The organism is Pseudenhygromyxa sp. WMMC2535 (assembly GCF_011083025.2).
In genome coordinates this window covers 6,338,432-6,394,349 of the sequence record NZ_JABJWV010000001.1, presented here as the reverse complement: position 1 = coordinate 6,394,349, position 55,918 = coordinate 6,338,432, and the positions used below count along the sequence as shown (strand labels likewise).

Annotated in this window: 53 protein-coding genes and 1 pseudogene (1 of these 54 only partly in view); 22 read left to right on the top strand and 32 right to left on the bottom strand. The window is 69.9% G+C overall.

All coding sequences use genetic code 11. The features are described from left to right. Nucleotides 1-1,440 carry the 3' portion of a DUF1592 domain-containing protein gene (locus G6O69_RS24790; protein ID WP_172305979.1) on the top strand. The gene continues 159 nt to the left of window position 1, outside the view, so 1,440 of the gene's 1,599 nt are visible here — the last part of the coding sequence; its start codon lies off the left edge, out of view; its stop codon occupies nt 1,438-1,440. After that, on the top strand, nt 1,437-2,810 hold the full coding sequence (locus G6O69_RS24785) for a DUF1552 domain-containing protein (protein ID WP_172305978.1): 1,374 nt from the start codon (nt 1,437-1,439) through the stop codon (nt 2,808-2,810). Before G6O69_RS24790 ends, G6O69_RS24785 begins: the two co-directional genes overlap by 4 nt. A gap of 44 nt (nt 2,811-2,854) precedes the next feature. On the opposite strand, the gene G6O69_RS24780 is transcribed toward G6O69_RS24785, so the two are convergent. The 4 genes from G6O69_RS24780 to G6O69_RS24765 form a co-directional block, all read right to left on the bottom strand. Further along, complete coding sequence (locus G6O69_RS24780) at nt 2,855-4,060, bottom strand: site-specific integrase (RefSeq protein WP_172305977.1); 1,206 nt, start codon at nt 4,058-4,060, stop codon at nt 2,855-2,857. 69 nt (nt 4,061-4,129) lie between these two features. Then, on the bottom strand, nt 4,130-4,351 hold the full coding sequence (locus G6O69_RS24775) for a hypothetical protein (RefSeq protein WP_172305976.1): 222 nt from the start codon (nt 4,349-4,351) through the stop codon (nt 4,130-4,132). Between the two features lie 76 nt (nt 4,352-4,427). Continuing rightward, nucleotides 4,428-4,700 carry a hypothetical protein gene (locus tag G6O69_RS24770; protein ID WP_176397069.1) on the bottom strand — a complete coding sequence of 91 codons (273 nt, stop codon included), beginning with the start codon at nt 4,698-4,700 and terminating at the stop codon, nt 4,428-4,430. Between the two features lie 79 nt (nt 4,701-4,779). Further along, nucleotides 4,780-4,935, bottom strand: coding sequence for a hypothetical protein (locus G6O69_RS24765; protein WP_176397068.1), 156 nt, complete (start codon nt 4,933-4,935; stop codon nt 4,780-4,782). Nucleotides 4,936-4,971: 36 nt separating this feature from the next. Between G6O69_RS24765 and G6O69_RS24760 the strand changes: the two genes are divergently transcribed. Both G6O69_RS24760 and G6O69_RS24755 read left to right on the top strand, forming a co-directional pair. After that, the gene (locus G6O69_RS24760) at nt 4,972-7,350 is read left to right on the top strand and encodes a hypothetical protein (RefSeq protein WP_172305974.1); all 2,379 of its coding nucleotides are present in this window, start codon (nt 4,972-4,974) and stop codon (nt 7,348-7,350) included. Next, the gene (locus G6O69_RS24755; protein ID WP_172305973.1) at nt 7,347-8,342 is read left to right on the top strand and encodes a DUF2169 domain-containing protein; all 996 of its coding nucleotides are present in this window, start codon (nt 7,347-7,349) and stop codon (nt 8,340-8,342) included. The genes G6O69_RS24760 and G6O69_RS24755 overlap by 4 nt, the downstream gene beginning before the upstream one ends. Before the next feature lie 239 nt (nt 8,343-8,581). Here the strand turns inward: G6O69_RS24755 and G6O69_RS24750 are convergent, their stop codons facing one another. The 5 genes from G6O69_RS24750 to G6O69_RS24730 form a co-directional block, all read right to left on the bottom strand. Continuing rightward, nucleotides 8,582-9,370 (bottom strand): hypothetical protein, encoded by a 789-nt coding sequence (locus G6O69_RS24750; RefSeq protein ID WP_172305972.1) that lies wholly within the window; start codon nt 9,368-9,370, stop codon nt 8,582-8,584. Beyond that, on the bottom strand, nt 9,370-10,122 hold the full coding sequence (locus tag G6O69_RS24745; protein WP_172305971.1) for a hypothetical protein: 753 nt from the start codon (nt 10,120-10,122) through the stop codon (nt 9,370-9,372). Before G6O69_RS24745 ends, G6O69_RS24750 begins: the two co-directional genes overlap by 1 nt. Nucleotides 10,123-10,159: 37 nt before the next feature. After that, a complete protein-coding gene (locus tag G6O69_RS24740) occupies nt 10,160-10,708 on the bottom strand; it encodes a hypothetical protein (protein ID WP_172305970.1) in 549 nt (182 codons plus the stop codon). 153 nt (nt 10,709-10,861) lie between these two features. Next, nucleotides 10,862-11,314 carry a hypothetical protein gene (locus G6O69_RS24735; protein ID WP_176397067.1) on the bottom strand — a complete coding sequence of 151 codons (453 nt, stop codon included), beginning with the start codon at nt 11,312-11,314 and terminating at the stop codon, nt 10,862-10,864. 238 nt (nt 11,315-11,552) lie between these two features. Then, nucleotides 11,553-13,298, bottom strand: a complete 1,746-nt coding sequence (locus tag G6O69_RS24730; protein WP_172305969.1) for a hypothetical protein — start codon at nt 13,296-13,298, stop codon at nt 11,553-11,555. 329 nt (nt 13,299-13,627) lie between these two features. Between G6O69_RS24730 and G6O69_RS24725 the strand changes: the two genes are divergently transcribed. After that, nucleotides 13,628-13,927: a hypothetical protein gene (locus tag G6O69_RS24725; RefSeq protein WP_176397066.1), complete on the top strand. Its 300-nt coding sequence runs from the start codon at nt 13,628-13,630 to the stop codon at nt 13,925-13,927. Between the two features lie 426 nt (nt 13,928-14,353). Here the strand turns inward: G6O69_RS24725 and G6O69_RS40555 are convergent, their stop codons facing one another. Both G6O69_RS40555 and G6O69_RS40550 read right to left on the bottom strand, forming a co-directional pair. Further along, entirely contained in the window at nt 14,354-14,605 is a 252-nt protein-coding gene (locus G6O69_RS40555; protein ID WP_255215870.1) for a hypothetical protein, read from the bottom strand. A 35-nt stretch (nt 14,606-14,640) separates the two neighbouring features. Then, nucleotides 14,641-14,949: pseudogene (locus G6O69_RS40550) on the bottom strand (IS66 family transposase); the annotation flags it as partial. A gap of 412 nt (nt 14,950-15,361) precedes the next feature. Between G6O69_RS40550 and G6O69_RS24710 the strand changes: the two are divergent. Continuing rightward, nucleotides 15,362-16,618: a hypothetical protein gene (locus tag G6O69_RS24710; protein WP_172305967.1), complete on the top strand. Its 1,257-nt coding sequence runs from the start codon at nt 15,362-15,364 to the stop codon at nt 16,616-16,618. Between the two features lie 27 nt (nt 16,619-16,645). Here G6O69_RS24710 and G6O69_RS24705 read toward each other — a convergent pair whose 3' ends face one another. The 3 genes from G6O69_RS24705 to G6O69_RS24695 form a co-directional block, all read right to left on the bottom strand. Continuing rightward, on the bottom strand, nt 16,646-18,244 hold the full coding sequence (locus G6O69_RS24705; RefSeq protein ID WP_172305966.1) for an IS1182 family transposase: 1,599 nt from the start codon (nt 18,242-18,244) through the stop codon (nt 16,646-16,648). Between the two features lie 159 nt (nt 18,245-18,403). After that, nucleotides 18,404-19,747, bottom strand: coding sequence for an IS701 family transposase (locus G6O69_RS24700; protein WP_172305965.1), 1,344 nt, complete (start codon nt 19,745-19,747; stop codon nt 18,404-18,406). Between the two features lie 88 nt (nt 19,748-19,835). After that, nucleotides 19,836-20,438, bottom strand: a complete 603-nt coding sequence (locus G6O69_RS24695; protein WP_172305964.1) for a TetR/AcrR family transcriptional regulator — start codon at nt 20,436-20,438, stop codon at nt 19,836-19,838. 164 nt (nt 20,439-20,602) lie between these two features. Between G6O69_RS24695 and G6O69_RS24690 the strand changes: the two genes are divergently transcribed. Further along, nucleotides 20,603-21,475 (top strand): SDR family oxidoreductase, encoded by an 873-nt coding sequence (locus G6O69_RS24690; protein ID WP_172305963.1) that lies wholly within the window; start codon nt 20,603-20,605, stop codon nt 21,473-21,475. 256 nt (nt 21,476-21,731) lie between these two features. Here the strand turns inward: G6O69_RS24690 and G6O69_RS24685 are convergent, their stop codons facing one another. The 4 genes from G6O69_RS24685 to G6O69_RS24670 form a co-directional block, all read right to left on the bottom strand. Further along, nucleotides 21,732-23,459 (bottom strand): hypothetical protein, encoded by a 1,728-nt coding sequence (locus tag G6O69_RS24685; protein WP_172305962.1) that lies wholly within the window; start codon nt 23,457-23,459, stop codon nt 21,732-21,734. Between the two features lie 298 nt (nt 23,460-23,757). After that, the gene (locus tag G6O69_RS24680) at nt 23,758-24,270 is read right to left on the bottom strand and encodes a hypothetical protein (RefSeq protein WP_176397064.1); all 513 of its coding nucleotides are present in this window, start codon (nt 24,268-24,270) and stop codon (nt 23,758-23,760) included. Nucleotides 24,271-24,812: 542 nt separating this feature from the next. After that, nucleotides 24,813-25,001, bottom strand: coding sequence for a hypothetical protein (locus G6O69_RS24675; RefSeq protein WP_346017154.1), 189 nt, complete (start codon nt 24,999-25,001; stop codon nt 24,813-24,815). Next, complete coding sequence (locus G6O69_RS24670; protein ID WP_176397063.1) at nt 24,968-25,180, bottom strand: hypothetical protein; 213 nt, start codon at nt 25,178-25,180, stop codon at nt 24,968-24,970. Before G6O69_RS24670 ends, G6O69_RS24675 begins: the two co-directional genes overlap by 34 nt. A gap of 46 nt (nt 25,181-25,226) precedes the next feature. On the opposite strand from G6O69_RS24670, the gene G6O69_RS24665 reads away from it, so the two are divergent. Beyond that, nucleotides 25,227-26,210 (top strand): hypothetical protein, encoded by a 984-nt coding sequence (locus G6O69_RS24665; RefSeq protein WP_172305961.1) that lies wholly within the window; start codon nt 25,227-25,229, stop codon nt 26,208-26,210. Beyond that, entirely contained in the window at nt 26,207-26,401 is a 195-nt protein-coding gene (locus tag G6O69_RS24660) for a hypothetical protein (RefSeq protein ID WP_172305960.1), read from the top strand. The genes G6O69_RS24665 and G6O69_RS24660 overlap by 4 nt, the downstream gene beginning before the upstream one ends. 270 nt (nt 26,402-26,671) lie before the next feature. On the opposite strand, the gene G6O69_RS24655 is transcribed toward G6O69_RS24660, so the two are convergent. Beyond that, nucleotides 26,672-29,833 (bottom strand): efflux RND transporter permease subunit, encoded by a 3,162-nt coding sequence (locus G6O69_RS24655; RefSeq protein ID WP_172305959.1) that lies wholly within the window; start codon nt 29,831-29,833, stop codon nt 26,672-26,674. Further along, a complete protein-coding gene (locus tag G6O69_RS24650) occupies nt 29,830-31,527 on the bottom strand; it encodes a hypothetical protein (protein WP_172305958.1) in 1,698 nt (565 codons plus the stop codon). Before G6O69_RS24650 ends, G6O69_RS24655 begins: the two co-directional genes overlap by 4 nt. Nucleotides 31,528-31,675: 148 nt before the next feature. Between G6O69_RS24650 and G6O69_RS24645 the strand changes: the two genes are divergently transcribed. From G6O69_RS24645 to G6O69_RS24615, 7 genes are all read left to right on the top strand, one after another. Further along, nucleotides 31,676-32,311: a hypothetical protein gene (locus G6O69_RS24645; protein ID WP_172305957.1), complete on the top strand. Its 636-nt coding sequence runs from the start codon at nt 31,676-31,678 to the stop codon at nt 32,309-32,311. Nucleotides 32,312-32,497: 186 nt separating this feature from the next. Beyond that, entirely contained in the window at nt 32,498-33,412 is a 915-nt protein-coding gene (locus tag G6O69_RS24640) for an SDR family oxidoreductase (RefSeq protein ID WP_172305956.1), read from the top strand. A gap of 82 nt (nt 33,413-33,494) precedes the next feature. Further along, on the top strand, nt 33,495-34,409 hold the full coding sequence (locus tag G6O69_RS24635) for a hypothetical protein (protein ID WP_172305955.1): 915 nt from the start codon (nt 33,495-33,497) through the stop codon (nt 34,407-34,409). 4 nt (nt 34,410-34,413) lie between these two features. Then, the gene (murE, locus tag G6O69_RS24630) at nt 34,414-35,652 is read left to right on the top strand and encodes a UDP-N-acetylmuramyl-tripeptide synthetase (RefSeq protein ID WP_172305954.1); all 1,239 of its coding nucleotides are present in this window, start codon (nt 34,414-34,416) and stop codon (nt 35,650-35,652) included. Between the two features lie 64 nt (nt 35,653-35,716). After that, nucleotides 35,717-36,694: a DUF2461 domain-containing protein gene (locus G6O69_RS24625; protein ID WP_217909906.1), complete on the top strand. Its 978-nt coding sequence runs from the start codon at nt 35,717-35,719 to the stop codon at nt 36,692-36,694. Nucleotides 36,695-36,846: 152 nt separating this feature from the next. Then, the gene (locus G6O69_RS24620) at nt 36,847-37,353 is read left to right on the top strand and encodes a hypothetical protein (protein ID WP_172305953.1); all 507 of its coding nucleotides are present in this window, start codon (nt 36,847-36,849) and stop codon (nt 37,351-37,353) included. A gap of 2 nt (nt 37,354-37,355) precedes the next feature. Continuing rightward, nucleotides 37,356-38,426, top strand: coding sequence for a XylR N-terminal domain-containing protein (locus tag G6O69_RS24615; protein WP_172305952.1), 1,071 nt, complete (start codon nt 37,356-37,358; stop codon nt 38,424-38,426). A gap of 48 nt (nt 38,427-38,474) precedes the next feature. Here the strand turns inward: G6O69_RS24615 and G6O69_RS24610 are convergent, their stop codons facing one another. The 3 genes from G6O69_RS24610 to G6O69_RS24600 form a co-directional block, all read right to left on the bottom strand. Beyond that, complete coding sequence (locus G6O69_RS24610; RefSeq protein WP_176397062.1) at nt 38,475-39,101, bottom strand: hypothetical protein; 627 nt, start codon at nt 39,099-39,101, stop codon at nt 38,475-38,477. A 155-nt stretch (nt 39,102-39,256) separates the two neighbouring features. Next, nucleotides 39,257-40,879 (bottom strand): hypothetical protein, encoded by a 1,623-nt coding sequence (locus tag G6O69_RS24605; protein ID WP_172305951.1) that lies wholly within the window; start codon nt 40,877-40,879, stop codon nt 39,257-39,259. A 171-nt stretch (nt 40,880-41,050) separates the two neighbouring features. Further along, entirely contained in the window at nt 41,051-41,701 is a 651-nt protein-coding gene (locus G6O69_RS24600; RefSeq protein ID WP_172305950.1) for a lysoplasmalogenase, read from the bottom strand. On the opposite strand from G6O69_RS24600, the gene G6O69_RS24595 reads away from it, so the two are divergent. Both G6O69_RS24595 and G6O69_RS24590 read left to right on the top strand, forming a co-directional pair. After that, complete coding sequence (locus tag G6O69_RS24595; protein WP_172305949.1) at nt 41,700-43,049, top strand: Zn-dependent hydrolase; 1,350 nt, start codon at nt 41,700-41,702, stop codon at nt 43,047-43,049. The two genes, G6O69_RS24600 and G6O69_RS24595, sit on opposite strands and share 2 nt — an antisense overlap. Nucleotides 43,050-43,198: 149 nt before the next feature. Next, a complete protein-coding gene (locus G6O69_RS24590) occupies nt 43,199-43,873 on the top strand; it encodes an isochorismatase family cysteine hydrolase (RefSeq protein ID WP_346017153.1) in 675 nt (224 codons plus the stop codon). 123 nt (nt 43,874-43,996) lie between these two features. Here G6O69_RS24590 and asnB read toward each other — a convergent pair whose 3' ends face one another. From asnB to G6O69_RS24560, 7 genes are all read right to left on the bottom strand, one after another. After that, complete coding sequence (gene asnB / locus G6O69_RS24585) at nt 43,997-45,988, bottom strand: asparagine synthase (glutamine-hydrolyzing) (protein ID WP_172305948.1); 1,992 nt, start codon at nt 45,986-45,988, stop codon at nt 43,997-43,999. 54 nt (nt 45,989-46,042) lie between these two features. After that, nucleotides 46,043-47,125: an aspartate carbamoyltransferase gene (locus G6O69_RS24580; RefSeq protein ID WP_172305947.1), complete on the bottom strand. Its 1,083-nt coding sequence runs from the start codon at nt 47,123-47,125 to the stop codon at nt 46,043-46,045. After that, nucleotides 47,119-47,244 carry a hypothetical protein gene (locus tag G6O69_RS40545; RefSeq protein WP_255215869.1) on the bottom strand — a complete coding sequence of 42 codons (126 nt, stop codon included), beginning with the start codon at nt 47,242-47,244 and terminating at the stop codon, nt 47,119-47,121. The genes G6O69_RS24580 and G6O69_RS40545 overlap by 7 nt, the downstream gene beginning before the upstream one ends. Next, the gene (locus tag G6O69_RS24575) at nt 47,241-48,698 is read right to left on the bottom strand and encodes an urea transporter (protein ID WP_172305946.1); all 1,458 of its coding nucleotides are present in this window, start codon (nt 48,696-48,698) and stop codon (nt 47,241-47,243) included. Before G6O69_RS24575 ends, G6O69_RS40545 begins: the two co-directional genes overlap by 4 nt. A gap of 3 nt (nt 48,699-48,701) precedes the next feature. Continuing rightward, nucleotides 48,702-49,310 carry a hypothetical protein gene (locus tag G6O69_RS24570; RefSeq protein WP_176397061.1) on the bottom strand — a complete coding sequence of 203 codons (609 nt, stop codon included), beginning with the start codon at nt 49,308-49,310 and terminating at the stop codon, nt 48,702-48,704. Nucleotides 49,311-49,515: 205 nt separating this feature from the next. Beyond that, nucleotides 49,516-50,286, bottom strand: coding sequence for a ketopantoate reductase C-terminal domain-containing protein (locus tag G6O69_RS24565; protein WP_172305944.1), 771 nt, complete (start codon nt 50,284-50,286; stop codon nt 49,516-49,518). Next, nucleotides 50,283-51,194, bottom strand: coding sequence for an alpha/beta fold hydrolase (locus G6O69_RS24560; protein WP_172305943.1), 912 nt, complete (start codon nt 51,192-51,194; stop codon nt 50,283-50,285). The genes G6O69_RS24565 and G6O69_RS24560 overlap by 4 nt, the downstream gene beginning before the upstream one ends. Nucleotides 51,195-51,250: 56 nt before the next feature. On the opposite strand from G6O69_RS24560, the gene G6O69_RS24555 reads away from it, so the two are divergent. The 4 genes from G6O69_RS24555 (at nt 51,251) to G6O69_RS24540 (ending at nt 54,488) form a co-directional block, all read left to right on the top strand. Next, a complete protein-coding gene (locus G6O69_RS24555) occupies nt 51,251-51,802 on the top strand; it encodes a thioredoxin family protein (RefSeq protein WP_255215868.1) in 552 nt (183 codons plus the stop codon). A 95-nt stretch (nt 51,803-51,897) separates the two neighbouring features. After that, nucleotides 51,898-53,010: a hypothetical protein gene (locus tag G6O69_RS24550; protein WP_172305942.1), complete on the top strand. Its 1,113-nt coding sequence runs from the start codon at nt 51,898-51,900 to the stop codon at nt 53,008-53,010. Nucleotides 53,011-53,013: 3 nt separating this feature from the next. Next, nucleotides 53,014-53,817 carry a lysophospholipid acyltransferase family protein gene (locus G6O69_RS24545; protein ID WP_172305941.1) on the top strand — a complete coding sequence of 268 codons (804 nt, stop codon included), beginning with the start codon at nt 53,014-53,016 and terminating at the stop codon, nt 53,815-53,817. Beyond that, on the top strand, nt 53,814-54,488 hold the full coding sequence (locus G6O69_RS24540; RefSeq protein WP_255215867.1) for a DUF4291 domain-containing protein: 675 nt from the start codon (nt 53,814-53,816) through the stop codon (nt 54,486-54,488). Before G6O69_RS24545 ends, G6O69_RS24540 begins: the two co-directional genes overlap by 4 nt. A 58-nt stretch (nt 54,489-54,546) precedes the next feature. Here G6O69_RS24540 and G6O69_RS40540 read toward each other — a convergent pair whose 3' ends face one another. Together G6O69_RS40540 and G6O69_RS24530 are read right to left on the bottom strand one after the other, a co-directional pair. Continuing rightward, the gene (locus G6O69_RS40540; protein WP_255215866.1) at nt 54,547-55,380 is read right to left on the bottom strand and encodes a Smr/MutS family protein; all 834 of its coding nucleotides are present in this window, start codon (nt 55,378-55,380) and stop codon (nt 54,547-54,549) included. Between the two features lie 50 nt (nt 55,381-55,430). Further along, the gene (locus G6O69_RS24530; RefSeq protein WP_172305940.1) at nt 55,431-55,673 is read right to left on the bottom strand and encodes a hypothetical protein; all 243 of its coding nucleotides are present in this window, start codon (nt 55,671-55,673) and stop codon (nt 55,431-55,433) included. Between the last annotated feature and the right edge of the window lie 245 nt (nt 55,674-55,918).

The following is a 55,918-nucleotide window of genomic DNA, read 5'->3' as shown; positions in this document are numbered from 1 at the left end:
GCCGTGCTCGGCGTCGAGTCCGAGGTCGCGCGCCAGCTGCCCGCGGATCCACCCAGCCACGGCTTCGACAACATCGCCGACGTGCTGACCACCAGCCCCCTGCTGCTCGAGCTCTACGCCCTGGCCACCGACGAGGCCGTCGACGCCGCGCTGGCCCCCGAGGCGGCCGTGCGCGTGGAGCTGGACAGCTGCCTCGCCCAGGGCGACGAAGACCGCTGCGTGGCTGCGCTCCTCGAGCGCCTGACGACCCTGGCCTGGCGTCGCCCCGTGAGCGCGGACGAGCGCGCGCGCCTGCTGGCGATCCACGCCGAGGCCCGGGCGGCGGGCCTGCCCGTCGAAGCTGGCCTCGCTGCGGCCCTGCGCGCCGTACTGCTCTCGCCCTACTTCTTGTTTCGCGTCGAGGAGAGCGCGGCCCCAGGCCAGCCCACGCCCGCGAGCGACGACGAGATCGCCGCGCGCCTGGCCTATTTTCTGTGGAGCGCGCCCCCGGACGAGGCCCTGCTCGCCGCGGCTAGCGAGGGCGCGCTCTCGACCCGCGAGGGCGTCGAGGCCCAGGCCCGGCGCATGCTCGACGATCCCCGGGCCGAGGCCCTGGCCGACGACTTCGCGGCGCAGTGGCTGGCCTTTCGCCAGCTCGACGACGTGTTCAAGGACACCCACCGTTACCCGGACTTCACCCAGCAGCTGCGCGCGTCCATGGCCGAGGAGCCGCGCCTGCTCTTTCGCTACCTGCTGACCACCAACGCCGATCTCCGCGAGCTGCTGACCAGCGACGAGACCTACGTCGACGCCGAGCTCGCCGCGCTCTACGGCATCGCGCCGCCGAGCGAGCCCGGCTTCACCCGCGTCAGCCTCGGCGATCACCCGCGCCGCGGCCTGCTCACCCAGGCCGGGCTGCTCTCCGTGCTCGCCTACCCCTTCACCACCTCGCCGGCCCGGCGCGGCGCCTGGGTGCTCGAGAATCTGCTGTGTCAGCCCTTCGGCGCCCCCCCCTCCGGCGTCGACGTGCCCATCGACGCCGACGCCGAGGGCAAGCGCGAGGAGCTCGAGGCCCACCGGGCCAACCCCGCCTGCGCCAGCTGCCACCTGTCCATCGATCCCATCGGCCTGTCCTTCGAGGGCTACGACGCGATCGGCGGGGCCATCCAGGGCGAGCAGAGCGAGGGCCTCGACACCGCCGGCACCCTGCCTTCGGGGGTCGCCTTCGCCGACCCCGTCGAGCTCGGTCAGCGCCTCGCCGAAGATCCGCGCTTCATATCCTGCGCCGTGCAAAAGACCATGACCTACGCCCTCGGCCGCGGCCTCGACGACGCGGCCCTCGCCGAGGTCGAGGCCCTCGCCGGCGCGCTCGCGGCCCGCGACTACGGCACGCGCGAGCTCTTCGTGCTCGTCGCGACCAGCGAGGCCTTCCGCAGCCGCGTACAGGAGACCAGCCAGTGAGTCGCGGGTGGACCAAGGCGCCGCGGAAGCTGTCATCGCGGCGGACCTTCCTGCGCCGGGCGGCGCTCGGCGGGGCCGCCCTCGGCCTGAGCCTGCCCTGGCTCGAGGCCCTCGAGCCGCGCTCGCGCGCCGCCGCGCCCGAGCAGCCGCGGCGCTTCATCGCCTACTACACGCCCAACGGCATGGTTCCAGGGGTCTGGCGGCCCAAGACCGAGGACGGCCCGCTGCTCGCGGACGCCCTCTCGCCCACGCTCTCCCCCCTCGCCGGCCTCGAAGATCAGCTGCTGGTGCTCTCGGGTCTCGACAACAGCGCCTCCGATCCAGGCGTGCCCGGGCACCACGCCGCGGGCACGGCGGGCTTCTTGACCGCCGCCTTGGCCAACAAGAGCGAGACCGACCTCCACCTCGGCCCCTCCATCGACCAGCTCTACGCCGACCACCTCCGCGGAAAAACGCCTCTGCACTCGCTCCAGCTCGGCCTCGAGGGCGGCGGCGCCGGCACGGGGCACTGCGACAACGGCTTCGCCTGCGCCTACTCGCGCTCGATCTCCTGGGCCGGTCCACGCTCACCGCTGAGCAAGATCACCTCGCCCCGCGTCGCCCTCGACATCCTCCTGGCCGGCGACGACCCCCAGGCCAGCGCGACGCAGCGCGAGCGCGAGCGAGCCCTGCGCAAGAGCGCCCTCGACAGTGTCCAGGCCGACACCGCCGCGCTCCGGGCCCGGCTCGGGAGCAGCGACCGCACCCGCCTCGACGACTACCTCGAGTCCGTCCGCGCCCTCGAGCGCCGCGTCGAGCAGGTCGCCCCGAGCTGCGACACTGGCGACCTCCCGCTCGCGCTCGACGACCTCGAGCAGGGCGACACCGACGAGCACGCCCGGCTGATGGCCGAGGTCATGGTCCTCGCCCTGCGCTGCGACCTGACCCGCTCGCTGAGCTTCATGCTCGGCAACTCGGCCTCGACGCGGGCCTATCCACAGCTGGGCATCGCCAACGCCCACCACGACCTCTCGCACCACGGCGGCGACGTCGACAAGCTCCAGGAGCTCGTCGTGATCGAGGCCTGGCAGATGGCGCAGCTCGCCTACCTGCTCCAGCGCCTGCGCGAGACCCCCGAGGGCGAGGGCAACCTCCTCGACCACAGCCTGGTGCTGATGAGCAGCGAGCTGTCCAACGGCAGCAACCACAGCCACGTGGCCCTCCCGGTCCTGCTCGCGGGCAGCGGCGGCGGGGTCGTGAGCCCCGGCCGCCACCTGGTCTACCCCGAGGGGACCGAGTACGGCGGGCTGCTCCTGGCCATCGTCCAGGCCCTGGGCGTGGACGTCGACCAGGTCGGACGCGGTGGGGTCACGGCGCTGGCGGGGCTCTAGGGAGCCCCTAAGCCATCGAGATCAAACGAGTTTCTGGAGCTCGGCTAGACCGTCTCCACCATGTCTCCACTCCCGACCGGCGAGCCGGGCGAAGGAAGTTCGAGCAGCTTGATCGCCCGCTCGAGCGCAGCGGGGCTCAGGTGCATGTAGCGCTGCGTCGTCTGGAGGTTGCCGTGCCCGGCGAGCTCCTGGATCGCCCTCGCGGGCGCCCCCCTCATGGCGAGGTGGGAGCAGAAGGTGTGCCGGAGCTTGTGGGGCGACTTGTACTCGAGCTTGGCGCGCCGGCACAGCTTCATGAGCCAGTTCGCCAGGCTGTTGATGTGCAAGGGCTCCCCGTCGTCTTCGTAGAGCACCCGCGGGCCTTGCGAGTGCCGGTGCTTCCTGAGCGCCTTCGTGAGCCGCTCGGTCATGGGGAGCGTGCGGATCTTGTCGTGCTTGGGCAGCGTCACGTGGCCCTCCCACTCCGCCTGCTCGACCGTGAGCAGCCGCCGGCGGAAGTTGATCGACGACCACTCGAGACCGCGGATCTCACCGGAGCGCAGGCCGGCCTCGCCGCCGAGCAGGACCATCACGAGCATGCGCTGGTCCAGCCGCGTCGCCGCGGTGACCAGCGTCTCGAACTCGTCGAAGTCGTAGAACTCCATCGCGGTCATGGGCAGCTCGAGCATCTCGATCTCGAGGGGCATCGCCTCGATGATCCGCCAGCGGACGGCGACCTCGAGCATGGTCTTCACCTGCCCGAGGAGCTTGTTGATGGTGCTGTTGGCGAGGTGCTTGCGCTGGCCCTTGAAGAGCTGGATGTCCTCGGGCGCGAGCTCGTGGAGCCGAGTGCCCCCGAAGGCGGGGAGGATGTGAAGGCGCAGCTTCTTCTTGGTGTTCTTGACGGTGGTCGGCTTGTGCCGGTTGGCGTACACGTGTCCTTCGAGGAAGCGCGGCGCGAACTCGGCGAAGGTCGGGACCTCCTTTGTCTCCGACCGGGGCGCCGCCCCGGCCTTGGTGCGCGTCGACGTCTTGGGCGTGGGCCCGTGCTTGAGCAGGTGGCGCTCCCGCTGCTGACCCCAGCGCAACGCGGCCGACTCGAGCTCGACGGGCGCCTTGCGGCGCTCGCGGTATCGCTCTGCGTTGATCTGCGACCCCGCCATGAGCATGGCAAAGTCCTCGGTCCCCGCGCGCTCGGCGAGGTACTCCGTGTGGCCCGGGTGGCGCAGGCCCTCGGACTGGGCCACGGCCTTGTCGATCGGCGCGGTCACGAGCCCGGGTCGGCGCGTCGGGTCGGGCTCCGCGAGCACGAGATCGACCCCGTGCCCGAGTGCCAGGAACTAGCCGAGCGCGCCTGTGTGCCGCCCGTCGAGCAGCGGCTCGAGGCGCTCGAGACCCTCGCGCCCCCAGGTCGTGTCGAGGCGAGCGGTGAGGTCTCGCAAGACGGCACCGTCGGCGACGACTCGATCGCCCGCGCGCAGCTGCGCGGCCGAGGCCGCGCGCAACAGCAGCTCCGGGCCGATGCCCTCGGGGTCTCCCTGCGTGATGACGAGCTCGGCCACGGCGACTCGCTAAGGACTCTAGCAGTCTCGCCGGGCTGGACGAGCGCCGCGATCGCAGCGGCGGCGGCGTTTGCTATCATCGTCCATGCTCGACGGACCCCGCGGCTCCCTCACCGCTCCAGCCCAGCAGCGCGTCGCTACGGGCCTCCTGCCTCGCCTCGGCCGGATCGTCGGGCTCGACCCAGACGGCCGCCCGCGCGTCCGCTTCGACGGCGGACCCGAGTGCGCAGCCTCCTGCCTCGGCCCCGTCGATCGCGCGGAGCTTCAGACGGCGGCCAGCGAGCAGCGCGTCGTCATGCTCGCCTTCATCGACGGACGCGCCGACGCCCCGGTGCTGATGAGCCTGCACGAGCCCGGCCCCCCCCGCCGCGCGAGCCCAGCCCGACCCAGGCGCGCGACCCCGAGCCCGTCGAGCTCGAGGTCGACGGTCAGCAGCGCACGATCAGCGCACGACAGACGCTGACCCTGCGCTGCGGCGAAGCCTCGCTGACCCTGCGCTGCGACGGCACGATCACGATCCGCGGGCGCGACGTGACGAGCTGGGCCCGCCGTCGCCAGCGGATCCGCGGCGGTTCCGTCAGCATCAACTGACCGCTGCGAGCGCCCGCGAGAGGATCGCCATGCTTGTCGTCGCACTCGGGCTGTGCTCGCCGCTGGCGCTCGACCGACGCGGAACGCAGCGCGAGGTCGGCTCGGGCGCGGACATGTTCACCGAGACCGAGCACCTCGGACCTCGCGGTCAGCCCCTGCGTGCCAGCCGGCTCGAGCTCGTGCCGGCGAGCGCGACCCGCAGCGAGCGCATGGCCGCCCTCGCTACGCGGGCCTTCGCCGAGATCGGCGCGGTCGCCCAGTCGCTCGGGTTGACTCAGCTCCCGACGATGCTCGCCCTGCCCGAGGTCGACGGCGGCGCGAGCTGGCGACCGGAGCCGATCTGGCAGGCGATCGGTTCGGCGGCGCAGGCCTTCGGCATTCACGTCGACCCCCTCGTCGACGCGGCCGCCCGCGACGCCAGCCGCCGCACCGGCGCCGCCGGGGTGTTTCAGCTCCTGACCATCGCCGAGGCCAAGCTCGACGCCGGCGTCGATCCGCTGATCATCGGCGCCATCGACTCGCGCTGCGATCCGACCTCGCTGATCGAGCTCGCTCGCGCGCGACGCCTGATCGACGGCGGGCGCGAGGGCTACATGCCGGGCGAGGGCGCCGGCTTCGTGCTGCTGTCGCGCAACCGAGGCCTGCTCCCGCCTCCGGCCCAGCCGTTCTCGATCGTCGCCCACACCCACGACCAGGAGGCGCGCAGCTTCGCCCAGCGCGAACCGAGCCAGGCGATCGGCCTGACCCGGGCGTTCAAGCGCGTGCGGGAGTCGCCGGGCGTCCGCGGGCGCACCGACCTGGCCCTGTCGTGCCAGTCGGACGCGCCCTACTGGGGCCGCGAGCTCGTCAGCGCCTACCTGCGCAACGCCGAGCTGCTGCCCGAGCCGCTGCGTGTCGACTCGATCGCCGAGACCCTGGGCAACCCCGGCGCCGCGGGCCCGCTGCTGCAGCTCGGCCGCGCCCTCGACTTCGGCGCGACCACGGCCTGGGCGAACCAGCGGCCCGCGTCGATCCTGCTGTATGGTTGCGCGGAGGCCGGTGCCCTCGGCGCGTGCGTGGTCGAGGCTGCCCCCGACAGCGCCCTGCTCGAGCGCCTGCCCCCCGTGCTCGCACCCGAAGACCGCGCCTTCGAGCTCGACCGCCTCGCCGATCACGCAGAGCTGATCGGTTCGCTGTTAGTCGAGCGCTTCGACGACCTGCGCGGCTCGATCCGCCCGTGGCCCGAGCTCGTCGACGTCGAGCATCGCCTCCACGCGCGGGTCGAGGCCGCACTCGAGCACGTGCAGCGCTTCGGAGCCGAGCCCGCGAGCGCCGAGCGCCCCGGCCCCGAGGCCCTGCTCGACCACGACGACCCCGAGATCGCGCGGGGCTGCGCCTTCGTCCTGCTCGCCCACGGGACCCCCGCCCAGGCCGAGCGCGCCCTCGACCACGCTCGGGCTCGCTGCGAGGCCGCGCTCCCCGACGCGCCCGAGGAGCTCACGCTGTGGCGCAGCTGCCTGGAGCTGTCCCGCCACGGACGCGACCCGGGCTGCCTGCCCGCGCTGGTCACCCATGACTTCGATCCCGCGATCGTCGAGCTCGGGATCGACGTGCTCGACGCCCTCGAGCACCGCCCGCCCGAGCTCGCACTGGCTCTGCTGGCGAGGCCCGAGCAGGACCCGGCCGTCCAGCGCCGCGCGCTGAACTGGCTCATGCACAGCAGCGATCCGCGCGCTGCGGCCGAGATCGAAGCGGCCTGGCGACGCACCCCGCTCGACCCCGAGGGGATCGAGCGCATGTTGAACATCGCCCACCGCGAGGCCCTCGAGCAGCTGCGCTTCGAGTTCGGCCGCGGCGTCGAGCTCCCGGCCGCCGTGTACGAGGTCTGGGCCCTGGGCGCGAGCCTCCGTGACGCTCCCGTGTTCGCTCGTCTCGCCGCGCACGACGACCTCGAGCCTCGCCACCTGTGGGCCCTGTCCAGCTTCGGCTCGCTGACCGCCGCGCCGACGCTGCTCGCGGCGCTCGAGCAGCCGCACTTGGCCCTCGACGCCGCGATCGGACTCGAGCGGCTCCTCGGCCCGGGCTTGATCGCGCCGACATGGATCCCCGACGCCGACGCCGACGACCCCGAGCAAGACGGCGAGATGCGGCTGACCCCGGTCCTCGATCCAGGCCCCTGGCGCGAGGTCGTCGCCCGCTGGGCCCCGCGGATCCGCGAAGGCGGGCGCGTTCGCCTCGGCCGCACGCTCAACAGCCAGGCCCGGCTCGCCGAGCTCGCCGCACCGAACTCGCTGCTGTCCATGCGCGAGCGAGCCGTGCGCGAGCTGTCCGCGAGCCTCGGCTCCCCGCTCTACTTTGGCTTCGACTGGCCGATCGCCGCCCAGCACTTTGCGATCGCCCGGCTGCGCAGCTGGCTGGAGGGCGCGTGAAGGTCGAGGGCCTCGGGATCGGTACCTTGGGCATGGCCGGCATCGACCGCGCTGGCGCCGACGTCTTGCTGATCTGGGCCACGCTGCACTTCGAGCTGCCTGGACCCCGCGACCGCAGCCCGCCGAAGCCGGCCGCGGATCAACCACCGCCGAGCGCGGCCCCGCTGTGGGTCGGCGAGCCCGGCGTCTCGAGCCTGCTGTGGGAGGCCCCGATCGCCTACGCCCGCGCGACGACGGAGATCCACGTCCGCGCCGACGCCTGCGCGCCCGCGGGCACGCGCGTGACCGAGCTGACCGTCGGCGCCCGCGTGGGCCCGTGCCAGCAGCACGCCGTGGTCTTCGGCGAGCGGCGCTGGGTCGGGCGCTCGGAGGTGACTGTCCCCAAGCCCTTCGAGCGGATCCCGCTGATCTGGGAGCACGCGTTCGGCGGCAGCTCGACCCTGGACGAGCGCACGATCGAGACGCGCAACCCGATCGGGACCGGCATGTACGCGGGCATGCGCGAGGCCGTCGGTCAGCGGCTGCCGAACATCGAGGACCCACGCCAGCGGATCGGCGACGTGGGCGACCGTCCGGAGCCCGTCGGGTTCTTGCCCCGGGGGACCAGCTGGGAGCCGCGCGCCCGCCTCGCGGGGACCTACGACCAGACCTGGGTCGAGTCGCGCTGCCCGCTGTGGCCCGAGGACTTCGACGAGCGCCACTTCCTCGGCGCCCCCCCGGCCCTGATCGCGCCGCACCGTCTCGAGGGCGGCGAGCCCGTCGTCCTCGTCGGCATGGACCCCCGCGGCGACATCGGCTTCGCGCTGCCGCGCGCGCGCGTCTGGGCTCGCACGCGGTTTCGCGGGCGCAGCCAGCGCGACGACCTCGCCCTCGACATCGTGCAGATCGACGCGATCGAGCGGCGCCTCCGCCTGGTCTACCGCGCGGGCATCCCGGCCCACCGCGAGCTCGAGGACCACCTCGGGACCACGGTCGAGTGGTCCGCCACGTGATCGCCACTTGCCGAGATCAGAGCCCCCTTTTTAGGGGGCGCCACATGCGGTCAGAGGGCACAGACCAACCCGTCCGGCCGAATGGCCGGGGCATCGCTCGCGATGCCTTTGAGTTCGCCACCGACGCTCACGCGCCAGCCCCATACAAACGCAAAGGCCCGTCGCTCGCTACTGCGGGCGGGGAACGCGTGGCGAACGGCCCTTTCCCGATAGGCGCAGTGCCAAACCGGCCGCGGGGGTCAAGAGTAGATCGGAGAATTCGTCGGGTGGAGGCCGTCGACGACGACCTGCCCGCAGACGCCGAGGGCGGCGACCAACGTGTGCAGGAGCCCCTCGTCGTCGGACCACGCGCGGATCAGCACGGGCTCGTCGGGCCCGTTGCGCAACCACTGGATCGCGGCCTCGTGGGCCCGGTGCGAGGAGGTCCAGGCGTCCGATCCGTGCTCGTGACGCATCCCCATCTTGTCGACGGCCTCGTCGAGCGCGGCCCATCGCTCGCCCACGCCCTCGGGGATCCGCGCGCGGATCAGGGTCGAGTAGCGAGACCCGATCAGGTTGTCGAAGCCAGCCCGGAACACGAAGGTCCTCAGCTCGGGCGCGAGCAAGATCGGTCGATCCGGCCCGTCGTCGCGCATGTTCCGGGGTCCGCCGGGCATCGCGAAGCTGACGAGGTAGGGCTCGGCCTGATCTGCGGCGCCGTCGCGGTCGCGGTCGCGCAAGAACAGATCGATCGGCTGACCCTCGGGGTCGCGGGCGAACAGCGTGTAGGGCGGCGGCGGGCGCCAGCCCCCGGCGTCGTAGTGCGTGAGGATCCGGTCCACGCGCGGGTCGGCGCCGAGGTACTCGTCGAACAGCACCCCCGGCTCCCGCCCGAGCAGCTCGAGGTAGCGGCGGTAGATCGGCGGCAGCGTACGCTCGGCCCGGGCCTCGATCGCGCCGATCTCCGCGGCGCTCGCGGGCGCGACGCTCGCGAGCCACTCGGGGTCCTCGCCGCCGAAGTACTGGAGGATCGCGTCGAGGCTCAGCATCAGATCTCACGGACCTCGAGGCCGAGGGCGTGGGCGAGCTCGGCGTTGATCCGCTCGCACTCGCGCGCGCTGCCGGCCACGACCTCGATCGCCAGCGACGCGCGGGTGAACCACTCGTGGACGAGGACCGCGGCGCCCTCGCGCTGAAACAGCCGCCACCACGTCGACGATGACGGATGCCGCGTCCAGCCGCGATCGGCGAGCACGGCGTCACCTCGATCGACCTCGCCGACCGGGCGCCGCGACTGGGCCCGACGCTGCGCCGGCCAGCGCGGCACGCAGTGGTCGAGCCAGGTCCGGACAAACAGCAAGCTCGTGAAGCTGCGGTCGAGGAGCTCGAGGTCCTCGGGCAGGCCGTCGACGACCTCCTCCTCGGCCTGGGGCTCGGCGAAGCGGACCAGGGCCAGCTCGGCGCCGGGCCGCTCGAGGTCGAGGTACAGGTCCTCGTAGGGATCGGCCTCGGCGACCCCGAAGCCGACAAAGCGCGGGCTCGTCCAGTCGATGTCGCGCCAAAATTCGAGCATCGCCGCGACCGTGAACCGGGCGCCGTAGAGCACGGAGTCACCGACCCCCCAGCGCTGGCCGGCGGCGCGGAGGAACGCGGCGTAGGCCGGCGGCAAGGGCCGATCCGCGGCGACCTGCAAGGCCTCGATCTCGGCCTCGCTCGCGCCCTGGGCCGCAGCGGCGAACCCCGGGATCAGCTCGTCGAGATCCGGGACCAGACGCTCGACGCGCTCGAGCTCAGCACTCACGAGTGGCACCAACTCGACGTTCATCGCGGCTCGCTCCTCACTGAACCGTGTAGACCTGGTCGGGGTTTTCGGGGTCGGGGGGCTCGGGGCATAGCATCGACGAGAGGATACGCTGACACGTCGGGCACGAGGGCGCGTGATCGCCGTCGTTGAAGTTGGAATTCGCAGGACCAACCCAAAACTCCGTCATCCCGACGGGCGCCAGGCCCTGCTGGACCGCCGAGTGGATCAGCTTGGGCGCCGCGCAGTTGCCGGGCGCGTTGGTGTCGTTTGCGTTGGGCTGGACCGTGTACTTGCGCCCGCCCGGCGTCGTGAACGTCTGGCCCTGGGCCATCGACCCCTTGACGTCGGTCGTCGCCGGGAGCCCGGCGACGGTCTTGCCCGAGTTTGCGACGAGCACCCGCCTGCCCGAGGAGTCCGTGGCTTCGTAGTCGACGACGCACGAGGTCCCCGGCGCCGCGCAGAAGGTCGGGACCTCCTTCGTCTCCGACCGGGGCGCCGCCCCGGCCTTGGTGCGCGTCGACGTCTTGGGCGTGGGCCCGTGCTCGAGCAGGTGGCCACGGTGCTGGCGCTCATCAGCATCCACACCGCGCTGACCCCCTCGCCCGCGCTGGCCGCGAGCGCACCCATGTCCTGCTTGGCCGCGTCCTCGCTGACCCGGGTGGTGGCGACCAGGAGCAGGCACCAGAGCATGGGATCTCCAACGAAGAACCAAGTACCGGAAGGGACGCCCCCCATGTCACGGCCAGAGGAAAGTGTCCACGAGCGTTGCCGCGCAGGCATCCGGACCCTCGGGCTGGGGCCAGACGGTTCCGCGAAACCGGGGCCCGACGGTCGCGGCGCTGGGAAGCGACGCCACGTCCCAGATGTCGGGAAGGTCCTCGGACAAAGGAGCCCGGAGTCGCGTGACCGCGAGGCAGAGCAGTTTCGGAGGACGTGTGGGATCGAGGTCCGCCATGCCGTCGCGCACCGGAGGCACCAGGCACCACGACACGCGAGCCAAGCGCGTGCCCGCCCCAGCGCATCGCCTCCCCCGCTGGACCAGCACGACGACGGGGGAAATCAGGATCAGCCCCTCCACCGACCTGTCGGGAGGCGCATGAACCGTGACCCACCCCTCGCGCGCCAACACCTCGCCCACCGCTCGTCCCAGAGTGGAACCCGCACCGAGCAGCACCGCCGTCGGGCTCATGGCCACCCGACTCGATGCCGAACCGCGCACGCGAACGCGAGAAAGGCCAGAAACAGAACCAAAGAGGAACCTCGTGCCGGCTCGCGGCCCTGATCCCGCCGCAGCGCTTTCACACGGTGCGGTATCACTGCGTGCTCGCGGCCCACGCGAGCGCCCGCGCCGAGGTCGTGCCCAATGTCGGCATGGCAGCGCTCGCCCGCGAGTATATCGGGCCCTACCTGGGTCATGGCGTCAACCCTCAAAACCATCCCCATTCGACGCGGACCCTCTGGTTGAGCGAGAACCGGAGCCCGTCCCACTCGATCACGCCGAACGAGTACGGATTGCCGATGAGCTCCCGCCTCTCGATCGGGCCGCCGGGAGGTTCATCGATGACGTAGACCCCAGCTGCAGGACCGATCCCGATATCGACCACGCCGCGCACGCCCGCCTCGGTCGGGCGCAGCTCCGCTCCGCTCGCCCAATCGCTGACGAGCTCGCCGGCGTCGCAGCCCTCGGCGTTGCAGACATGACGAACCAACGGCCCGCCCTGGGACTCGGTTCCGTTGGCCAAGGTCGGCGGCTCGCCTTCGACCGCGCGGCGGCTGATCATCACGAGCTCGCGTCCGTGGCACGCGACGGTGAGGGTGTGCAAGCGCGGGCGCTGATCGGGCTCGAATTGGTGTACGAGCTCGAGCTCGACGCCATCGACGCGGACGACGAAGGTCCCGGCGACGACCGCCATCGCCCCACCTTCGACGACGCACGGCCGCGTGATGCTGAGCTTGTTGACGCCAGCGCCGTGGAGCCCGTCGTGCTCGAGCTCGAGCGCGCCAACCTCGAGCGCCGGCTGACGGTCCAGATCGGCGTCGACGCGCACGACACCGATCTGCACGGTCGGCGGGTGCTCGCGCAGGGTCTCGTCGGACTCCTCGGGCCCTAGGGTCTTGCGGATCGTCAGCATCAACAGTCCGCTGTCGTCGGCGTGACCCCACAGCTCGAAGCGAAGCGGGACCGGGAGCTCGGGCAAACTCGGCGCCAGCCGGCGGAAGCTCCGGCCCTCGTCGTCGCTGACGAGCAGCATGAGCTTGGTCGGGTCGCTGCGGTCAAAGCCGCGGGACGCGAGGTACCAGCGTGTCGGCGTCGGCCACAGCTCGTCGGGCTGGCCGACGTCGGGCGGCAGCGGCCGCAGCTCGAAGGCGCCACCGGGCGGCACGTCGGGGTTCCAGACCGCGAGCTGAACGGGCTCGGCGTCCACGACCGCGATCGGTCCACGCGGTCCCCAGCGCAGCAGCTCGGCGTCGTGAGGTCGATCGAGGTCGACGCTGGTCTGCTCACCGCCAGGCGCGATGCTCACGATCTCCGCCGGCGTCTGGTCCGAGGCCGGCCGCCACATGACCACGCGCCCCTCGGGCGTGCGCGCAGTGCTCCACGACTCGCTCGGACCCTCGACCTTCGCCCTGATCCTCGTGAGTGGGCGCTCCTGCACCGGATGCTCGGTCGGGCAGCTCAGGGGCCGTAGGGAGGGACCGTCGCGGCCGAGCGCGGCCTCGAGCGCGGTCAGACGCGCGAGCGTGGTCTCGCGCTCCTGACAGATCTCGGCCAGGTCGGGGTTGAAGAGCTCGCTGTCGCCGTGCTCACGCATCCACGCCGCCCGCTCGCGGAGCTCGACGAGGACCTCGGGCTCGTCCTCGCGCTCGCCGAGGACCTCGACGAGCGCGCGGTTGGCCTCGTCATAGGCGCGCACGCACGCGACGTAGCGGTGCTGGTACTCCCGATCGAGCAGCAGCCGATCGGTGATGAACTGACCCAGATCCGTGTCGGAGGGCCCACCCTCGATCACGCAGGCATCGAGCTCGCGCAGCAGCGCCTCGCTGGCCTCGAGGGCTTCGGTCAACGCCTGGGCCCGCTCGCGCCGCTGCAACCATGGCGGGACCGCGACCAGGGCCGCGACCCCGGCGACGAGCGTGAGCACGCCACCGACAACCCGGGCCTTCTTGGACATGGACGGACAATATCAGCAGTGCGCTTCGAGTCCCCTCGATCCCACGCGCGCTCGAGTCCGTACACGACTTGGCCCGAGCCTGTGAGCTCGAGCTCCTGGCAGACCAGCGGTCATGTCATGCAGAGACACCGCCGCTCGAGCCCTACCTCGGGTCGGTCCGGACGTGGGTTGTTGGGGCCTCACACAGTGGGCGAGCTCTCGTCCACGCCGAGGCCCCGGGAAGCGTTCCCGACGCCGCGACCCATGCATCTGACATGAGCTAAGTACGCGCCCGTAATTCATGCGTTTGGAGTTCCTACACGCCCTCCTTCTCCGCCAAGCGCGACCTGATGCTCCGCGAGCTCGCGGCCATGGGGATCGGCGTGGCGGGGACCGAGGATGGGGGGCCGGAGGGGGCTTTTTATTGCTTCGCGGATCTGCGCAACCTGCCCGAGCCGCTCAACGATGGGATGAACTTCTTCAAGGCGGCGCTCGAGCGGCAGGTGATCTCCGTGCCGGGGGTGTTCTTTGACATCGATCCGGGGAACCGGCGGGATCACATCGCGTCGCGGCTGGCTGGGTTCGTGCGGCTGAGCTTTGGGCCGGAGCGGGGGTTGGAGAGGTTGCGGACGATGGTGGCGGCGGGGTAGAGCGAGCGGGTGATCTTTGGAGAAGGTCGCTCTTCTCGACGAGGTAAGGCGCGGGTCGGTGAGGGTGGGTCCGGCGCTCAGACAGTCCTCGCCGCTGGCGGCTGGCCTGCTCATCGCGGCACCTCCTGGGCGGCTGCGGAACTCGCGGCGGACCCACCCTCACCGCCCTCTTCGCGCCCCTGTCGAGGAGATCGTCTCCGTCTCGGTGCACGACGACGGTGCACCTTCTCGTCGCGACTCTGTCGAGGAGATCCCTCTCTCTCGGTGCATGACGACGGTGCACTTCCCCGTTACACCCGCTGAAGGCGACAACCAACCTCCAACACTCCCTGGGCACGAAACCAGCGGTTTGCCGTGCACCACACTCTCTCGCCTGGAGCGCTCGCGGGCGATGGCGGCGGGGTAGAGCGAGCGCGCCACGAACCCTCAGCGCTCGCGCTCCTGCTGCGGACGACCGAGCGGCGCTCCCTCGCTCACCGAGAGGCTCTGGACCCAAACCGACTCGATCTCGAGGCCGAGGTCGACCTTCGATTCAGCCTCGGGCAACCAGCTCGCCACGTGCTCGAGGTGTCCTTCGGCCGCCAGGTCGACCTCGACCTCCGCGCCAATCTTGAGGCGCTGCGCGAGCAAGTCCTCGACCGCTCGGCCGCCAACTCGCAACGATCGCGCGACATACACCCGCGCACACTAGCAGCCCGTTCGGCCTCGGCCTTGGCTTCGTCGAACGCGGGCTTCAGCGCCGCGCTCGCGCGGGCCTCCATCGCGCTCAACGCTCCGAGCGAGATCTGAATGTGGAACAGCTCGCCGAGCAAGCGCTGCACCTTGCGCCGGCCGAGGTGGTAGACGCCGGTCAGCATCACCACGACGGCGACCAGGCGCGGCCCGAACGACGACGCGGGGATCTTCGCTTCGCGGCACGACACGCGAGTCCGGCCGCCGCAGCGGCTGCACGCCACTTCGTGCCGACGAAACTCGGTGACGTGGGGCCTGCTCGGCTCGAGCTCGAGCAGCTGATGACGGCGCGGCTCGTCGTCGACGAAGGTCGGGCGCTCGGAACACCTGCAAGTCTACCTTGGTGATCCAACTTCATGGGGGAGCTCGCTCGTGTCGCCAACCGAGCGGGGGGACGCCAAGCGCGCACCCGTGCGAGGGATCGAAAAATCGACACGCCCGGGATCAACACGGACACCGCCGACGCAAAGCGGGAGGTGTTGGCGACGAAGTCGCCGATAGCGGAGAGCCGCAAAGACAGCCTGCTAGGAGCCCGTGGTGAAACCCAACACGACACCTGGCTTGGTCTTTTCGCCGAGGGCTTTGTCGCCAAAACTTGCAGTACGCCCGGTACAGCGGCGTTTTGGCTTCGCGCCCTCGACGAAAAACCCGGCGCCAGGAGCCGCGCTGGGTTCCACCACGGGCTCCTAGGTATGATGGGCCATGCAGCGATCTTGGATCGTGCTCGTGGCCCTGCTCTGCGCCTGCAAGGGAAAGGGAGGGGAGGAGGCGACGCCCTCGCAGGCCGTCGCCGCCGAGCCCTCACCCCCGCCGCTGTCGAGCAGTGAGCCTGGGGTCGCGCCACGAGCGGCAACCAGCGGGCCCGAGCCCGGCGCAGAAGGGGAGGCCGGGACCGAGACGGGCGGCACCGCGACCGGGACCGAGACGGGCGGCGCCGCGACCGGGACCGAGACCGGCGGCGCAGCGACCGAGACCGAGACCGGTGAGGAGCCGCCGATCCAAGCCGCGCCGGTCGTCGCGGCGCCCGTCCGGCGCGACTCGCTGTCGGCGGGCTACATCCACCGCTGCTGTGTCACGCCCGAGGGTCGGCTCGGCTGTCGCGGCAGCGCCAAGCGCGTCGAGCTCGATGGCTTCGACGAGGCGATCGAGGCCGTCGCTGCGGGGCTCTACGGGACCTGTGTGCTCGACGCGGGGGGCCAGCTGCGTTGCTGGGGCGAGGAGGCTCCGGAGCTCGACGGGGACAGGACTCGGTTCACGCGCATAGCGATGGGCGACGGGTTCGTGTGTGGCCTCGAGCTGGGCGGAACGCTGCGCTGTCATGGTCGGGCGGACAACCCCTTTCCGCGTCCCCCCGAGCCGTCGGCGAGCGCGCCCTTCATCGATGTGGTTGCGGGCTGGGACCACGCCTGCGCGCTGGCGACCGACGGCGACGTGCAGTGCTTTGGCCGCGGCGAGGGCGAGGGTGCGTCGCTGCCCTGCTCGCAGCTCGAGGGCGTGCCCGAAGGCGTGTGCAAGCGGGGGCAGTGGGCCTCCCAGGTGTGGACGCAGGCGCCTTTCGGCCTGGTTGCCAAGCGCATCGCCGCCGGGGGCGAGCACAGCTGCGCCTTGTCCGTCGACGACGAGGTCGTGTGCTGGGGGGCGATGGGCCACGGCGACGGCAACACAATCTACTCGAGCCACTTGCAGGTGCCCGAGGACCTCGGGACCCAGCCGCCGATCGTGGATCTCGCCGTCGGTGGCGGGACCTCGTGTGTACTCCACGAAGGCGGCGCAGTGACCTGCTGGGGCCAGCACGAAGATGCGATCCCGGGGACCTTCGTGGACATCGACTGCGGCGCCTCGGAGGTCTGCGGACTCCGGGCTTCGGGCGAGCTCGAGTGCTTCGCCCACAGCCGCTTCGTCGGTGTCGGCAGCGACGAGCGCGAGCTCGTGTGCCGGACCGGCGAGGCTGGCCGCTAGAGCGGCGACCAGTTTGAATTCGGTGAGCTACGCCGCATTTGCCAGCTTCGGGCACTCCAGCTCATGCTGGATGACCTGCAGATTGACGAGCACTGCCGCTCGCGTGGAGTCGTACTCATTCTTGCGCATGCCGAGGTAGCGAGCTCGGTTGCCTTGGCGCTGGCCGACATGAGCGAGCGTATGCTCGACGACGACGCGCTGTCGCAGTCGCGCGCGTCCGCGCGGTGCTCGTTGGAGGACCCGTAGTTTCGCTTGCAACGGCTCGTTGGCGGCGATTCGGAGGCCTCGGCCCCGGTCCGAGGTCGTGCACTTGGGCTTGAGCTCGCAGGCGTTGCAGACATCAGCCTCGAAGCGGGCGCTCTCGCCGAGGAGCATGGGTTGGGTCTGTCCCCCTGGGCAGGTCACCGTCTGGCTGACGAAGTCGAGGCTGAAGTCGGTCTTGGCGAATTTGTCGCCGTTGGACTGCCGCCATGGCTTGCAGATGACCTCGACGCCGCTGGCCACGAGTTCGGGGACGTCCGAGCTCTCGATGTAGCCCCGGTCGAAGTGCAGGCTCGCGAGTTCGAGGCCCAGATGTTCGACTCGGTCGACGAGCGTGGGGAGGCTGTCTTTCTCCGGCTGGTTCGCCGGAGCCACCGTCACAGCGAGGATGAGCTTGGTGTGAAGACTGACGACGACGTGGCGCTTGTATCCGTTGAAGGACTTCGTCTTGGTCTTGCGACCGTGACGCATGTCGGGGTCCTCGACGGACACACGCCGGTCTTTCGCCACGCCCCGCTTGATGCGCTGGCCTCCACGGTCGGGGTCGGGCTCGAGATCCTGTCCACGTAGCTGCTCGAGTAGCGCGAGCTGGTCTTGCAACGGAGGCTTGCTGCTCTCGCTCGACAGGTTCGTCTCGACCCACTGTTCGAGCGTCTCAATCTGACCGAGCAAACGGTTCAACGCCGCGCTCTTGGCCGCAGGGTTGGACCAGTCGATATCGAGCGCCTTCTTGATGCTCGGCTCCGCGAGCAGCGGGATGCCGAGCTCGTCGACGAGCAGCTCCGCCGGTCGAGCGCGTAGCTCGGCGACGCACAGCACGACCTTCCACGCCGCGTGAGCGAGGAGGTTGAAGGTGTCCTCGACCCGACCCGCACCTCGAAGCGGGCTCGAGTCCACGGCGACGTCGAGCTTCTTGGGCAGCTTCTTGAAGTCGAAGGCGCCAGTTCGCTTGGCGAGCTCCCGAGTGCGCTCGAGCAGCTTGCGGTCCATGTCGTGAGCGATGAGCCGCTCGCGGAAGTTGAACAGCGAGCCCTGGGAAAACGGCGGGTCATCGCAACCAAGGCAGCCGAGGACCAGCTGCCATCGAGCATCACAGGCGGCGAGTTCGACGGCCTCCGAGTCCGACGCGTTGGAGTAGCCCTGAAGCAGTAGGGCCATGGCGAGCAGTGCGGGCGGCATCGGGTTCTTCCCGGCTCCGGTGTCGCGGTACATCTGCTCGAGTTCGGCTTGGAAGTCGTCGTCGAACAGCTCGAGCCGGTGGTCACACAGGAAGCCAAACAGCTTGCGCTTCTTGCCGACGCGCTTGCGGATGCGGGCTTCGCGGGGAGACAGAGTGACGGGAGGGTTCCAGCGGGGGAGCGTCATGCGTGGCCTCGTGCGAGGCCTACGGGATCACGACCGCCAGACGTTGTCGAACCGCGCCGCTAAGCGATCGGAATCTATTAACAATTCAAACTGATCGCCGCTCTAGTACGACTTGATCACATCCGCGAGGGCCTGATCGGTGGCCCCCGTGGGTCGATGTCACGTCCGCACATGGGACAGTGACCCAGCAAGTGAAGCAGGACCACTTGTAGTAACGCTCGGAATGCCTGGATGGTCAGCCCGGGCTCGGCTCGCTGTGCTTTCCGCCTCCGGGTCCTCCGGGGAAAAAATCACGCGGTGGAGCGTGAGAAAGGCGTGAGCCGCGGCGACCAGGGCGACGTGGTGGTGGAAGCCTCGCCATGTTCGTCCCTCGAAGTGGTCGAGGCCGAGCTCCCCTTTCATCTCCTGGTAGTCCCGTTCGATCCGCCAGCGAAGCTTGGCCAGGTAGACCAGCCTCTTGACCGTGGTCTTCGCGGGCAAGTTCGACAAATAAAACGCGGTTGGCTCCTTCTTCTTGTAGGACCACTCACACAGCAGCCACTGCACTTCACCCGGTGGGTGCCCTGACCGATGCCGGTGCGCGGTTCGGATGCGTAGCACCGCGAAGCGCCGCCGCTGAGGCCCGCGCGTCCCGTGGCGCCATTCGACGTGACGGAAGCGCCTAGCAGGCAAGCTCTTCGCCAGCTCTTCGACCGAGACGGGCTCGACTCCTTCGGGGGAGACCCACTTTGTTCGTGGCCGCCCCTTGCTGCCGGGAGCTTTGGACGGAGGAGGGCTCGGGCACGTCCCTGGCGGCCATACGACCGCGTTGCCGGAGATGCGCAGTACGTAGTGGAGCCCGCGTTCTTCGAGTCCCTTGCGGAATTCCGTCGAGTCGCCGTAGGCCGCGTCGGCGATCACCGGTCGAGGCGCGAGCCCCCACTCGAGGGCGCGGTCGAGCATGCCGAGGCCGAGCTCGAGCTTCGTTTGATGGGAGAGCTCCTCGGGGACGCCTGCCTTGGTCCGGCGCCTTGGGTCGTTGGCCCAGACCTCGGGAAGAAACAAGCGCATGCCGATGCAAGCGCCGCCCGCCTCGCTGGCGAGGTGGAGGCTTGCTGCGACCTGGCAATTGTCGACGCGGCCCATCGTCCCCGAGTACTGACGCTGTACCCCGACGGAGTGCTTGCCCTTCTTGGGGAAGCCGGTGTCGTCGATGACGAAGGCGTCGAGGCCCGGGAGCTTGTCCTCGACGCGAAGGGCGAGTCGGCGAAACAGCTCCCACTCGTCCCAGTTAGCGATCGTGATCGCCTGCTGGAGTTGCTGGCGGATGGCTTCGCTGTCACCGGGCGCGGCTGCGAGGCGCTGAGCGATGGGCACCATGCTCTTGCGCTCGCCATCGAGGAGAAGCCCACGCATGTAATTGGCGAGGGCCTCGCGCCGCTCGCTGCGACCCATCTGATGAGTGATGTAGCCGAGAAACTCCTCGAGTTCGGCCCCCACCCGGGAGATTTGTTCTGGAGTCACCCCCGCAGCAGATCACAGCTGGGGATCGTTGTCGATCCCCATCTGACCAAGTAGTCCTAGGAGCCCGTGGTGAAACCCAGCGCGGCTCCTAGGCCAGCTGGGGCAGCTCTATGCCCGGGAGCGGCGCGAGCACGACCCGCAGCAGGCGGAGGCGCTCCGCCTCTCCCGGAAAGCGCCCGTGGTGCTCCGCCCAGTAGGTCAGCCCGTAGACGGTCAGGTGGCAGATCATCTCCACGTCTTCCTCCGGCCCGATCTCGCCGCGCGCCTGCGCATGCTCGAAGACCCGCAAGAAGGCCGCAAAGGCCCGATCCGCCGAGCTTCGAGCCACCTCGCGCAAGCTCGGATCATTGAGCACCCGGATCAGCTCCCGCGCCTTGGGTCGGCCCAGGTTCTCGCTGAGGATCTCCATCAGCGCGAGTAGGTCCTCGACCAGGCTCCCCGAGTCGATCTCGCGCGCATAGGGAGCGAGCAGCGGCTCCATGGCCGCGGCGACCAGCTCGCTCTTGCTGGGCCAGCGTCGATAGATCGTCGTGCGGCTGACACCAGCTGCCTTGGCCACGCCCTCGATGGTGAGCTTGGCGAAGCCGAGCTCCGCGAGCTCCGCCAAGGTCGCCTCGAACACGCTCTCGATCACTCGCTGGCTGCGGGGGCCCTTGTGGACGCCCTTGGTCTTCCGCGAGCCCTCCGACACGCAGGCCAAGCTACCGGCACAGCTGTGAACCTGGCAACGCAGCGTGACTCACGCGAAGCGCATTCAAAAAAAGGCAACAATCCGTTGCCTTTTGAAGGACGCCCCGCTAGGAAGGTTTCAGAGCGAGCGCAGCGCCAATTCCTGCGCCAGATGGGAGCAACGAGATGACAACGAACGACAACGACCAAGCGCTGATCGACAAGCTGGGCTTCGACCGCCTGCCCACGGACATCATTGAGAAGCGCGTCGCGGATCTCCTCGATCTGCGCGGCAAGAAGGCGGTGGTCACCGGCGCCGGCGGGCAGGGTCTCGGCCAGGCCTGCGCCAACCGCCTCGCGGGCTGCGGCGCCGACGTGGCGATGATCGACATCAACCTCGAGGGCGCCAAGCAAAACGCCGAGCTGGTCAGCAAGCGCTGGGGGACCAAAGCCATCCCCCTCCAGGCCGACCTCTCCGACTGGGACGCCGTCCACCGGGTCATGAAGGAGAGCCACGACGCCCTCGGCGGCATCGACATCCTGATCAACAACCCGGTCATGGTCGTCGGCGGCGCGTTCGAGAAGCACACCAAGGCCGAGATCGACCTCACCGTGCTCGGGAGCCTGACCATGGTCATGTACGGCTGCCACGCCGTGCTCGACTACATGCTCGCCCAGGGCAGCGGTCGCATCGTCAACATCGCCTCCGTCGGCGGCCGCCTCGCCCACCCCGGCCTGGCCGTCTACAACGCCTGTAAGTCCGGCGTGATCGGGCTGACCCGCAACCTCGCCTACGAGTACTCCAGCCGAGGCATCCGCGTGATGGGGGTCGCCCCGGGGATCATGATCAACCCCTCGCTCAAGGACATCGTGCTCAACCCGAACGAGAAGACCAAGTCCGGCCGCGACTCGATCCTCACGGCCATCGAGAACGTCCACGTCGGTCGCGTCTCGATCCCCGAGGAGGTCGCGAACATGGTGGCCTACGTGGTCTCCGACGCAGCCAGCTACATGGTCGGCAACACGATCAACGTCGCCGGTGGCCAGGCGATGATCTAGGAGCCCGTGGTGGAACCCAGCGCGGCTCCTGGCGCCGGGATTTTCGTCGAGGGCGCGAAGTCAAAACGCCGCTGTACCGGACGTACTGCAAGTTTTGGCGACAAAGCCCTCGGCGAAAAGACCAAGCCAGGTGTCGTGTTGGGGTTCACCACGGGCTCCTAGGAGCTCCAGACTGGACCAAGCTGGGGCCAGCCGCCGCGGCCAAAGACGTGCTCATGACCGAGGCGGCTGTTGCGAACCCGGGCGGGCTCGGGCCTCAGCCGCCGAACCAGTAGAAGCGACCCGGCCCCCAGTCGGCGGGCAGCGAGAAGGCCTCGGCCATCTCGATGTCGAGCAGGACCCACTCCCTCCCCCAAAGTGAGGTGCTACCCGATGGATCCTGGGCATGCGCGACGCAGCGGTGCTCGGGATCGATGACGTGCGCCCTGTCGCTCGTGATGTGCGCGACCTGATCGCCGCGAATGTATTGGTCACCGGCCCCCACGAACGCGTCTTCCGGCGCCTCCTCTGCCCAATCGCTCAGGCAGTAGTTGGCAGGCTGCTCCCCTGCATGCACGTAGGTGGTCTGCGTCCCGAACATGCGCGTGGCGATCCGCCCGACGTCCTGGAATGGCATGGTGCGCGCGGTCCATTGCTCCTCCTCGGTCTCGAGCCAGACCCTGGCCACGCCAGACTCCAACCACGGGATCAGCCTGCGTCCAGCCTGATCGAGCCCGATGGTGTAGCACGCCACCGCATCCATCCCAGGCGGCGGCGTGGGCGTGACGTCGATGACCTCGCGCTCGGGGCCGACCGCCAGCCACTTGAGCTCATAGTCGGGATCATGGGCCACAATGAGCACCCAATTCCCCTCCCATTCGTAGGGCGTGACGGTGGTGTCCTCTACATTCCACGCAAAGGCCATCTCCCAGCCCGAGTCGACGAGATCGTCGATCTGGTCGCTGATCACCTCCACCTCACCGGGCTCCTCGATCACCAAGGCATGCTCGCCATCGACATCGGCGAAGTACGCGAGCTCCCCGCTCTCGAGGAAGTACTGCGTACTGCCCCAGTCCTCGGCCATTGTATGGGTCGGCGCGGCCTCGACCCCGGTCTCGACGTCGCGCCAGCGATAGCGCATGTCGTCCGTGATCCATTCCTGCTCGTAGTAGGGCCTGTAGAGCGTCAGCAAGTCGTTGTCGTGCACGCGCACGTGCACCGGACGACCGTAGCCAGAGTCGAGGATCTCACCGTCCTCGATGACGATGAAGTAGTCCTCCGGGTCGTCACAGAAGGTATCTCGAGCAGAGATCACCACGCGCCCGTCGGGCTGCATCGTGAGACTGCCGTGCTGATATACGCCGTGCGGCAGTTCGAGCCCCTCCCAGAGCGGCTCGCCCGTCGCTCGATCGAGCATCGCAGCCGTCTGCTGGTTTGGACACCCGGCCGTGATCTGCTCGACGACCAGCACCGAGTCCCCATATCCCGCAGCGAAGTAGCGGCTCGACTCGGTGCCACTGCGCGCGACGAAGTTGCTGCCGTCTGCGCGCACGAACACGAGATCGTTGTCCGCGTCGGTGTTGGAACGCGAGAGCGCGCCGATCACCGCATCCGGGTCGGCACCCAGAGAGGAGCACGGCGTGTCGACTTCGAGCGGAGGCGTCCACATCACTTCCCCAAATTCCTCGCCCCCAGTGTCGGTCTCGCCCCCGGTTTCGGTCTCCGTACCGGTGTCGGTCTCGGCACCTGTCTCGGTCTCCGCACCTGTCTCGGTCTCCTCGCCAGTCCCGGTCTCCGTACCCGTCTCGGTCTCCACGCCAGTGTCGGTCTCCGCGCCTGTCTCGGTCTCCGCGCCTGTCTCGGTCCCAGAGCTGGATCCCTCGGCCGTCTCCGACTCGCTCTCGTCGCCCGCGCTCTCCGCGTCATCGTCCCCCATTGGGCACCCCGAGACCGCCAACCACAACGCCATCAACACCGGCACATGGCCACTTAGATTCTGATTCATTTATACGAGGATAGATCGATAAAAAACCTTGGTCGAATGGGATTCGAACAAAAACAATATGCGCATTGATGCCAATCAAACATCTGGCACCAAGCCCCCCCGAGTCGCAGTGCGCGCACCAAACAGTCTTCTTTCAGTGACACGAGCTCGGTTCCCAAGCCTCGAACATCGAATCCGAAATCGCGCACATCAACCCACGCGCGCACAGACCACGAGAACAAAGGGTGCCCGCCATGCGACGCAGCAGGGCCGAGAGCGCCAGCCCTCGGCCCTGCTGCTGCGCGACGACATCGCGCAGCTAGTTGCAACGCGCCTCCGCCTCGTCCACGCAAGGAGTCGGTATCCCATAAATCAGCTCGAGAAACTCATCACAAGTGAGGCTGCCCAGGCACTGATTCCACGCCGCCTCTTTTTCGAAGCAGTCCTCATCCGTGATATTGAGAAAAGGCTCGAGGCAGTCATCGATACATTCTGGATACTCGCCAGCGCAAATCTCGAAGGTCTCACATAGCGCGGAGCAGGCCGCGAGCGCCTCCTCTTCGAGGCCCTCGTCCTCCTCGGTGTCCGTATTTTCTCCGCCGCTGCTCTCACCGCCGCCGCTGCTCTCACCGCCGCCGCTGCTCTCACCGCCGTCGCTGCTCTCACCTCCGTCGCTGCTCTCGCAGGCGTCCTCACAGGGCTCACACTCGAACTGCCCGCCGAAGCCGCTGCCCGAGTCGACGCACGTGCAGCTCACCATGACCTCCTCAGCGCAGGCGTCACAGTAGGTCGTCCCGGGACAGACCATCCCCTCGTTACTCCCACAGGTCATGCCGGGCATGACGGTGTCAAATGCGCATTCGAGCTCACCGGAGTCGGTATCACCCTCGCTACCATTTTCGTCTTGCCCTGCGCTCGTCGAGGAATCACTCGAATCAGCCTCGACACATGCAGCGCCCACAGACAGCGAAGCCAGGAAGATCAAAAAACGCACTTGGTTTTTCATGGCTGCTTGTACGAGGGCGAAAGTGATGTATTCGAGAAAAATCGAGTGAGCGCGCCCACTCGCCAACGCCCCGCTCTACACGAGTTTTTCGCGCTGACTGGCAACCAATTTGCTCGTCGGATCCAAAGATGCAGGCTGCAACACCATGTGGTGAATCTCGACGATGGCACGCCGATGCGCCTGACACCTGGCGACTTCGTCGGCAGCACGCGTGTCACGACTCGGTGACTTCGAGCCCAGCCCGAGGCTCGATGCCACCCGCAGGCGAGCAAGCTTCAAAGCGACGCCCGCGGGCTCAGGCAACCGTGCCCGGGCCTGCCTCGCTCGCCTGCGCGCGTCGCTTTGAATCCCCCGACTCCCCCGATTCATCAGGGCGATCCGGGAGCAGCCCGAGGTCCGTGAGCAGCACGTAGGCCGCCGGTCACGGTCACGGTCCGCATGCCCTCGCGGCGGCTGACCTTGCCGTAGCTGCGCGCCTGATCCACGTAGGCCAGCGAGCCAAGGGGCACGCGGCTGCCGTCGCTCAAGGTGATCGACAGGGTCTCGAGGTCGGCGATGGTGTCGCGCTGGAAGCGGTCGAGCTCGACGAAGACCTCGTACTCCTGGCCTCGTAGAGGGTCTCGACGGAGACCCCGGACAGGGCGGCCTTGATCTGGCTGGCCACGTCCGAGCCGGTCAGGCCCGGCGTGCCCACGCCGGCGGCCGGTGCTCCCCGGGCAACTCGAGCTGAATTCATGCGTTTGGAGTTCCTACACGCCTCGCCGGTCGAGTAGGATGGGGTGGTGCGCCGACTCAAGCCGTCGAAGGTCTGCGTTGTCGTCTCGATCCTGCTCTCGTGCTCGCGCGATCAGGCTGGGGCCGGCGGACACGGGCAGAAGGCGTCGGCGAGCCCGGAGCAGGTGGTGGTGCCCGCGGCGCTCACCAACATCTGGATCGCCCACGTCGACGGGCGTGAGGCGTCGATCGAGCTCCCGCTCGCGGCGAAGTCCGCCGCAGATTTGCCGATCCAGCTCCGACGGGAGCGCGACTCTGCGCAGGCCTTGGGGTCGGAGGCGACCGAGCGCTGGCTCTCGTGTCTGCGCGGGCAGGTCCCTGTGGATCTCGGCCGGCGCTTGCCCAAGGAGTTCTCTCCGGGCGGCGTGGTGAGGCTGGCTCACCTCGGCGTCACTCGGGGCGTCGACGTACGCGCGCTGAGTGCCCGCTGCGAGCGGGGGACGATGGTCGTCGAACTCGAGCTGCCTGAGGATCTCGAGCTCCCGCGTGACGCGGAGGGCGTCGGGAGCGGGGCGTCCTCTTTTGCGCTCGTGCTCGTGGCCGAGGCGTCCGGGGCCGGGCCGCTCCAGCCAGCTCAGCCCGTCGAGGCCGTGAGCAGACCCGAGGCGATCGCGGCGGTGTTGCGCGCAGACTTCGAGCGCGCGCGCGTCCGCGAGGAGCAGCGCCTGGGCGGGCGCTTCGACCTCGACGAGGATCTGGCGAACAGCGACGCGGCCAGCCTGGACGAGTTCTTCGCCATGAACGTCGGCGTCCACGTCTCCTGGCCGGTGCCCTCCGGGGGGATCGTGGCCGTGGCCGACGTCCGCAGACAATTCTCGGGGTTGTCGGCGGCGGGGCACGAGCTCCAGGTGGTCTACGCGCTGCAGCAGGGGGGGGGGAGGTGCGGCGTGTCATGGAGCCCATGCTCGTGGACGCGGCCGAGTTCGAACAGGACACCCAGATCCTGGGTCACATCGATCTCGAGGGCGACGGAGACGCCGAGCTCCTCATGAGGGTCGTCCGTCACGACGCGACCGATGCCGAGTCCATGGACGAGATCCTCGCCCGCGAGCCGCGAGAGTGGTTCATCCTCGCGCGTCGAGATCGCGAGAGCGGGCACATCACGCTCGTCGATCTTACAAACGAGGGGCCTCCCGCCCGCATCGGCGTCGATCCTGGCTTCGATCGCTCCGGGACGCCCTGAGGGGGCGTCCGGGGGGAGCCGGCACGTTCAGAGCTCGCAGATGGGGAACTGGGGCGTCTCGATGTCGATGACCCCGCGCTTGCGAACGAGGCCACAGACCCCATCTGCGCTCCGTGCTCGGCAGGTGGGAGAGCCCTCGGCCTTACCCGGACGAGCCCAGCCCGAGGCTCGATGTCGGCGAGCAAGCTTCAAAGCGAGAGGGCAGCGGGCGGGCTCGAGTGCCCGCGCGCTGCCCTCTCGTTTGGGCCGCTTGAATCGACGCCCGCGGGCTCAGGCGACCGCGCCCGGGCCTGCCTCGGTCGCCTGCGCACCTCGCTTTGAATCCCCCGACTCCCCCGATTCATCGGGGCGATCCGGGAGCAGCCCGAGGTCCGTGAGCAGCACGTAGGCCGCCGGGAGCAGGACCAAGACGAGCACGGTGCTGGCCGCGAGCCCAAACACGATGCTCGAGGCCACGGGGATCAGCATCTGCGCCTGACGGCTGGACTCGAACATCAGCGGCACGAGGCCGGCGATGGTCGTCGCCGAGGTCAAGAGCACGGCGCGGAAGCGGTCCCGGCTGGCGCTGCAGGCCGCGGCGATCGGCGTGAGCCCCTCGCTGCGCGCCTTCTTGATGAAGATCATCAGCAAGATCGAGTCGTTGACGACGATCCCGGCGAGCGAGACGAAGCCGAGGATCGCCTGGGAGCTGAGCGTCGAACCGATCAGCAGGTTGCCCGCGACCACGCCCACGAAGGCGAAGGGGATCGCCAGCATCACGAGCACGGGCTCGAGGTAGGTGCGCAGCTGGAGGCTGAGGACCACGAAGATCGCCGCGAGCCCGAGCACGGCCCCGCGGATCATCGATCCCATGGTCTCGGCCGAGGACTCGAGCTCGCCGCCGATCGTGAACTCGAGGTCCGGGTAGTCGGCCTGGAGCTTGGGCAGGTACTCGTCGGAGAACTGGTCCATGAGCACGTCGAGCTCGAGCTGGTCGCGGTCGAGGCCGCCGGTCACGGTCACGGTCCGCATGCCCTCGCGGCGGCTGACCTTGCCGTAGCTGCGCGCCTGATCCACGTAGGCCAGCGAGCCCAGAGGCACGCGGCTGCCGTCGCTCAAGGTGATCGACAGGGTCTCGAGGTCGGCGATGGTGTCGCGCTGGAAGCGGTCGAGCTCGACGAAGACCTCGTACTCCTGGCTGTCCTCGTAGAGGGTCTCGACGGAGACCCCGGACAGGGCGGCCTTGATCTGGCTGGCCACGTCCGAGCCGGTCAGGCCCGGCGTGCCCACGCCAGCGCGCAAGCGCACGCGGACCTGGGCGGTACCGAGCTCGAGGTCGTCGGCCAGGTCGGTGACCGCCCCAAACTGACCGAAGTACTCCTTGACCTCCTCGGCGACCTCGTCGAGGCGCTCGAGCTCGCCGCCTTGGATGCGCAGCTCGACGGCGTTGCCCGCCGGGCCGCGTCGACCGCCAGCGCCGAAGTTGGCGGCGACGGCGTTGGGCACCGGGCCCAGGGTCTCGCGCCAGGCCGCGGTGAAGTCGGTCAAGGTCGTGGTCCGCTCCTCGACGCTGAGCAGGTCGAGGCTGATCGTCGCCAGGTGCGGGCCAGAGCTGTCGACGTCGGAGTTGTAGTTGAAGCGGACCGTGGCGTTGCGGACCAGGTCCTGGCCGCCAGGCTGCTCGCCCTCGAGGCTGTCCGAGACCTCGCGGGCCGCAGCGACGATCCGCTCGGCCTCGCGCTTGGTCGCGTCGAGGGAGGTCCCCGCAGGCATCTCGAGCCGGACCTCGACGACGTCGCCCTCGGTGTCCGGGAAGGCGCGGTAGCGCAGCTTCCCGCCCTGCACGGCCCCGAGCGAGACCAGGAAGAGCGCGATCGCCAGGCTCACGGCGGCGTAGCGGTGGCGGACGCCAAAGTCCACGACCCGCCCGAGGCCGCGCTCGCGCAGGGCCTCGAAGCCGGCGTCGAAGCGCTGGCGCAGCTTGCCCTCGTGCTCGCGCTTGCGCAGCGAGTGGCCGAGGTGGTTGGGCAGGATCAAGAAGGCCTCGACCAGGCTCATGGCCAGGACCGCGATCAGGACCATGGGGATGACCTGGAGGGTCCGACCGATCGGGCCGTCGATGGCCGAGAGCGGCACGAACACGCAGATCGTCGTGGCGAAGGACGAGAGCACGCCGCCGGCGACCTCGCTGACGCCCTCGACGGCCGCCTGCATCGGCGTCCGACCTGCACGCAGCCGGGTCGCTACGTTCTCGGACAGCACGATCGCGTCGTCCATCAGCAGGCCGATGGCGATGAGCAAGCCCATCATCGTCATCATGTTGAGGGTCTGCCCGGTCTCGGACATCACCCACAGCGCGCTGAGGAAGGACACCGGGACCCCGGCCGCGACCCAGAAGGCCAGGCGCAGGTCGAAGAACAGCCACAGGGTCAAGAACACCAGCAGCAGGCCCTGGACGCCATTTTCCAGCAACAGCGCCAGGCGCTCCTCGATCACCGAGGTCGTGTCGCTGGTGATCGTGAAGATCACCCCGTCGGGCTTGACCGCCTCCTGCTCGGCGATGAACTTCTCGACGGCCGCGAACACCTCGAGGCTGTCCTCGGTGCTAGCCTTGCTGACCACGAGCATGCCCGCGCGCTCGCCGTTGAGGTAGGTCTGCTCCTCCTCGACGGAGAACGCGTCCTCGACGGCCGCGATGTCCCCGAGCAAGACCTCGGCCCCGTTCTCGCCGGTGGTCACGACGATGCTGCGCAGCTGGGTGGGGGTGACCCGCTTGTCGTCGTAGCGGACCAGCATGGTCCGCCCGCGCATCTCGAGCTCGCCCAGGGGGGTGTCGAGGCTCTGGGCCGAGATCGCCGAGGCGACGCTGGAGATGTCGAGGCTGTAACGGGCGAGGGCGGCCTCGTCGACGGAGATCTGCAGGCGGTGGTCCGAGAAGCCCGCGATGCTGACCTGGGTGATCTCGTCGTAGGCGAGCAGCCGCCGCTTGAGGCGCTCGAGGTAGAGCTCGAGGTCCTGGCCGGACATCGGCCCGGTGACGGCGACGGTGACCACGCTCCGCGTCCGCGTGCGCTCCGTGACCGTGGGCTCGTCCATATCGCTGGGGAAGTCGGAGATCGTGTCGACGGCCGACTGGATCTCCGTCAGCATCGACTCGACCTCCTCGCCGTCGGCGATCTCGACGGAGACCGTGGCCGAGCCCTCGCGCGCCTCGGCGGTGATCGCCTCGACGCCCTCGAGACCGCCGAGCACGTCCTCGATGCGCGCGACCACGGTCTCGTCCATGGTCTCGGCGTCGGCCCCCGAGTAGGAGGCGCGGACCTGGATCACGTCGGCCTCGAACTCCGGGTAGGTCTCGCGCTGGAGCTTGGGCAGGGCGAGCAGGCCGATCAGCAGCAGCGCGGCCATCAACAAGTTGGCCGCCGTGGGGTGCCGAGCGAAGTAGGCGATCACTGGGCGTCTCCCTCGGCGCCGCCAGCAGCAGCGGCCTCGGTCTTCGCCGCGTCGGCCTCGGCGGCGCCGCCAGCAGCCTCGGTGGCAGCCTCGGCGTCGGCGTCCGCCTCTGCCTCTGCCTCGGGCGCCGCGACGAGCTCGGCGAGGCGCGCGGTCTCGAATTCGTCGACGGTCGGATCCACGCGCATCCCGTCCACCGCCGGGACGATCTCGCTGATGATCACCTGATCCCCGGCGGCGATGCCCGTGGCCACGCAGACGAAGGACTCCTGACTCCAGTCGATCTCGATCTCGCGGACCTCGAGGCGGCTGTCGGCGTCGACGACGTAGACCTGCCCCTCGTGGACGGCCTCGATAGGCAGCGCGAGGCAGCCGGGCTTGGGCTCGCCGACGAACTCCACCGACACGTGCATGCCCGAGCTCAGGCGGACGTCGCGGGAGCCAGCGCGGCGCTGGCTACGATCGATCTCGACGACCACCCCCGAGGTCCGCGTGAGCGGATCGACCCCGGCGAAGCGACCGAAGCGGGCCGGCCAGGACGCGTCGACCCCCGTCATGCGCAGGCGAACGGTGGGGTGGACGTACTCGGCGATGCGGCTGATCCAGCCGCCGCGCCGCCGCGTAGTAGTGCTCGCGGCCTGGTCGCCAGAGGCACCCTCGGCCCCGGCGGGCGCGTCTCGTGTCCCCGCGGGCGCGTCTCGTGTCCCAGCGGGCGCGTCCTGTGTCCCCCCGGGCGCGTCCTCGGGGGGCGGCTGGGCCCCCTCCTCGCCCTCGGGCGGCGGGCCCTCGCCCTCGGCCGGCGGTGTCTCGGCCCCGCTCCCCTGCCCGCTCTCGCTCGTCCGCGTAGGCGGCTCGGGGGGATCGGGCAAGAGCGGATCGATGCCGCCGATGGGCAGCCGCGCCGTGACCTCGAGGACGTCGAGTCCCTCGCCAACCACGAGCACCTGCGAGGCCGACACGGTCTGCCCGGTGGTCACGTTGAGCTCGCTGATCCGCATGGTGAAGGGCGCGACGATCTTCGTGCGCGAGAGGTCGAGCTCGGCCCCGGTCACCCCCGCGTTGACCTCCTCGAGCTGCGCCGCGAGGATCCGCCGCTCGGCCGGCAGCTCGGCGAGGGTGTTCTTCAGCGAGATCACCGACTTCTCCGCGCTGAGCACCGCCGACTCGGCGGTCTCGACCTCGCTGAGCGCGGCGTTGCCCTGGCGGTAGAGCGTCTGGGTGCGCTCGAGCTCCTTGTTGACGAGGGCGAGGACCTTCTGCTCGACCTCGAGGCTGGCCTTGGTGCTCTTCTCGCGCACCTCGAGCTCGTAGATCTGCGCCTTGACGCCCTTGGCGCTGGCCACGGTGCGCTTCTTCTCGAGCTCGAGCTCCTCGGGGTCGATCTCGAAGAGCACCGTGCCCTCGCGGATCAGCCGGCCGACCTGGAGATCCGAGTCCATCTCGATGATCGTCCCGCCGACCTCGGCCATGCCCTCCCAGCTGCGCGCGGCCTCGACCTCGCCGTAGCCGGTCACGCGGGGCACGGCCTCGGTCTCCTGGACCTCGATGATCCGGACCGACTGGCCGCGGTCGCCCTGACCCTGGGCGCGCGGTCGCTCCTCGGCTTTGCTGAGCCACAGGTAGAGGCCGAGGCCGATGCCAGTGAGTCCTACGAAGGTGATCGTGCGGATGAGCGGAGAGTCGGATCGTGGCATCGTAAGAAGTCTGAAGTGTCCCTGGTGCGCGCGGTGAAGGCACGAACTACGTGTAAACTCGCAGTAAAGGCGCCAAATCGCCGCGCTTCGGTGTTCGCGCGACTCTCCTTGGCCAGCCGCGCCAAGGGCGATAACGTGCGCTTCGTCCATGCAGGTCGACCGATCTCGCTTTTTGGTCCTCGCGGCCTCCCTGGCAGCGGCGGCGTGCAATCAGCGAGAACCCGCGTCGAGCCCGGACACGGGCGGCGCCGAGCCGGCCGGCGGCGCCGAGCCGGCCGGCGGCGAGGTGCAGGATCCCAGCGCGGGCTCGCCTCGGGTCTGGGTCGAGAGCGAGCCCGGGGCCGCGGCGTATCGTCAGGACGGGGAGGTCTGCGACAACAACAGCGGCGCGAACCTCGACTGCCGCTCGCTCTCCGCCCCATCGGCCCACTGCGAGAGCTTCGACTCGACCTATCGCCTGTGCCAGTCCTTCTCGAGCATCCTCCGGCCCCGCCCCGCCGAGGCCGCGGTTGGCTGCATGCTCGACGCCGGCGGGAGCGAGCGGATCTGCAACTGGGAGATCTGGCAGCAATGCACCAACGCCGGCCTGCAGGCCACCTGCGTCGACGCGAAGACCCGCCACCAGTGCGAGACCATCAGCTCGAGCTGCGGCGGCAGCCTCGACACCTTCAGCTGTCAGCAGGGGCTCTCGGCCGTGCAGCCGAGCAAGTCCCAGAGCCTGGCGAGCTGCATCCAAGAATTTTGTGAGGTCCCCATGTGCATCTCGGACCTCGGCTTTTACTGACCGCTCGCCCGCGACTCGACGCGACTCCAGGCCCCCTCAGGCGAACCCAGACACCGGGTGCGCTCAGGGCCGTACGACACCCCTGAGAGCCCGCGTGGACCCGCCTGAGCCCGCTTCGCTGTCATCGGCGCGCGCCAGCGCCCTGACCCTCGCCCCTCGCCAGCGCGCGGCTATGATGCCATCCTCATGTCCCTCGTCGCTCTGTTCAAGCGCCCAGGCCCCAGCGGATTCGGCTACAGCTCCACCGCGGAGCAGGTCACCGAGGGCGTCGACGCAACCGGCAAGACCTTCCTGGTCACCGGGGCCAACAGCGGCCTCGGCCTCGAGACCACGCGCGTGCTCAGCCTCCGCGGCGCCCACGTGATCGCGGCCGCGCGGACCGTCGCCAAGGCCAAGGCCGCTCTCGACGAGCTCGGCGTGGCCGGCACCCCCGTGGCCTGCGAGCTGTCCGAGCCGGCCTCGGTCCGCGCCTGCGTCGAGGCCGTGCGCGACACCGGCCGCAGCCTCGACGGCATCATCGCCAACGCCGGCGTCATGGCCCTCCCCGAGCTCCAGCAAAAGTACGGCTTCGAGCTTCAGTTCCTCACCAATCACATCGGGCACTTCATCCTGGTCACGGGCCTGCTCGGGCTGCTGACTCCGCGCGGTCGCGTGGTCATGCTCAGCAGCAGCGCGCACACCCAGGCGCCCCCCGAGGGCATCCAGTTCGACAACCTCTCGGGCGCCCGCGACTACAAGCCGTGGGTCGCCTACGGCCAGTCCAAGCTCGCCAACATGCTCTTCGCGCGCCAGCTCGCCAAGCGCCTGCCCGCCGGCCAGACCGCCAACGCCGTCCACCCCGGGGTCATCCCCACCAACCTCGGGCGCCACGTCAATCCGGTGTTCATGAGCCTGTTCCGCGCCTCCCGCAGGCTCTTCCTCAAGACCATCCCCCAGGGCGCGGCGACCCAGTGCTACGTCGCCCTCAACCCCGGCGCCGCCGAGATCAGCGGGGAGTACTTCGCCGACTGCAACGTGGCCGAGTCCAGCCCCCAGGGCCGCGACATGGCCGTGGCCGAGCAGCTTTGGGCCAAGAGCGAGGAGATCGTCGCCAAGCTGTGACATCCCCGGCCGGCCGAAATCGCCCCGCGCCCTCGAGCCCTCGCGGCGGTGACCACGGGCTGCGGGCCGGCTATCGTGAGCCATGCGCCGTATCTGGCCGCTCCCCCTGTTCTCCCTCGTCCTCGTCCTCGGCTGCCAACCTGGAGACGCCGAGAGCGAAGACGAGGGCAGCTCGGACGAAGACTCGAGCACCACCTACGGCGACGAGACCGGCGGCTCCGAGGACAGCGAGTCCGAGTCCAGCTCCGACAGCGAGAGCGGCGAGACCGAGACCGGCTCCGACAGCGAGAGCACCGAGACCGAGACCGGCTCCGACAGCGAGACCGAGACCGAGACCGAGACCGAGACCGGCTCGGAGACCGACTCCGGCACCGACACGGGGGACGAGGGATTCGCCGCGGTCCTCGGAGACTGCGAGCCGCTCCTCACGGAGCTCGAGTCTCCCCTGCCCTCGCTCTACACCTTCCACCTCGACTTCGCCGACGATCCCTACGACGAGGGGGACCTCCCGCTGCTCAGCGAGGGCGCCCAGACCATCTTGACCAACCCCAACGCCGGGGGCAGCTCCACGGTCAGCGAGGCCTTCGCCTACGAATTCCTCGACCGCTGCGCCGACGCGACGCTGCTCAAGATCGAGACCGAGATCGAGTATCTCCCCGAGGACAGCAAGAAGACCGACTTTTTGATCGGCCTCGACGCCTACCAGGTCGGCGTCAGCGTGACCCGGGCCGTGGGCTACCCGCCCGAGGACCCTTACCCCGAGAGCCAGGCCGCGGGGCTGATCGAGGACAAGCTCGACGACATCCTGATCAGCTCGGCCAACGTCGTGGAGGCCGACGCGTGGATCAAGCAGATCCTCGTGGTCATGGCCTACGCCGACATGCACGCCACGCTGATCGCCGACGCCTGGGCGGCTCTCGACGCCGAGACCAAGGCGGACACCGTGGTCTATGTCGTGATCACCGACGGCGAGGACACCCCGGTCTACTTCGACTGAGCCCGTGACCAACCCCTACCCGCGACCGCCGGCTTGGGCCCACGAGATCGCCAGCGTCGGCGTGACCGGGACCAAGGGCAAGAGCTCGACCACGCACTTCGTGGCCGCCGCCCTGGCTGCGGATCCCCGCGCCGAGGGACCCACCGCCCGGGTGACCACCGTAGGCGCGGCCCTGCTCGGCCCGCGCAACGAAGCGGGCGAGGAGCTCGAGGCGCCCCCGGCCGACCACGCCGCCTTCCTGACCTTCCTGGCCCGGCTGCATCGCGCCGGCGGCCGGCGAGCGGCCATCGAGGCGACCTCCGCCACCCTCGGCCTCGGCTTCGCCCGGGCGTGGCCGTTTCGCGTGGGCGTGTTCACCAACCTCGGCCACGATCACCTGCGCACCCACGGCAGCGTCGAGCACTACCTCGCCTCCAAGGCCCAGCTCTTCTTGGCCCTCCCCCCGGGCGGCAGCGCCGTGCTCAACGCCGGCGACCCCAACGCCGCGCTGATCGCCGAGGTCCTGCCCCAGGGCGTGCGCGCGCTGTGGTTCGCCGGGCCCGGGCGCGCCGAGGACCGAGCCGTGGATCTACGCGTCCGCGCCCTGAGCCACGACTGGTCGGGCCTGCGCGTCGAGCTGGAGGCCCGCGGCCTCGACCTGCCGCCGCGCCTGATCCTGCGCAGCCTCGCGGCCGTCCAGGCCGAGAACGCCGCCGCCGCCCTGCTCGCCGCCGTGGCCCTGGGCGTCCCCGCCGCCTGCGCCGCCGGGGCCATCGCCACCTCCACACCACCGCCGGGGCGCTTCGAGCCTGTCCCCGGCCCAGCCGGCGGCCCGCGGGTGATCGTCGACTACGCCCACACCCCCGAGGCCCTCCGCGCCGTCCTCACAAGCGCCCGCGCGCTGTGCAAGGGCCGGGTGTGCCTCGTCGTCGGCGCTGGAGGAGACACCGACCCCAGCAAGCGCGCTCCGCTCGCGCGCGCGGCGTCCCTCGCCGACGAGCTCGTGCTGACCAGCGACAACCCGCGCAACGAAGACCCCAAGGCGATCGTCGATGACCTGTGTCGCGGCCTGCCCTCGGCGCACCCCCGCCGCGTCGAGCTCGACCGCGAGCGAGCCATCCACGACGCGATCGCCCGCAGCCAGCCCGAAGATCTGGTGTTGATCGCCGGCAAGGGCCACGAGCGAACCCAGCTGATCGCGGGCGAGGTGCTGCCCTTTTGCGATCGCGAGGTCGCCGGTCGAGCGCTGGCCGAGCGCGGCTGAGCCCAGCGCCGCCCGTGCACCCCGCCTGGAGTTGGGGCACCATCGGGGCAGGAGGAGCACCCCCATGCCTACCGCTGCGCGCAATCGAGAGGTCGCCAAGAAGCGAGCCAAGAAGACAGCTGCCAAGAAGACAGCCGCCAAAAAGCGAGCCAAGCCGGCTGCCAAGAAGAAAGCCGTCAAGAAGAAGGCCGCCCAAAAGGCGCCTGCCAAGAAGAAAGCTGCCAAGAAGACAGCCGCCCAAAAGACCACGACAAACAACAAAGCCTCAAAAGAGCGCACCGCGCAAAGTGGCACTAAAAACGCCACAAAGAAGAAGCGTTCCAGGCGGAATCTCCGGTCAACGCCGAGCGCGCCGGGAGACTTCGCTGGCTTTGGCCCCGGCCTATTCGAATTCCTCGCCGAGCTCTCGGTCAATAACGACCGCGAGTGGTTCGCCGCCAACAAAGCCCGCTACGAGGAGCAGGTCCGCGGCCCAGCCCTGGCCTTCATCCGCGCCATGGCCCCCGAGATTCGCGCGATCAGCCCGCACATGACCGCCATCGACAAAAAGGTCGGCGGCTCGCTGATGCGCATTCATCGCGACGTCCGCTTCTCGGGCGACAAGTCCCCCTACAAGACCAACCTCGGCATCCAATTTCGCCACGCCGCGGGCAAGGACGTGCACGCTCCGGGCTTTTATTTCCACGTCGACACCGAGGGTGTGTTCTTGGGCGCGGGGGCCTGGCACCCCGACCGCGAGGCCCTCGCGGCGATCCGCGCGAAGATCAGCGACCGCGCCAAGGCCTGGGTCGCAGCTCGCGACGCGTCGGCATTTCGCGCACACTGGAGCCTGGCCGGAGAGAGCCTGTCGCGCGCCCCCCGGGGCTACGATCCCGCGCATCCGATGATCGAGGATCTAAAGCGTAAGGATCACCTCGCCAAGTGCGACCTGAGCCTCGCCGATCTCATGAGCCCGCGCGCCGTCGAGCGCGTCGCCGAGCGCTACGCCGCCAGCAAGCGCTACATGGCCTTCTTGTGCGCGGCCATGGACGTACCTTTTTGAGGCCGCGCCCGGTCACCGAGGTCGGGTCGCTACCCCCCGCGACGGCTGGCGACCCGAGCCTCGATTTGAATTGCACGACTCGCTCGGCAGTTGGACAATGAGGTCATTCGCGAGTTGGTGTGAGCGACGAATCTACGAAAACCGAGCCCCACATGTTGGGGTCCATCAGCCTGGCGATCATCGACGCGCTTCACAACCGCGACGCCCTGCTCGCCGACTTCCCGCGCAGGCACGAGCTCGACAAGATCGAGCCCGACCAGCCCTACCCCCTGTCCTTCTACCTCGAGCTGTGTGACTACCTCGAGCAGCGCCTCGGCGTGTACGCGTTCATGCGCGCGGGTCGACGCATGGCCAAGGTCGTCATGGACACCACATTCCCGCCGGAGATCGAGACCATCCCCGACGCCATCGCCCACGCCCAGGTCGGCCACGAGAGCCTGTGCAAGCCGGCGATCGGCAAGTTCGAGCTGGTCGAGTCACGCCCGGGCTTCGTCGCCGTGCGCTACACCGCGAGCTTCAACTGCATCTTGCAAGAGGGGCTGTTCTACGAGGTCGCGCTGCGCTACGGGGCCGAGGACGCCTCGGTCGCCCACGCCGAGTGCCGTCGCAAGGGCGCCGACGCCTGCCGCTTCGAGATCCGCTACCGCGCCGAGGGCTGAGCATGGCCGACCCTCGACCGCACGCGGCCAGCGATCATCTGGCGATCAAAGCCTCGTCCCCCGCACGCGGCCTACGCTTCGCGGGCTCGCGGGCGGTGCTCCACAGCCACGTCACCGCCGACATGCTGCGCCGGCAGCTGATCCAGCAGGTCGGTGAGCCCCTCGCCCGGGCGATCGTCGCCCAGGCCGGGCGCCAGGCCGGCTTCCACGACGCCCAGCTGCTCTCCCAGGAGCTCGCCTTCGCCAGCCCGCGCGCGGCCGTGGAGGCCCAGCTCGAGGTCCTCGCCGCCAGCGGCTACGGCCGCTTCGAGCTCCAGGCCCTCGAGCTCGAGGCCAAGGGTCACGACGCCGAGCACACCTACATGCACGTGCGCTGCTTCGGCTCGCCCGAGGCCGAGAGCCAGCTGCGCCTGTTTGGCCGCGCCAAGCTCCCCGCGTGCTGGCACCTGGTCGGCTACTCCACGGGCTGGATCACCGCGGTGACCGGCGAGCAGCTGCTGACCATCGAGAGCCGCTGCGTGGCCCGGGGCGACGATCACTGCGAGTTCGAGACCCTGCCCTACGCGGACTTCGTCGGCCCCGAGGCGCGATTTTGGAAGCGGGTGTTCGAGGACACCAGCACCAGCTTGACCCAGGTGCTCTCCGATCAGCTGGCCGAGGAGCGCGCCCTGGTCCGCGAGCAAGAGCAGGCCATCGAGCGCCTGACCGCGCCGCTGCTCCAGGTCGCCGACGGCATCTTGGTCGTGCCGATCATCGGGACCCTCGACGACGGGCGCATGCGCAGCATCACCGAGAAGCTGCTCCAGGCGATCGCCGCCCAGGCCACGCGCGGCGTCATCCTCGACGTCACGGGCATGATGGAGGAGAGCGACAGCCGCTGCGGGCAGGTCGAGGGCATCCGCCACCTGATGAGCATGGCTCGCTCCACCCGCCTGCTCGGCGCCGAGCTGGTCATGACCGGCATCTCCCGGGCCCTCGCCCGCGCTCTGGTCGATCATCAGATCGACATCGTCGGCCTGCGCACCTGCCAGACCCTGCAAGACGGCATCCGCCACCTTCAGGCGCGGCGCTGAGCCCCGAGCCGCGAGCCTGCGCTCGCCTGCTCGGGGCCGGCCTCGCGCTCACTCCCCAGCGGTCGCCGGGACCAGGGTCTTGCACGCCTCGAGGGCGCAGTTGGCCGCGGCCTCCTCGACGCCGAAGGAGCCCGCGCCACACATGACGAAGTGATCGCCCACGACCTTGCCGACCTCCACGGACCACATGGTGTCGCCCAGGGGGATCACCCACGAGTGCTTGACGGTGTAGCCCTCGTCGGTCTTGTCCTTGACCGGGAACTGGTCGTCCTTGTTGCCCGAGGGCCCGGTCGTGTTCTTGAACATCTCCTCGACGATCGTGTCGGTCTTCGCGTGGCGGTAGAGCTCGATCTCCACGCCGCAGGCGTCCTCCGCGTCGATGTTGACGGTGTCGGCCACCTCGCCGCCGCCGTCCTCGAGCTCGCCCAGCTTGGCGCCCTCGGGGACCTTCAGGGTCACGCCCCACGGCTCGATCGCCATGTCGACCATGGCCGGGGCCTTGGGGGCCTCCTCGACCGGCTCCTCCGCGGGCGCCTCGGCGTCCTTGCCGGCCTCGGCCTTCGCGGGCTCGTCGGCCTTCTTCGCGTCCTCGGCGGGCTTGTCCTCGGACTTGCCGCAGGCCACGAGCATCGCGCAGGAGAGCAGCAAAGATGAGAGAATTCGCGTTGTGCGCATGGGGCAGGATCTGCCACCGAATACATGAACAGGTCAATTGAAAATGCGCATGATTCACGATTGATCGTGGAGAGCCATCGCACTCCCGCAGATCGGGCGAGCGCGACGGCTCCCGCTCGCACCCAGACCGGATCCAGACCCAAGCTAGGCCCAAGCTAGGCCCGAGCCTCGGCGAGCACCTTGCCGATGTCCGCCGCGAGCTCCTCGTCGGGCTCTTCTTCGGCGGCCCGCTCGAGCAGCTCGCTGACCTGCTCGAGGCTGTCGCCCCAGGCCGAGAGCACCCGCAGCGCGCCGCGGCGCACCCGGGTCACCGGCGAGCGCAGGGCCGCGGCGATCAGCTCGACGCCGCGCCCGGGCTTGTCGACCAGGGCGTGGACGACCACGAGCAGGGTGTCGTGGACGTCGAACTCCGGGCCCAGGCCGGTCTCTTCGGCCGGACCCGTGGCGATCTCCTCGAGGGGCAGGTTGGCCATGGCCAGGCTCAGCACCGTCTCGAAGCGCTCGGGGTCCTCGGTCTGGACCAGGCGAAACCACGAGGGCGAGCGACAGGGGTCGGCCTCGACGCGGTGCAGGTGGTGCGGCCAGGCGTCGATGCCCAGCAGCTGCGCGGCGGCGTCGGCCTGGTGGAAGCGGCCGGGGTCCTCGGCCTCGAGGCCCTCGAGCACCTGCGGGCGCCACTCGGAGCGCTCGGCCGTCTGCGCACACATGTCGAGGACGCTGCTGCGGATCTCCAGCGTCCAGCCGAGCTCGCGCAGGGTCTCGTCCTCCTCGAGGTCGTCGCCCACGGGGCCGATGAACTCGCGCAGCTGCTCGGCGACCAGCAGGTGGCGCAGGTCCAAGCTGCGGTGCGCGGGCCTGCGGCTGAGGTGGCGCAGGTAGGCCTCGGCGGCCTGCGGGGCCTGCTGGTAGTCCTCGATGTCCTCGGCCGGTCCGCCGTTGAGCATGGCCGCGAACAGGCCCGCGGCGCCGTCGAGCAGCGCGTCGTCGACGATGTCGGCCTCGAGCGCGCCGACGAGGTCCCCGGACACCGCGCAGGTGTGGGCCAGGTACTCGTCCATGATCTCGTTGTGGTAGCCCTCGCGCAGCATCCAGCCGCGAATCTCGGGATCGACGGTGTCGGCCAGGCGCTCGACCGCGTGGATCCGACCCCAGCCGCGGACGCTGCGGGCGAGCTGCCACAGCGCGTGCTCGGGGTCGTCGACGGTCCCGGCGATCGCCACCGCCGCGTAGAGCGTGAACTCCTCGTGGCGCCCGATGGTCAGCAAGGTCTCGCGCTCGTCGCAGCCGACGAGCACGCCGATCATGCTGATGCCGACCTTGACGATCTCGCGGTCGGGGGCGCGCTGGACCAGCAGCAAGGCGAGCTCGTGGAAGCGGTCCGGGTCGAGCTCGCCGCCCGAGACGAGCTCCGAGAGCACGTCGTCGAGGACCCCGAGCACGGGCGCGCGGACGAGCAGCCGGGTGAGGTGCGCGAGGTTGGCCGGAGAGGACTCGGCCAGCAGGTCGCGCAGCGCCTTGACGATCTGCTTGGCGCGCAGGCGCTCATCGTCGGCCTGGGCGTGGTGACCCATGACCCCGTCGAGGGCCCCCGCCGCCCAGCGCAGCCCGCCCTTGCGGTGCTGCTCGTCGTCCGAGAGGGAGATCTCGGTCAGCGGCGCCTCGGCGTCCAGCCCCTCGGCTGCCTGGCGGACCTGCTCGTAGATCGCCGGACGACCCTCCCAGACCTGATCGGCCTCCAGGCTCTCGACGTCCCAAGGTTTCGCTTGCGGCGAAGACATGCGCATCAAAGTGGCCCGCGCTGCGGGCCCCAGGCCGTCGAGGTTGCGGCTTTTCGCAGCCGCCGGCAAGGCTGGCCGCCTGTGAGGGCACCGTGCACGACGCGTGAGCCAGACCGCTCGGCGGGTGTACAGCTGAACGCCACCACAGATCGCCGCAGATCCCCGTGCTCGCTAGCGCAGGCCCAGGACGGCGAGGGCCAGGCATATTTGGCCCAGGTAGTAGGCTGGCAGACCGCACAGGCGATTGAAGAATTCCTCGCGGACGAAGCGATCACGCGCGACGAAGAGATCGGACAGATAAAACGACAGCGCGCCGATCAACAGCAGATGCGAGGCCCCCGCCCACCAGGCGCCCACCGCGAGGGCGAGCATCGTCGAGATCACCACGATGTAGGCCAGGACCGGACCTCGCATGGCAGTGTCCAGTCCGGGCCGCAGCCAGCGCTCGATCAGGGACGCGCATGCGAGCAGTGGTGGGACCATGGTCAGCGCGACGCTGGCGTCGACGCCGTAGCGCCAAAACGCGAGGCAGTAGGCGACGTGCCCGAGCAAGAAGGCGACGAGGCCGCCGAGGAAGGCCGGGCGCGCGCGGCTGAGCAGGCAGGCGTCGCCGACCCACGACAGGCACAGGCCAACGAAGAGCCAGCGGCTCCAGCCGTGGTCGAGCGCTCCGACGGCGTGGGCCGTCAGCAAAAACCCCGTCGACGCGATCAGCTTGGTCACCGCGATCGCGACGGACCAGCGGCGCTGCTCTGCCCACAGGTGCAGCCCGAGCGCCACGAGTGTCATCGCAACCCAGATCTCGGCGAGGGTCGAAGCCATGGCCGAGCCTATCAGGATCCAGGCAGATCCAGGCGGCCCGGCGGCCCGCGGTGCAACTCGTGGGCGTGTAGGATCTGGCGTGGCCTCGCTCCCGCTCCATGAAGCCCGCGTCGACTTCCCCCGCCTGCGCGCCGACATCGAGGCGCTCTCCGCCATCGGGCGCCAGAGCGATCGCAGCATCTCCCGGCGCGCCTTCAGCCCCGCCGACATGCAGGCCCGCGCGTGGCTGCGAGAGCGCATCGAAGACGCGGGCCTCGAGGCCCACCAAGACGGCGCCGCCAACCTCCACGCGCGCCTGGGCTGGGACGGCAGCCCGAGCGTGATGGTCGGCTCGCACATCGACACCGTCCCCAGCGGCGGGCCGCTCGACGGGGCCCTCGGCGTGCTCGTCGGGCTCGAGTGTCTACGCCGGCTGCGGGAGCTCGACTACCCGCTGAAGCACCCGCTCGAGAGCGTGGCCTTCAGCGACGAGGAGGGCCGCTTCGGCGGGCTGCTGGGCTCGCAGGCGATCGCCGGCCAGCTCAGCCCGGGCAAGCTGCACAAGGCCCGCGACCTCGAGGGCGTCAGCCTCGTCGAGGCCATGGCCGCCCACGGCCTCGACGCCATGGACGCCCTCCAGGCCCGGCGCCGGCCCGAGTCGCTGCTCGCTTACCTCGAGCTGCACATCGAGCAGGGCCCCGTGCTCGAGCGCCGCGGCGCGACCATCGGCGTGGTCGAGGCGATCACCGGGCTGTTCAAGTGGGAGATCCGCATGCTCGGCACCCCCAACCACGCCGGGACCACGCCCATGGACATGCGCAACGACGCCTTCACCGGCGTCGTCGAATTCGCGGCCGCGCTCCCGCGCCTGCTCGACGAGAACGGCTCTCCGCAAAGCCGCGCGACCATCGGCCGCGTCGAGCTCCAGCCCGGCTCGGCCAACACCGTCCCCGGCGCGGCGATCTGCTCGCTCGACGTCCGCGATCCCGATCCCCAGATCCTGCGCGAGCTCGCCGAGGCCATGCGCCGCTCGCTCTCGGCCATCGCCCGCCGCCACGGCCTGATGTTCGAGTTCGAGGTGCTCAGCCAGATCGAGCCGGTGGCCTGCGATCCCGGCCTCGTCGATCGCATCGACGCCGCCGCCGAGTCCCTCGACTATCGCAAGTTGCGCATGCCCAGCGGCGCCGTTCATGACGCGCAGATCATGGCCAAGCTGACCCGCGTGGGCATGATCTTCGTGCCCAGCTTGCAGGGCATGAGCCACTCGGCGGCGGAGTGGACGGCGTGGGAGGACATCGAGGCCGGAGCCAACGTCGCCCTGCGCGTGCTCGCGGAGCTCGCCTGCGCGATCCATACTCCAGCATCGTGAGCGCAGATCAGCCCCCCTCCCCCGACTCGAGCGAGCGCCCCGAGGACGGCCTCGGCGAGAGCGAGGCCGCCTTCGAGGCCTACGTCGATCGCAACTTCGACCCCAACGTGGTCGAGGCCGATCCCCTCGTCGGTCACTACCGCGAGACGATCGCCGACAGCGAGCGCCCGCGCGCCTCCGTGGCCCACCGCCACGCCGCGCTCTTGTGCATCGACATGCAGTACCTCGACGCGGCCCGCGACTGCGGCGTGTTCGCGCCGGGCCGCCCCGAGGCCGCCTCGCCCGAGGCCCAGGACTATTACTTCGAGCGCCTCGAGCGGGTCGTGCTGCCCAACGTCCACGCGCTCCAGACCTGCTTTCGCGCCAACGGCCTCGAGGTCATCCACGCCCGCATCCAGTCGCTGACCCGCGACGGCCGCGAGCGCAGCCCCGGGCACAAGCGCCTCGAGCTCCACGCCCCGCCGGGCTCCAAGGAGGCCGAGTTCCTGCCCGAGGTCGCGCCCCAGGGCGACGAGATCATCATCAACAAGACCGCCAGCGGCCTGTTCACCTCGACCAACGCCCGCTACCTCCTGTCCAACCTGGGGATCACCGCGCTCTACGTGGTCGGCGTCTACACCAACGAGTGCGTGTCGACCACGGTCCGCGACGGCTGCGACCTCGGCTTCGACATCACGCTGATCGAGGACGGCTGCGCCACGGTCAGCCGCAAGCTCCAGCGCAACGCGATCACCGTGCTCGAGGATCGCTACGCCCGGGTGCGGACCGCCGCCGAGGTGATCGACGAGGTCTCGAGCTCGCGGGTCCAGCCAGCCGCCCGCTGAGCCCGGCTCTCCCCTCCCCCCGCTCTCCCCTCCCCCCGCTCGGCGCGACCTCGACCGCGCGAACAAAAACGACGCGCGCCGGCCGAGCCTGCGCGCGTCGTTTTTTGTCGCCAGACCTCGAGCTCAGGGCGCCGCGGGGACGCGCGGGACCTGGGCCACGAACTCCTGGTGGAGGATCTGCAGCCCGAGCACGTGGTTGATCAAGATGTCCTCCCGGACCCCGCTCGCGCGGTCGTCGGCCGAGGTCTTGGCGCTGCGCTCGAACAGCGCCGTGGTCCGGTCCACGTCGAAGATCCCCGCCTCGGCGAGGGCGTCGCGCGAGGCGTGGCGCTCGATCAGCGAGTCGACGGCCGCGCGCTTGATCGGATCGGTGTTGCTCGGCGGAGCCATGAACGCGAACTTCTCGCGCTCGTAGAGCACCTTGGGCAAGATCCCGCGCATGGCCTCGCGCAGCACCCACTTCTCGGTCGCGCCGTGGACCCGGTACTCCGGCGGGATCATCCGCGCGAACTCGGCAACGTGGTGATCCAGGAACGCCGGCCGCGACTCCATGGAGTTGGCCATGTCGACGCGGTCGCCACCCCAGGTCAGGATCTGGCCCTCGAGCATGGTCTTGATCCACGTGTACTGCACGCGATCGAGCAGGTGGCGGCCCTCGAGCTGGGCGGGGTCGATGCGCGCGGCGATCTCCGCGAGCGGATCGTAGTCGGCAAGCTCCTCGCGCAGGGCCGGGGCCAGCAGCGGGCGCGCCTGGGCCAGGGTCAGCATCCACGGCTGGATCCACGAGGGCGTGAACCCGACCAGCTCGTTCCAGGCCGCGTGCTCGGTCTGCTGCTCGGCGAGGATCGCCCCCTCGAACACCTTGTTGCTGGCCTGCATCTTGGTGCGCAGCTCGTCGAAGCCCGCGCTGTGCTCCCCGAGTTCGCGGGCCCCGTGCAGGAACAGGTCCTTCTTGAAGAAGGGGTAACCGGTGAACAGCTCGTCGCTGCCTTCGCCGGTGATCACGGTCTTGTAGCCGGACTCGCGCACGCGCCGGCTCATGTGCCACTTGGCCACGGACAAGGTGTTGTAGAAGGTCCGCTCGGCGTGCCAGACCACCCGCGAGAAGTAGCCGCCGTAGAGCTCGCGGGCGCGCAGGTGGAGGACCTCCTGCTCGGCCCCGGTCGCCCTCGCCATCTCGGCGGCGATCGACGACTCGTCGTAGGCGTCGTCGTCGAAGCTGATCGTGTAGGCCTTGACCGGCGACTGCTGCATGGCCGTAGCCATGCCGAGGATCGAGCACGAGTCGATGCCGCCGGACAGGTAGCAGCCCACGGGCACGTCGGCCTCGAGGCGCACGCGCACGGCGTCGACCAGGCGATCGCGGGTCCCGGTGATCCACTCCTGCGACCCGCCGTGGCCGCTGCGCTCCTTGGCCGAGGGGAAGTTCACGTCCCAGTAGATCCGCTCGTCACGCTCGAGGCGACCGTCGCCGCCGCGCCGGAAGATCAGCATGTGCCCGGGACGGACGGCCTCGATGCCCTCGAAGGCGGTGCTCCCCGGGACCATGGTCTGCATCAGCTGGTGCAGGGCCGCGCGGTGATCGAGGCGCCGGGGCACCTCGGGGTGACGCAGCACCGCCTTGACCTCGGAGCCCCAGTAGACCGCGCGCTCGGTCTGGTGGATGTACAGCGGCTTGACCCCGAAGCGGTCGCGGACCAGGACCAGGCGCTGCTCGACGGCGTCCCACAGCGCGAAGGCAAACTCCCCGCGCAGGTGCTCGACGAAGTCGAGGCCGTGGCGGCGGTAGAGCGCCAGGGCGATCTCGGCGTCGGTCTTGGTCGCAAAGCGCTCGCCTTCGCAGCACAGCCGCGCGCGGATCGCCTTGAAGTCATAAAACTCGCTGTTGCTCGTGAGCAGGACCTTGCCGTCGGCCGTGGACAGCGGCTGGTCGCCGGTGTGCAGGTCGATGATCGTCAGCCGGGTGTGGCCCATGGCCAGCCCGGTCTGCGGATCGAGGTGCTGACCGCGGCCGTCGGGGCCGCGGTGCTCGAGCAGGTCCATCATCGCGCCGAGGTTGGCGCGGGCGTGCGCCTCGAGACCCTCGGGGCGCCAATAACCAACGATTCCACACATAGTCGCTCGTCTTTCTGTCGAATGTCGAATGTCGAAGCGCGCAGCGATCGGCGCTCAGGAGGCCAGGTAGTGGACCCCGGCTGGCACCCGATCGATGGCGCCCAGCAAGCTGATCAAGACGGCCTGGCGCAGGAACACCGCGCCGGCCGCCTGGGCGAAGTAGAGGTTGTGCTCGGTGTCGTCGAGGCTGACGTCGAGCTCGGCCTTGCGCGCCAGCGGGTGCAGGACCACGGCCTTGGCCGCGAAGGGGCTGTCCCCGCGCAGCGAGAAGCGCTGGTCGAGCTCTTCATAGCTGCCGCCGAGCAAGGCGATGGAGTTCATGTAGATCGCGTCGAGGCTGGGCAGGACCTCGTCGAGGCCCGAGCTCGAGATCTCGAGCTCGACCTCGCTGGCGGCCACGGCCGCGACCAGGCTGTCGTCGAGCGGGCGCGCGCTCTCGCTGAGCAGGCTGATCTTGGCCACGGCGTGGGGCTGGGCCAGGGCGAGCAGCAAGAAGCTGCGCACCGCTCGCATGCTCGCCGGCGTGCCGATGATGCCCAGGTGCAGGCGCCGGTCGGCGGCGAGGCCGAGGTCCATGAGCTCCGGCCGCCACTTGAACAGGCAGTACCAGTCGAGCAGCGCCTGGGTCGGGTGCTCGCCGGTGCCGTTGCCGGCGTTGAGCAGCGGGCGGGTCAAGTTGGTGCGGATCTCGTCGAGGGCGCTGACCCGGGGGTGGCGCATGACCACCAGATCCCCGTAGCTGTTGAACATCTCGCCGATGTCGGCCAGCGACTCGCCCTTGGCCACGCCCGTGACCTTGCCGTCCGGGACGCTGAGCACCCGGGCGTCGAGGCGGGCGGCCGCGCTCTCGAAGGACAGGCGCGTGCGCGTGCTGGCCTCGAAGAAGGCGGTGATGATCAGCTTGCCGGCCAGCGGGCGGTGGCGAGCGATCTCGGTCAGCTCGAGCAGGGCCGCGAACTTGCACAGCTCGTGGATTGTGGCCAGGTCGAGGTCACCGACCTCGAGCAGGCTGCGCCCGGCCAGGGCCTCGAGCCGCTCGAAGTCGATCTTGTTGGCGCCGGCGGCCAGCAGCGCCCGCGGATCGAGCACCCGCCCCTTGCTGTTGAGGGCCCTCGCGGGCCTGGGCAACTTCACCATAGTTCGTCGTCCTTCCAGTCTCGCACCAGCAGCACGAGCAAGATCGAGATGCCCAGGACGCACACGCCCAGGCCGACATAGATCAGCGCGGCGATCAGCGACGCGGAGAACTGGGTCATGGCGCGGCCTCCGGCTCGGCCAGGGCGTCGCGGTCAGTCAGCGCCGACCACTCGAAGTCCTCGCGCGGGGCGAGCTTGGTGCCGATTGCGACGACGACCAGCGAGACGCTCGTCCCGACCAGCGCGCCGGTGTACCAGCCCACGAACAGATAGCAGCCCAGGCCGACCAGGCTCCCGACGATCATCCCCCAGGTCGCCGCCCGCGGGTTGGCGCGGCGCCAGTAGAGGCCCGCGAGGATCGGCCAGATCGTGCTCCCGACCAGCGGCCCGGCGAAGAAGAGCACCGTGGCCAGGGTGCCGACCTTGGGCAGGCACAGCAGCCAGGTCAGCACGCCGAGGCCGACGATCGCCCACGCCGCGTGGCGGCGCTGGTGACCGAGGTCGCTGCGCCCGCGCAGGACAAGCCCGTGGATCACGTCGTGGACCACCAGGTCGGAGGTCGCCGCCAGCAGGCTGTCGATGCTCGAGGCCAGCGAGGCGAACACGACCACGAACACCAAGACCGCGCCGGCGCTGCCGAGCAGCTCCGCGGCGAGCAGCGGGCCGACCATGTCGGGGCGGACGATGGGCACGTCCAGGCTCGCCGCCGCCAGGCCCAGGAAGCCGGCGAGGATCGGCACCGGCAACCAGATCAGCCCAGCCAGGGCGTAGGCGCGCTGACCCACGCCCTCGCGCATGGCCAGCGCCCGGCTCCACCACACGTTGCTATGAAAAATCTCGCCGAGGCCGAAGAGCAGCCCGTTGAACACGGACATCAGCGCGGCCGGGAAGAGCACGTCGAGCAGCGCCGGGCGCGAGTCGAGCAGCGCCGCGTGGACGGCCTGAGGATCGACGCGAGCGAGCACCGCGATCACGACCACGACCACGCCCACGAGCACGATCAGGCTCTGGATGAAGTCGGTGCCGATCACCGCGTGCAGACCCCCGACCACGGTGTAGCCGACGCAGACCGCCAAGATCACGGTCATGCCGAGGTGGTAGGGGATCCCCGCCAGGGCCTCGAGCAGCAGCCCGCCGGCCATGCCCATGGAGACCAGCCAGGTCAGCGCGTAGAAGAGCGAGATGATCAGGAAGACCACCCACGCGGTCTTGCCGAAGCGCAGGCGCACGAACTCGGCGCTGGTGTAGCCCTGGGGCATCAGCGCGCGGATCCGCTTGGCCATGGGCGCGAAGAGCAGCAGGCCGATGGACGCCGTAGCGTAGGAGAGCATGCCCCACACGCCCATCTCGAGGGCGAGCTGCGGGGCGAGCATGGTGGTGTTGGAGGTGATCCAGGTCGCGACCGCCGTGGCCGCGCCGAGGGCGAGGCCGACGTTGCGGTTGGCGAGCATGAAGCCGTCGAGGGACGCGCCCTTGCGGCCCCACCACCAGCCGAGCGCCAGCCACAGCAGCGCGAAGCCGGCGATCAGCGCCCAGCCCAGGCTTGGAGACAAGATCGCGACGCGGCTATCCATGACTCAACACCCCTCTCCTTCGGATCCACCAGCTCCACCGCCATCAGTCCCACCGGCCGTCCTGGACGAGACCAGCACCGTGCCCGCGGTGGCCACGAAGACCAGCGCCCCGAGGCCAAAGAGCGCCAGCGCCAGGCGCAGGTCGTGGTGCGCGACGACCAGGACCTGCGCCTCGGACCACTCGCTCCACTGGTTTTGGCCGTGTTTTTGGTCCTGGCCCTCCGCCCACGGCCGGCCGCGGACGCGAAACCAGCTGCGACCGTCGAGGCGGCCCGAGACGTACCAGCTCGGCATCGTCCCGCGGTAGCGCAGCGTCGGCGCCGAGAACTCCGGCGAGCCCGACTCCTGGAGCTCGTACTCGTAGACGTCCCCCTCCCCCTCCCCCTCCTCGTCGCGAGCGAGCGCCCAGCGCAGCAGCGCCGCGCCGTTGCCCGACTCCAGCGTGGCCTCTCCGACCATCTGGGGCGCCTCCGGAGCCGAGGCGGGATCAGGGCGCGGCGCCGCGCCTGCGCTCGCGCCGGGCAGGCAGATCGAGCACAGCAGCGCCGCAATGGCGAAGCCGGGCCACGTCGAGAGAGATCGACGGGCCCCGATTGGGGACGTTGCGCGCATTGGAGTCGCGTGGGGCGCTGACGCGCGGCGCGACCGCGAAGAGCAGGCGCCACACTCGACTCGACACGATCCGCGCCAAGCCGTGCCTCCTGATAACATTTGGGCGCTGCCGGCTCAAATGGCGGCGCCGCGTCGGCGAGGTCTCAGCGCTGCAACGGCCGCGCGATCGCGTCTGCTCGCGCCTGCGAATCGGGGCGCTCGGGTGTCAGCGCGACGCCGAGCCCGGCCCGCGACCCACACGAGCGAGCAGGCGATCGTGGACCGGCGTGGCCAGCCCGCGGCGCGCGGCCACGTCCACGAACCAGCCGTTTCGCCACGCCCACTCTTTGACGGCGCCGCGGTAGCTGGAGATCGACAGGCTGTAGTCGCGCAGGCGCTGGAGCAAGGGCCCCGGCTCGAGCTCCACGCCGAGCTCGGCCTCGCCCACCGCCTGAAGCTCGGCGACCACGGCCGCGAGCACGTCGGCGTGCTCACGGACGACCCTGCCCACGTCGCACGCGAAGGCCTCGCAGCACAGGCCGAACACGCAATTCCACAGCAGCTTCTCGAGCTCGACGCCCGCGAAGACCTCCTCGTCGACGACCTCGGCCGGCAGACCGCAGGCCGTGAACGCCTCGACCACGGCCTGCGCCCGCGGGCCGCAAAAAGGGCTCTCGCCGCCGGGCTCGATCGCCGCCCCGCGCGAGGGCACGGCCATGAAGAGCAGCCCCCGCGTACAACCCGAGAGCCCCTGCTCGGCCAACCACGGCCGCAGCATGCCATTTTGCACGAACACCAGATCCTCGCGCCGCGCCGCCGGCACGCGCTCGAGCACCGCTGGCAGGTCGTCGTTGCGGACCGCGAGCAGCACCGGATCGCCGGCCTCGCCCGCGAGCTGCTCCCAACCCGAGCTGCGGTCGATCAGCGAGAAGCGCGAGGGATCGCGTTTTGCCAGGGCCGTGCCAATGCGCCCCGCGCCAATCACCAACACGCTCACGCGGCCCCCGCTTCGTCGTCCTCGACCCCGGTGACCCGCTCGAAGTGCTCGCGCAGCGCCGCGTTGACCTGCGCCGCGGCCTCCTGGTTGACCCAGTGCCCGGCCGCATCGATGAGCACGCGATCGAAGTCGCGGATCCAGCTGGTGTAGCGCTCGGGCTCGGCGAACCACGGCCCGAGGGCGTGGTCTTGCAGGCCCCAGATCAACCGCGTGGGCACCTCGATGGACGCCAGCGGCCGCGGCAGCCGGCGCAGGGCCGCGCGGTAGTAGTTGAGCCCCGGCAGCCCGCGCTCACGAAGCTGGCGCACGTAGGGGCGCATGCGCTCGGTGGTGAAGGGCTCGGGATTGTAGGCCGCGTCGTGGAAGAGCTCGCGGACCTTGGCCTCGGGATCGCGGGTGAACACGCGCTCGGGCAAGAAGGGCAGCTGGAAGAAGAACATGTACCAGCTGCGCCGGAGCTGCTCGAGGCGGCGAAACTCCTTGACCAGGAGCTGTGCCGGCGGACAGTTGAGCACGCTGAGGCTGTGCAGACGCTCGCCGTGGTGTTGAGCGACCGCCCAGGCCACGGCGCCGCCCCAGTCGTGGCCGACGAGGTGGACCTTGTCCACGCCGACCGCGTCGATCAGCTCGACGACGTCGCGGACCAGCAGATCCATGTCGTAGTCGCGGACCCGCGGCGGCGCGTCCGTGCCCCCGTAGCCGCGCATGTCCGGGGCGATGACCCGGTAGCGATCCGAGAGCCCCGCGAGCTGCTCGCGCCAGCTGACCGCGAGCTCGGGGAAGCCGTGGAGGCACAGGACCACCGGCGCGTCCTGAGGACCGCGCTCGTACCAGCGCATGCGCAGCCCAGAGAACAGACAGCCCACGAAAGTCTGCGTCTCCGGTGGAAAGAACGCGAGATCGTCCATGACGAACGGTTAGCACATGGCGCCCACGGGCGAAACGCCGGCTACACTCGCCCGCCATGGCCTCGCAAACGCCTCTCAGCACCGCCCTCGGCGCCGCTTCTCGGGCCCTGCCCTGCCTCGCCCTGGCCATGCTCGGCACCGGCTGCCCGGCCCCGCCCCAGACCAGTGACCAATCCGAGCCAGCCCCGGCCTCGGTCGCCGCCACGTCACGCCCGAACGCCGGCCCCGAATTCGTGCTCGCGCCCGAAGAGGGCGAGGTCGCGGCCCTCGTCCTCGCCGAGCGCGAGCGGACCAGCGCCGCCGGCCAGCGCCTGCTCGTCTACGTGGGCGCGAGCTGGTGCGAGCCCTGCCAGGCCTTTCATGAAGCCGTCGAGGCCGGGCGCTACGACGAGGTCTTCCCCGATCTTCGCCTGCTGGAGTTCGACCTCGACCGCGACCGCGAGCGGCTCACGGCCGCCGGCTGCCGCTCCAAGCTGATCCCCCTGTTCGCCCTCCCCGGGCCCGACGGTCACTGCGGGAGCGCGCGCATGGAGGGCGGGATCAAGGGGCCCGAGGCCGCCGAGAACATCCGCGGGCGCCTCGAGAGCCTGCTGGCCGCGACCCCCTGACGCCCCAGCGCCCTCCCCCGCTCGCGCACCTGCTCGCGAGTACGGTCACCTGCGGCCTTTCGGAGACCCGCCGCACCCACTAAGATCGGCCGCGCATGACCGGTGTACAGGCCCAAGCCGGCGCCCACCAGGAGTTCCCCTGCGAGTCCTGCGGCGCCAAGCTCCACTTCACCCCTGGCAGCGATCAGCTCCAGTGCCCCTACTGCGGCCACAGCCAGACCATCGCCAAGCCAGAGGCCGGCCGCGTCGAAGAGCGCGACCTCGAGACCGCGCTGCGCCAGCTCGCCCAGCGCCCCGTCAGCGAGCTCGCCCAGGGCGGCCACGAGATCCAGTGCAGCGGCTGCGGAGCGATCACCGTGGTCACCGGCCAGGCCAGCGCCTGCCCATTTTGCGACTCCCCCGTGGTCGTCCCCATCGAGGAGGACCGGGCGATGATCGTGCCCGAGAGCGTGCTGCCCTTCGCCGTCGATCAGGCCAAGGCCGGCGAGCAATTCAAGGAGTGGATCACCAGCCGGTGGTTCGCGCCCAACGACCTCGCCGACCGGGCCAAGCGCGCGCGCATGGACGGGGTCTACCTGCCCTACTACACCTTCGACGCCCAGACCTTCACCCGCTACCGGGGCGAGCGCGGCGACGACTACACCGTGACGGAGACCTACACCGACTCCGAGGGCAACACCCAGACCCGCGAGGTCACAAAGACCCGCTGGTCCAACGTCAGCGGCCGGGTCAGCGTGCACTTCGACGACGTCCTGGTCTGCGGCTCCACCTCCCTGCCCGCGGCCCTCGTCGACGAGCTCGAGCCCTGGGACCTCCACGATCTGCGCCCCTTCGACCCCGGCTTCCTCAGCGGCTTCATGGCCGAGCGCGCCTCCTTGGACCTGCCCAGCGGCTACGAGGCCGCCAAGCACAAGATGGGCCCGCGCGTCGACCAGGCCATCCGCCACGACATCGGCGGCGACCACCAGCGCATCCACGGCAAGTCGACCGACTACGAGGACACCACCTTCAAGCTCTTCTTGCTCCCGCTGTGGCTGTCGAGCTTCCGCTACGAGGACCAGGTCTACCGCTTCGTGGTCAACGCCCGCACCGGCGAGGCGACCGGCGAGCGGCCGTGGAGCAAGACCAAGATCGCCCTGGCGATCATCGGCGGCATCTTGCTGATCGCCGCGATCGCCTTCCTCTTCGTCTACCTCCGGGGACGCTGAGCCATGCCCAAGCTGGCGAAGCAGCTGCGTGACAACCTGCGCGCGCCGGCCCGCGGCGCCGGGCTGATCGCCTGGACCGCGCTGATGCTCGGCGCAGCCGAGGCCCACAAGGCCGTCGATCGCAAGCTCGGCCCCGGCACCCGCCAAGACCAGCTCTTCGAACGCTACATGCGGACCTGGACCGGCGCGATCTTGACGATGAACGCCATCGACGTCGAGATCGTCGGCGCGCTCCCGCCCGCCAGCGCCGGCCCGCGCATGGTCATCAGCAACCACCGCTCGGCCGTCGACATCCCGATCTTGCTGACCCACTTCGGCGGCTCCGTGCTCAGCCGCGCCGACCTCGAGGACTGGCCGCTGCTCGGCCTCGCCGCCCAAAAGGCCCAGACGATCTTCGTCGAGCGCGACAACCAACACAGCGGCGCCCAGGCGATCCGGGCGATCCGGGCCCAGCTCCAGCGCGGGCGGACCGTCAACATCTTCCCCGAGGGCACCACCTTCGCCGGCGACGAGGTCCGCCCCTTCAACGCCGGCGCCTTCGTGGCGACCCGCGGCCTCGACGTGGACTTCGTCCCCGTCGGCCTGGCCTACCCGCCGGGCTGTGAGTACGTCGAGGACAGCTTCGTCGCCCACGCCCAGGCCATCGCCAGCCGCCCGCGCACGCCGGTGGTCATGCGCGTGGGCGAGGTCCAGCGCTTCTCGGGCAAGGCCGCCCGCGCGGCGGCGCTGGCCGAGACGCTGCGCGCCCAGGTTCAGGTCCTCGTCGACGAGGCCCGCCAGCACGCCCTCGAGGGTCGACGAGCATGAAGACGAACACGACAATGACCGACTCGATCTGGCGACACGAAGCATACAGCGAGCTATCGTCTCGATGGCCGCGAGACGGGCGGCACATCCTGGCCAGCTACGACGCCGAGACCATCATCGTCTATCAAGCCTACGCTCCGGCGATCGGCCACGCGGCCGCCGAAGACGGCAAGCTCGGGAGAGGCGGGTTCAGCTTCGATCGCATGAGCTGGATCAAGCCGAACTTCCTGTGGATGATGTACCGCTCGGGCTGGGGCACCAAGAAGAGCCAGGAGGTCACGTTGGCTTTGCAGCTCCGCCGAGACTTCTTCGACGGCCTGCTGGCGAGCTGTGTCCCATCCTCCTATCAGCACGACATCTATGACTCGAAGTCCGAGTGGCAGGCGCAGGTCAAGGCTTCGACGGTCAGGATCCAGTGGGACCCCGACCATCACCCGAGCGGCGCGCCCGTGGATCGGCGCGCCCTCCAGCTCGGCTTGCGCGGCCCGGCGCTCCGGCAGATGGCAGACCAGGCGACAGTCTCGATCCGCGACATCTCCAAATTCGTCGCGGAGCAGCGCACCTTCGTCACGGGCCGTCGTCTGAATCAGTTGTTCGTGCCGGACGAGAAGGTCTATCCAGTCGAGTCCGCGCAGACCCGCGAGCGGCTGAAGCTCTCGGACTGGCCGTGAGCATCTCCCCCCGCTCCAAAGCCCCAACGACGCGCGGGTCGCCACCATTGCCGCCAACTCAGCCCGAGTCGGCGCCGGGAGGCCGCAGCCGGACCATCGTCGCTCCCCAACCGCCCTCGCCTTGCCCGCCCAGGCGATAGCTCTCCACCCCGGGGTGCTTGTCGAGCAACGCATGAACCGTACGCCGAAGCACCCCCTTGCCCTTTCCATGCACCACCCGCATGTCCAGGATTCCCCGCGCGCGGCAGACCGCGATGGCCTCGCGCACGAGGGGCGCGACCTCCTTGGGTGAAAAATTGTGCAAGTCGAGCTCGCCGTCCATGTCGAGCTCGGCCGGCGGGCGGGTGTGATCGAGGCCCGCGGCGCCGGCCCAGGGCGCCGCCGACAGACCCGCGGGCTCGGCCTTGGCCACGGCCTGCGGGCGGGTCAGGGGCGGCGTCGGCTGGCGACGGATGACCTCGACCTTGCCCAGGCGCTCGGCGAGGCCCGCGAGCAAGCCGAGCTCGCCCTCGCTGCGGTAGCGTCGCCAGCGCCCCGCGACCAGGACCTCGAGGCTGCGGCGCAGCCGGTCGCCGCGCCGGCGCTCGACGACCCGCAGCTCGCCAAAGAGCGCGGCCGCGACGAAGTCCACGAGCAGATCCAGGGCCTCCTCGCGGCTGTCTTCGTCGCGCTCGGGGCCGAGGTCTTCGCCGAGCTCGAAGCGCTCGCGCCAGCCCTCGAATCGGGCGTACACATGTCCGCCCTCGCTCTCTCCCTCCCTCTCGATGGCGACGCGCACGATCGCCGGCGCTCGCCCGGCGGGAAAGGCCAGCGCGGCCTCGTCCTCGCGCCAGTCGACGCCCACGGCCGAGGCCCAGGCGCGCAGGCGAGCCAGCCCCTCCTCGCCGCCCATCGCTCAGCTCCAGCGTTGGGCACCGCGCGAGCGACCCTGCCCGGCCGAGCTCACGGCCTGGACTCCTGCGCGCGGCGCTCGGCGATCACCGCCACGAGCACGGCGCGGACGCCCGCCTGATCGAGGCCGCGCAGGGACTGCATGAGCATCTCGGTCGCGTACTGCATGCCGACGAGCGAGAGGTTGACCGGGGTGAACGGCGCCTCGATCTCGTTGCGGTAGAGGTGGCGAAGGAGCTTCTCGAGCGCTTCGGTCGAGACACCGGTGAGCGCCATGGGGGTCGTCTGAGGCATCGCGCCACACTTAGCAGGCTGTCACCATCGCGCAAACCTGGGCGCGAGAAGCCGCCGAGACGGGTATCAGGTCGCCATCTCGGGCCACCACGGGGGCAGCTCAGCGATGCCGGCGCCATCAGGGTCGGGTCGGGTCGCGCGAGTACGACCGGCTCCCCCCGATGTTTCACGGCTCGGGCGGTGCGGACTCACGACCACGCGCGGCTTTTTTCTGAAGCCGGGAAATATTCATGGTGGGTCTGAGT

Coding starts and splice junctions, on each gene's coding strand:
- G6O69_RS24620 (WP_172305953.1), top strand. CDS start 36,847: ATGTTGGGGTCCATCAGCCTGGCGATCATCGACGCGCTTCACAACCGC.
- G6O69_RS24640 (WP_172305956.1), top strand. CDS start 32,498: ATGTCCCTCGTCGCTCTGTTCAAGCGCCCAGGCCCCAGCGGATTCGGC.
- G6O69_RS24670 (WP_176397063.1), bottom strand. CDS start 25,180: ATGAATTCAGCTCGAGTTGCCCGGGGAGCACCGGCCGCCGGCGTGGGC.
- G6O69_RS24540 (WP_255215867.1), top strand. CDS start 53,814: ATGAAGACGAACACGACAATGACCGACTCGATCTGGCGACACGAAGCA.
- G6O69_RS24760 (WP_172305974.1), top strand. CDS start 4,972: ATGCTTGTCGTCGCACTCGGGCTGTGCTCGCCGCTGGCGCTCGACCGA.
- G6O69_RS24595 (WP_172305949.1), top strand. CDS start 41,700: ATGGCCGAGCCTATCAGGATCCAGGCAGATCCAGGCGGCCCGGCGGCC.
- G6O69_RS24725 (WP_176397066.1), top strand. CDS start 13,628: ATGCTCCGCGAGCTCGCGGCCATGGGGATCGGCGTGGCGGGGACCGAG.
- G6O69_RS24600 (WP_172305950.1), bottom strand. CDS start 41,701: ATGGCTTCGACCCTCGCCGAGATCTGGGTTGCGATGACACTCGTGGCG.
- G6O69_RS24660 (WP_172305960.1), top strand. CDS start 26,207: ATGAGGGTCGTCCGTCACGACGCGACCGATGCCGAGTCCATGGACGAG.
- G6O69_RS24580 (WP_172305947.1), bottom strand. CDS start 47,125: ATGGTGAAGTTGCCCAGGCCCGCGAGGGCCCTCAACAGCAAGGGGCGG.
- G6O69_RS24570 (WP_176397061.1), bottom strand. CDS start 49,310: ATGCGCGCAACGTCCCCAATCGGGGCCCGTCGATCTCTCTCGACGTGG.
- G6O69_RS24680 (WP_176397064.1), bottom strand. CDS start 24,270: ATGACCTGTGGGAGTAACGAGGGGATGGTCTGTCCCGGGACGACCTAC.
- G6O69_RS40540 (WP_255215866.1), bottom strand. CDS start 55,380: ATGGGCGGCGAGGAGGGGCTGGCTCGCCTGCGCGCCTGGGCCTCGGCC.
- G6O69_RS24765 (WP_176397068.1), bottom strand. CDS start 4,935: ATGCTGACGGAACCGCCGCGGATCCGCTGGCGACGGCGGGCCCAGCTC.
- G6O69_RS24705 (WP_172305966.1), bottom strand. CDS start 18,244: ATGACGCTCCCCCGCTGGAACCCTCCCGTCACTCTGTCTCCCCGCGAA.
- G6O69_RS24545 (WP_172305941.1), top strand. CDS start 53,014: ATGCCCAAGCTGGCGAAGCAGCTGCGTGACAACCTGCGCGCGCCGGCC.
- G6O69_RS24710 (WP_172305967.1), top strand. CDS start 15,362: ATGCAGCGATCTTGGATCGTGCTCGTGGCCCTGCTCTGCGCCTGCAAG.
- G6O69_RS24555 (WP_255215868.1), top strand. CDS start 51,251: ATGGCCTCGCAAACGCCTCTCAGCACCGCCCTCGGCGCCGCTTCTCGG.
- asnB (WP_172305948.1), bottom strand. CDS start 45,988: ATGTGTGGAATCGTTGGTTATTGGCGCCCCGAGGGTCTCGAGGCGCAC.
- G6O69_RS24645 (WP_172305957.1), top strand. CDS start 31,676: ATGCAGGTCGACCGATCTCGCTTTTTGGTCCTCGCGGCCTCCCTGGCA.
- G6O69_RS24560 (WP_172305943.1), bottom strand. CDS start 51,194: ATGGACGATCTCGCGTTCTTTCCACCGGAGACGCAGACTTTCGTGGGC.
- G6O69_RS24685 (WP_172305962.1), bottom strand. CDS start 23,459: ATGAATCAGAATCTAAGTGGCCATGTGCCGGTGTTGATGGCGTTGTGG.
- G6O69_RS24635 (WP_172305955.1), top strand. CDS start 33,495: ATGCGCCGTATCTGGCCGCTCCCCCTGTTCTCCCTCGTCCTCGTCCTC.
- G6O69_RS40545 (WP_255215869.1), bottom strand. CDS start 47,244: ATGACCCAGTTCTCCGCGTCGCTGATCGCCGCGCTGATCTATGTCGGC.
- G6O69_RS24575 (WP_172305946.1), bottom strand. CDS start 48,698: ATGGATAGCCGCGTCGCGATCTTGTCTCCAAGCCTGGGCTGGGCGCTG.
- G6O69_RS24605 (WP_172305951.1), bottom strand. CDS start 40,879: ATGTCTTCGCCGCAAGCGAAACCTTGGGACGTCGAGAGCCTGGAGGCC.
- G6O69_RS24550 (WP_172305942.1), top strand. CDS start 51,898: ATGACCGGTGTACAGGCCCAAGCCGGCGCCCACCAGGAGTTCCCCTGC.
- G6O69_RS24625 (WP_217909906.1), top strand. CDS start 35,717: ATGCCTACCGCTGCGCGCAATCGAGAGGTCGCCAAGAAGCGAGCCAAG.
- G6O69_RS24750 (WP_172305972.1), bottom strand. CDS start 9,370: ATGCTGAGCCTCGACGCGATCCTCCAGTACTTCGGCGGCGAGGACCCC.
- G6O69_RS24650 (WP_172305958.1), bottom strand. CDS start 31,527: ATGCCACGATCCGACTCTCCGCTCATCCGCACGATCACCTTCGTAGGA.
- G6O69_RS24735 (WP_176397067.1), bottom strand. CDS start 11,314: ATGAGCCCGACGGCGGTGCTGCTCGGTGCGGGTTCCACTCTGGGACGA.
- G6O69_RS24690 (WP_172305963.1), top strand. CDS start 20,603: ATGACAACGAACGACAACGACCAAGCGCTGATCGACAAGCTGGGCTTC.
- G6O69_RS24530 (WP_172305940.1), bottom strand. CDS start 55,673: ATGCCTCAGACGACCCCCATGGCGCTCACCGGTGTCTCGACCGAAGCG.
- G6O69_RS24730 (WP_172305969.1), bottom strand. CDS start 13,298: ATGTCCAAGAAGGCCCGGGTTGTCGGTGGCGTGCTCACGCTCGTCGCC.
- G6O69_RS24610 (WP_176397062.1), bottom strand. CDS start 39,101: ATGCGCACAACGCGAATTCTCTCATCTTTGCTGCTCTCCTGCGCGATG.
- G6O69_RS24615 (WP_172305952.1), top strand. CDS start 37,356: ATGGCCGACCCTCGACCGCACGCGGCCAGCGATCATCTGGCGATCAAA.